The sequence below is a fragment of the uncultured Arthrobacter sp. genome, assembly GCF_964021775.1.
In the GTDB taxonomy this organism is placed as follows: domain Bacteria; phylum Actinomycetota; class Actinomycetes; order Actinomycetales; family Micrococcaceae; genus Arthrobacter.
This window is the reverse complement of the sequence record NZ_CAXHZI010000013.1, coordinates 1-57,178: the sequence shown is the minus strand read 5'-3', so window position 1 is coordinate 57,178 and position 57,178 is coordinate 1. Positions and strand designations below refer to the sequence as shown.

49 protein-coding genes (1 of these 49 cut by a window edge) are annotated in these 57,178 nt (G+C 68.3%); 29 read left to right on the top strand and 20 right to left on the bottom strand.

From position 1 onward, the window contains the following. Positions 1-403 carry the final stretch of a Rossmann fold nucleotide-binding protein gene (locus ABIN76_RS12070; protein WP_346959931.1) on the top strand. It extends 731 nt beyond the left edge of the window, so the window shows 403 of its 1,134 coding nt (coding positions 732-1,134); the start codon falls outside the window, past its left edge; its stop codon occupies positions 401-403. 21 nt (positions 404-424) lie between these two features. Here the strand turns inward: ABIN76_RS12070 and ABIN76_RS12065 are convergent, their stop codons facing one another. Next, entirely contained in the window at positions 425-1,360 is a 936-nt protein-coding gene (locus tag ABIN76_RS12065) for a matrixin family metalloprotease (RefSeq protein ID WP_346959930.1), read from the bottom strand. Further along, positions 1,360-2,571 (bottom strand): VIT1/CCC1 transporter family protein, encoded by a 1,212-nt coding sequence (locus ABIN76_RS12060; protein WP_346959929.1) that lies wholly within the window; start codon positions 2,569-2,571, stop codon positions 1,360-1,362. The genes ABIN76_RS12065 and ABIN76_RS12060 overlap by 1 nt, the downstream gene beginning before the upstream one ends. Before the next feature lie 322 nt (positions 2,572-2,893). Between ABIN76_RS12060 and ABIN76_RS12055 the strand changes: the two genes are divergently transcribed. Next, positions 2,894-3,127, top strand: a complete 234-nt coding sequence (locus tag ABIN76_RS12055) for a hypothetical protein (protein ID WP_346959928.1) — start codon at positions 2,894-2,896, stop codon at positions 3,125-3,127. 110 nt (positions 3,128-3,237) lie between these two features. On the opposite strand, the gene ABIN76_RS12050 is transcribed toward ABIN76_RS12055, so the two are convergent. Next, a complete protein-coding gene (locus ABIN76_RS12050; RefSeq protein WP_346959927.1) occupies positions 3,238-4,764 on the bottom strand; it encodes a sodium:solute symporter in 1,527 nt (508 codons plus the stop codon). 281 nt (positions 4,765-5,045) lie between these two features. Between ABIN76_RS12050 and ABIN76_RS12045 the strand changes: the two genes are divergently transcribed. Next, on the top strand, positions 5,046-5,621 hold the full coding sequence (locus ABIN76_RS12045; protein WP_346959926.1) for a cupin domain-containing protein: 576 nt from the start codon (positions 5,046-5,048) through the stop codon (positions 5,619-5,621). Positions 5,622-5,989: 368 nt separating this feature from the next. Here ABIN76_RS12045 and ABIN76_RS12040 read toward each other — a convergent pair whose 3' ends face one another. Then, positions 5,990-6,817, bottom strand: coding sequence for a DUF559 domain-containing protein (locus tag ABIN76_RS12040; RefSeq protein ID WP_346959925.1), 828 nt, complete (start codon positions 6,815-6,817; stop codon positions 5,990-5,992). Positions 6,818-7,223: 406 nt separating this feature from the next. On the opposite strand from ABIN76_RS12040, the gene speB reads away from it, so the two are divergent. The 10 genes from speB to ABIN76_RS11990 all read left to right on the top strand — a co-directional run bounded on the left by speB (position 7,224) and on the right by ABIN76_RS11990 (position 21,317). Next, on the top strand, positions 7,224-8,312 hold the full coding sequence (gene speB / locus ABIN76_RS12035) for an agmatinase (RefSeq protein WP_346959924.1): 1,089 nt from the start codon (positions 7,224-7,226) through the stop codon (positions 8,310-8,312). Then, positions 8,309-9,976, top strand: a complete 1,668-nt coding sequence (locus tag ABIN76_RS12030; protein ID WP_346959923.1) for a thiamine pyrophosphate-binding protein — start codon at positions 8,309-8,311, stop codon at positions 9,974-9,976. Before speB ends, ABIN76_RS12030 begins: the two co-directional genes overlap by 4 nt. Positions 9,977-10,140: 164 nt before the next feature. Then, a complete protein-coding gene (locus tag ABIN76_RS12025; RefSeq protein ID WP_346959922.1) occupies positions 10,141-10,626 on the top strand; it encodes a MarR family transcriptional regulator in 486 nt (161 codons plus the stop codon). A 97-nt stretch (positions 10,627-10,723) separates the two neighbouring features. Then, positions 10,724-12,841, top strand: a complete 2,118-nt coding sequence (locus tag ABIN76_RS12020) for an MFS transporter (RefSeq protein WP_346959959.1) — start codon at positions 10,724-10,726, stop codon at positions 12,839-12,841. Positions 12,842-13,066: 225 nt separating this feature from the next. Continuing rightward, positions 13,067-14,800 carry an ABC transporter ATP-binding protein gene (locus tag ABIN76_RS12015; protein ID WP_346959921.1) on the top strand — a complete coding sequence of 578 codons (1,734 nt, stop codon included), beginning with the start codon at positions 13,067-13,069 and terminating at the stop codon, positions 14,798-14,800. Between the two features lie 131 nt (positions 14,801-14,931). Continuing rightward, on the top strand, positions 14,932-16,863 hold the full coding sequence (locus ABIN76_RS12010) for an ABC transporter ATP-binding protein (protein ID WP_346959958.1): 1,932 nt from the start codon (positions 14,932-14,934) through the stop codon (positions 16,861-16,863). 107 nt (positions 16,864-16,970) lie between these two features. Beyond that, positions 16,971-17,402, top strand: coding sequence for a thioesterase family protein (locus tag ABIN76_RS12005; protein WP_346959957.1), 432 nt, complete (start codon positions 16,971-16,973; stop codon positions 17,400-17,402). Positions 17,403-17,485: 83 nt separating this feature from the next. Next, a complete protein-coding gene (locus ABIN76_RS12000) occupies positions 17,486-17,740 on the top strand; it encodes a hypothetical protein (RefSeq protein ID WP_346959920.1) in 255 nt (84 codons plus the stop codon). A 114-nt stretch (positions 17,741-17,854) separates the two neighbouring features. Beyond that, a complete protein-coding gene (locus tag ABIN76_RS11995; RefSeq protein ID WP_346959919.1) occupies positions 17,855-20,083 on the top strand; it encodes an AAA family ATPase in 2,229 nt (742 codons plus the stop codon). Further along, positions 20,070-21,317: a restriction endonuclease gene (locus tag ABIN76_RS11990; protein WP_346959918.1), complete on the top strand. Its 1,248-nt coding sequence runs from the start codon at positions 20,070-20,072 to the stop codon at positions 21,315-21,317. The genes ABIN76_RS11995 and ABIN76_RS11990 overlap by 14 nt, the downstream gene beginning before the upstream one ends. 8 nt (positions 21,318-21,325) lie before the next feature. Here the strand turns inward: ABIN76_RS11990 and ABIN76_RS11985 are convergent, their stop codons facing one another. Next, the gene (locus tag ABIN76_RS11985; protein ID WP_346959917.1) at positions 21,326-21,583 is read right to left on the bottom strand and encodes a hypothetical protein; all 258 of its coding nucleotides are present in this window, start codon (positions 21,581-21,583) and stop codon (positions 21,326-21,328) included. A gap of 119 nt (positions 21,584-21,702) precedes the next feature. On the opposite strand from ABIN76_RS11985, the gene ABIN76_RS11980 reads away from it, so the two are divergent. Then, positions 21,703-22,365 (top strand): TetR/AcrR family transcriptional regulator, encoded by a 663-nt coding sequence (locus ABIN76_RS11980; RefSeq protein WP_346959916.1) that lies wholly within the window; start codon positions 21,703-21,705, stop codon positions 22,363-22,365. Between the two features lie 4 nt (positions 22,366-22,369). Here the strand turns inward: ABIN76_RS11980 and ABIN76_RS11975 are convergent, their stop codons facing one another. Together ABIN76_RS11975 and ABIN76_RS11970 are read right to left on the bottom strand one after the other, a co-directional pair. Beyond that, positions 22,370-22,798, bottom strand: a complete 429-nt coding sequence (locus ABIN76_RS11975) for a very short patch repair endonuclease (protein WP_346959915.1) — start codon at positions 22,796-22,798, stop codon at positions 22,370-22,372. Between the two features lie 40 nt (positions 22,799-22,838). After that, complete coding sequence (locus tag ABIN76_RS11970) at positions 22,839-23,273, bottom strand: pyridoxamine 5'-phosphate oxidase family protein (protein WP_346959914.1); 435 nt, start codon at positions 23,271-23,273, stop codon at positions 22,839-22,841. 255 nt (positions 23,274-23,528) lie between these two features. Here ABIN76_RS11970 and ABIN76_RS11965 point away from each other — a divergent pair, with 255 nt between their 5' ends. The 4 genes from ABIN76_RS11965 (at position 23,529) to ABIN76_RS11950 (ending at position 27,221) form a co-directional block, all read left to right on the top strand. Then, on the top strand, positions 23,529-24,173 hold the full coding sequence (locus ABIN76_RS11965) for a hypothetical protein (RefSeq protein WP_346959913.1): 645 nt from the start codon (positions 23,529-23,531) through the stop codon (positions 24,171-24,173). 283 nt (positions 24,174-24,456) lie between these two features. Beyond that, entirely contained in the window at positions 24,457-25,119 is a 663-nt protein-coding gene (locus tag ABIN76_RS11960) for a DUF6318 family protein (protein ID WP_346959912.1), read from the top strand. 33 nt (positions 25,120-25,152) lie between these two features. Then, positions 25,153-26,061, top strand: a complete 909-nt coding sequence (locus ABIN76_RS11955) for a hypothetical protein (RefSeq protein ID WP_346959911.1) — start codon at positions 25,153-25,155, stop codon at positions 26,059-26,061. A gap of 89 nt (positions 26,062-26,150) precedes the next feature. After that, positions 26,151-27,221 carry an alkene reductase gene (locus ABIN76_RS11950; protein ID WP_346959910.1) on the top strand — a complete coding sequence of 357 codons (1,071 nt, stop codon included), beginning with the start codon at positions 26,151-26,153 and terminating at the stop codon, positions 27,219-27,221. A 199-nt stretch (positions 27,222-27,420) separates the two neighbouring features. Here ABIN76_RS11950 and ABIN76_RS11945 read toward each other — a convergent pair whose 3' ends face one another. After that, a complete protein-coding gene (locus ABIN76_RS11945; protein WP_346959909.1) occupies positions 27,421-31,167 on the bottom strand; it encodes a TM0106 family RecB-like putative nuclease in 3,747 nt (1,248 codons plus the stop codon). A 178-nt stretch (positions 31,168-31,345) separates the two neighbouring features. Between ABIN76_RS11945 and ABIN76_RS11940 the strand changes: the two genes are divergently transcribed. The 5 genes from ABIN76_RS11940 (at position 31,346) to ABIN76_RS11920 (ending at position 38,083) form a co-directional block, all read left to right on the top strand. Beyond that, on the top strand, positions 31,346-31,990 hold the full coding sequence (locus ABIN76_RS11940; RefSeq protein ID WP_346959908.1) for a heme-binding protein: 645 nt from the start codon (positions 31,346-31,348) through the stop codon (positions 31,988-31,990). Between the two features lie 23 nt (positions 31,991-32,013). Next, entirely contained in the window at positions 32,014-34,485 is a 2,472-nt protein-coding gene (locus ABIN76_RS11935; RefSeq protein ID WP_346959907.1) for a Tex family protein, read from the top strand. 222 nt (positions 34,486-34,707) lie between these two features. Next, positions 34,708-36,102, top strand: coding sequence for an OFA family MFS transporter (locus ABIN76_RS11930; protein WP_346959906.1), 1,395 nt, complete (start codon positions 34,708-34,710; stop codon positions 36,100-36,102). A gap of 1 nt (position 36,103) precedes the next feature. Continuing rightward, positions 36,104-36,247: a hypothetical protein gene (locus tag ABIN76_RS11925; RefSeq protein WP_346959905.1), complete on the top strand. Its 144-nt coding sequence runs from the start codon at positions 36,104-36,106 to the stop codon at positions 36,245-36,247. Between the two features lie 3 nt (positions 36,248-36,250). Beyond that, a complete protein-coding gene (locus tag ABIN76_RS11920) occupies positions 36,251-38,083 on the top strand; it encodes a gamma-glutamyltransferase (protein WP_346959904.1) in 1,833 nt (610 codons plus the stop codon). A 380-nt stretch (positions 38,084-38,463) separates the two neighbouring features. On the opposite strand, the gene ABIN76_RS11915 is transcribed toward ABIN76_RS11920, so the two are convergent. The 6 genes from ABIN76_RS11915 to ABIN76_RS11890 form a co-directional block, all read right to left on the bottom strand. Then, positions 38,464-40,140: a DUF222 domain-containing protein gene (locus tag ABIN76_RS11915; protein WP_346959903.1), complete on the bottom strand. Its 1,677-nt coding sequence runs from the start codon at positions 40,138-40,140 to the stop codon at positions 38,464-38,466. A 255-nt stretch (positions 40,141-40,395) separates the two neighbouring features. Further along, entirely contained in the window at positions 40,396-41,130 is a 735-nt protein-coding gene (locus ABIN76_RS11910) for a DUF2071 domain-containing protein (protein ID WP_346959902.1), read from the bottom strand. A 4-nt stretch (positions 41,131-41,134) separates the two neighbouring features. Then, positions 41,135-41,533, bottom strand: a complete 399-nt coding sequence (locus tag ABIN76_RS11905; protein ID WP_346959901.1) for a DUF1622 domain-containing protein — start codon at positions 41,531-41,533, stop codon at positions 41,135-41,137. Between the two features lie 42 nt (positions 41,534-41,575). Continuing rightward, positions 41,576-42,505 carry an SDR family oxidoreductase gene (locus ABIN76_RS11900; RefSeq protein ID WP_346959900.1) on the bottom strand — a complete coding sequence of 310 codons (930 nt, stop codon included), beginning with the start codon at positions 42,503-42,505 and terminating at the stop codon, positions 41,576-41,578. 49 nt (positions 42,506-42,554) lie between these two features. Next, entirely contained in the window at positions 42,555-43,448 is an 894-nt protein-coding gene (locus ABIN76_RS11895) for a nuclease-related domain-containing protein (protein WP_346959899.1), read from the bottom strand. A gap of 161 nt (positions 43,449-43,609) precedes the next feature. Further along, complete coding sequence (locus ABIN76_RS11890; RefSeq protein ID WP_346959898.1) at positions 43,610-44,515, bottom strand: MSMEG_6728 family protein; 906 nt, start codon at positions 44,513-44,515, stop codon at positions 43,610-43,612. A gap of 145 nt (positions 44,516-44,660) precedes the next feature. Between ABIN76_RS11890 and ABIN76_RS11885 the strand changes: the two genes are divergently transcribed. After that, on the top strand, positions 44,661-45,233 hold the full coding sequence (locus ABIN76_RS11885; RefSeq protein WP_346959897.1) for a hypothetical protein: 573 nt from the start codon (positions 44,661-44,663) through the stop codon (positions 45,231-45,233). 126 nt (positions 45,234-45,359) lie between these two features. Here the strand turns inward: ABIN76_RS11885 and ABIN76_RS11880 are convergent, their stop codons facing one another. Further along, positions 45,360-46,028, bottom strand: coding sequence for a transglycosylase family protein (locus ABIN76_RS11880; protein WP_346959896.1), 669 nt, complete (start codon positions 46,026-46,028; stop codon positions 45,360-45,362). Between the two features lie 219 nt (positions 46,029-46,247). Beyond that, complete coding sequence (gene uvrA, locus ABIN76_RS11875; RefSeq protein WP_346959895.1) at positions 46,248-48,839, bottom strand: excinuclease ABC subunit UvrA; 2,592 nt, start codon at positions 48,837-48,839, stop codon at positions 46,248-46,250. 48 nt (positions 48,840-48,887) lie between these two features. Between uvrA and ABIN76_RS11870 the strand changes: the two genes are divergently transcribed. Then, the gene (locus ABIN76_RS11870; RefSeq protein WP_346959894.1) at positions 48,888-50,000 is read left to right on the top strand and encodes an adenosine deaminase; all 1,113 of its coding nucleotides are present in this window, start codon (positions 48,888-48,890) and stop codon (positions 49,998-50,000) included. Positions 50,001-50,005: 5 nt separating this feature from the next. Here ABIN76_RS11870 and ABIN76_RS11865 read toward each other — a convergent pair whose 3' ends face one another. Next, positions 50,006-50,980, bottom strand: a complete 975-nt coding sequence (locus ABIN76_RS11865) for an aldo/keto reductase (protein WP_346959893.1) — start codon at positions 50,978-50,980, stop codon at positions 50,006-50,008. Positions 50,981-51,065: 85 nt separating this feature from the next. Further along, the gene (locus tag ABIN76_RS11860; protein ID WP_346959892.1) at positions 51,066-51,506 is read right to left on the bottom strand and encodes a DUF2177 family protein; all 441 of its coding nucleotides are present in this window, start codon (positions 51,504-51,506) and stop codon (positions 51,066-51,068) included. A 160-nt stretch (positions 51,507-51,666) separates the two neighbouring features. On the opposite strand from ABIN76_RS11860, the gene ABIN76_RS11855 reads away from it, so the two are divergent. Together ABIN76_RS11855 and ABIN76_RS11850 are read left to right on the top strand one after the other, a co-directional pair. Next, entirely contained in the window at positions 51,667-52,533 is an 867-nt protein-coding gene (locus tag ABIN76_RS11855) for a DUF1295 domain-containing protein (RefSeq protein WP_346959891.1), read from the top strand. Positions 52,534-52,670: 137 nt separating this feature from the next. Continuing rightward, positions 52,671-53,555: a glycosidase gene (locus ABIN76_RS11850; protein ID WP_346959890.1), complete on the top strand. Its 885-nt coding sequence runs from the start codon at positions 52,671-52,673 to the stop codon at positions 53,553-53,555. A gap of 415 nt (positions 53,556-53,970) precedes the next feature. On the opposite strand, the gene ABIN76_RS11845 is transcribed toward ABIN76_RS11850, so the two are convergent. Both ABIN76_RS11845 and ABIN76_RS11840 read right to left on the bottom strand, forming a co-directional pair. Next, the gene (locus ABIN76_RS11845) at positions 53,971-55,218 is read right to left on the bottom strand and encodes a mechanosensitive ion channel domain-containing protein (protein ID WP_346959889.1); all 1,248 of its coding nucleotides are present in this window, start codon (positions 55,216-55,218) and stop codon (positions 53,971-53,973) included. Between the two features lie 183 nt (positions 55,219-55,401). After that, positions 55,402-55,659, bottom strand: a complete 258-nt coding sequence (locus ABIN76_RS11840; protein ID WP_346959888.1) for a hypothetical protein — start codon at positions 55,657-55,659, stop codon at positions 55,402-55,404. Between ABIN76_RS11840 and ABIN76_RS11835 the strand changes: the two genes are divergently transcribed. After that, positions 55,634-56,161, top strand: coding sequence for a hypothetical protein (locus ABIN76_RS11835; protein WP_346959887.1), 528 nt, complete (start codon positions 55,634-55,636; stop codon positions 56,159-56,161). The two genes, ABIN76_RS11840 and ABIN76_RS11835, sit on opposite strands and share 26 nt — an antisense overlap. A gap of 7 nt (positions 56,162-56,168) precedes the next feature. Next, positions 56,169-56,939, top strand: a complete 771-nt coding sequence (locus ABIN76_RS11830; protein ID WP_346959886.1) for a hypothetical protein — start codon at positions 56,169-56,171, stop codon at positions 56,937-56,939. Positions 56,940-57,178 lie beyond the last annotated feature (239 nt).

Genomic DNA, 57,178 nt, shown 5'->3' with positions numbered 1-57,178 from the left:
GGCCGCGGCCGCCGTCGTCGAACGCCATCCGGACGGCACGCCGTCGCTGGGCATCCCCACCTGGTTTTACGGCCACGAGCCGCCCAACTTCTTCGCCACGCACATCGCCAAATACTTCGCCAACGCCATCCGCGAGGCGGTCCTGCTGGAGCTGTGCAACGGCGGAATCATCTTCCTGCCCGGCTCCGGCGGCACCGTGCAGGAGATCTTCCAGGATGCCTGCGAGAACTACTACGGCGCCCCGGAGACCATCACACCCATGGTGCTGGTGGGCGAGGAGCACTGGCTGCGCAGGTTCCCGGCCTGGCCCCTGCTGCAGAGCCTGGCCGCGGGCCGGCGGATGGAAAACCGGATCTTCCTGGTGGACAGCGTCGAGGAAGCCCTGGCGGTGCTGGAACGCTGAGACCCGCCGTTGAGCGGCTGCCTAGAGGTCTTTTCGGCATGCGGCGCGGCCCAGCTCGTGCAGGCCGTTCAGGTCGCCGGCTGCCAGCCCGTCCGGCGCGCCGATCTCCGGGTACATCAGCTGCGTCGGGTCATCGACGTGTTCCAGGCCCATCACGTGGCCGAGTTCATGCAGGATCACGGCCGTCGCGTAAGCCGAGCCGTCCCCGCGGCCCAGGTCGTTGCCGATTTGCGGCGCGTCCAGTTCCAGGCTGCCGGTGACGAAGTTTTTGGGGCCGTCGCCGAAGCTGAAGTGGGTGCTGCCGCCGGTGCCGATCACGGCGCCCTTGAGCTGCGGCGCCTGCTCCGGGGTGGTCCAGGCGATCAGCAGGGGAGCCCACCGCTCGCCGTACCGTTCCTTTTGGTACGGCGCCCGTGACGGGGACGGGGCCTCGGTAGTGGGTCCGTCGTTAATGAACTTGATCCCGGTGGCCTCGGAGACCGTCCGGATCGCGTTGTCCACCAGTTCGCCGGCGCCCGCGGGAGCCAGCTGAGCATTGACCACGTAGTGCAGGGGCCGGCAGGGGGAGTAGCCCACCGGGGTCCCGTCGGCGTTCGTGGCCAGGAACTTATAGGAGCTGCTGGCCGACGCCGGCGTCAGCGGCCGCCCCAAAGGCTTGTCCTGCTCTTCGATCCCCGGCGGCGGAACAGCCATCTGCGACGCGTCCTCGGGGACGCCGGCTTGCCGGTCCGCCGGGCTGGCCGTGGGGTGGCTGGCCGGCGCGCCGACGGCTGTGGCGTCCGAGCCGCCGTTGAATTCAACCAACCCGACAAAGCGGGGGTCGCCGTAGACCAGCCCGGCGGTCAGGAAGGCGGCCCCCGCGATGAGGACCACGGCCGCCAGGTTCCGGCCCACCCGGGCGGCGCTGCGGCCCCGACTGTGCCGCGGCGAGCGGTCCCGGAGCCCGGGATCGTCCACTAGGCGACCACCGCGCCAAACGCCATGCCCAGCAGGTAGGTGACGGCGGCGGCGCCCATGCCGATGGCCAACTGGCGGAAGGCGCGGCTGGCGGGCGAGGTGCCGGAAAGCAGGCCGACGACGCCGCCGGTCAGCAGCAGGGCGATCCCCACCAGCGCGGCGGATACCACCAGCGCGGCAATGCCGGTCATGCCCAGCAGGAACGGGATGATCGGCACGATCGCGCCGGAGGCGAAGAAGCAGAAGCTCGACGCCGCCGCGCTCCACGCCGTCCCGACGGCCTCATGCTGATCCTCGGTTTCCGGGAGCTCGGGCCGCAGGGACAGGCTGGGATCGCAGTCGCAGTCCAACAGCCCCATCCGCTCGGCGACGCGGTGCTCGGCGGCCTCGCGGGACATGCCGCGGGCAAGGTAGACGAGCAGGAGTTCGTTGTGTTCAATGTCCAGCGACGGCGCTGCCGCGAGCGTGATCTGGGTGGGGCGGGTCGCGGCCAGCAGTTCTCGCTGGGACCGCACGGAGATGAACTCGCCGGCGCCCATCGACAGCGCCCCGGCCAGCAGCCCGGCCACGCCGCTGAGCAGGACCACGGAGCTGCCGACGCCGGAGGCGGCCATGCCCATAACGAGGGACAGGTTGCTGACCAGTCCGTCGTTGGCGCCGAACACCGCGGCGCGGAAGCTCCCGGCGAGCCGGTTGCGGCCGCGTGTGGCCAGGCCGCGGACAACTTCCTCGTGGATCTGCTCGTCGGCGACCATGGCCGGCGTGGCATTGGGGTCGTTGGCGTACGGCGAGCGGCTTTCGGCGCGCTGCGCCAGGGCCAGCACAAACACGGAGCCGAAGTGCCGGGCGAGGAAGCCCAGGAACTGGCTGCGGAGCGAGGCGGGGCGCGGCCGCCCGGCCTGGTCGCCGAGGAGCTGCAGCCAGTGCGCCTCATGGCGCCCTTCCGCTTCGGCCAGGGCGAGCAGGATGTCGCGTTCCTCGCCGCTGCGGTTTTCCGCGAGGTCGCGGTAGACGGAGGCCTCAGCGCGTTCGTCCGCGAGGTACTGCCGCCAGCGCTTGATGTCCGCCGGCGTGGCGGCGGGGCTGGCCGCGGGACCGGCGGCAGACGCTGCGGGGGCCGCGGGGGAGCCTGCGGCGGCAGACGCTGCGGGGGAGCCTGCGGCGGGGCTGGGGTCAGACTGGAAAGGATCAGATGGGGCGTGCTGAGACACGGAAACTCCTGGGCTGGATCGGGCATGGTTCGGCCCCATTGCGAATCCAGCGTACCCCGTAATTCCGCAGATTTTCGGCTGGCAATCCTCAGTGGAAAGTTTCGGTACGCCGTAAAGTAAGTACCCTTACGGTCCGACGGCGGACAGCCGGCGGACAGCCGGCGGCCGGGCCCGACGGCCCTTGACCCCCACTGCGGGCGGTGTTCGAATAAAGGCCAGGGCGGGTTCTCCGGCAGGCCCGCCCGGCCGTTTTCCGGGCGCTGGTTTGAACCGGGACGGCTAGCACGTCACTGCCGCAGCCCGAGCGCACGGAGGTTGCACCATGGACAGCACCGGATCACCGGCCCACCAGCCGGCCAGGGACTCCGTTGAATCGGATCCGGCCTACGATTTTGCCGAGGACGCCCCGGTCGGCGACACGGAGACCGTGGACGAGGAGCTGCTGGAAGAAGCGGACCGGAACGTCCCGCTCGACGCGGAGGATTTCCTTGGGGACGAGCAACCGATCGTGCCCCTCGACGCGGACGAGTTCCGCGAACCCGAGGAAGAAGAATAGCGGACGCCCTTCCGGCTGGAGCCGGGCAGCACGACGGCGGCACTTTCCCCGCGGGGGAGGCGCCGCCGTCGTGCGTGCTGGACTCTGGGCGAATCAGCCGATGGAGCGTGTCAGTGGCTGAGGGCCGGCACCTTGTCCTCTGCCTCCGTGGCGCCGCCGGCCACCCGGTCCTGCCAGGTCTTCATCACCGTGGGATCCGTCGGCCTGGTTAGCAGCGACACGGCGACGTAGACCACCGCGGAGGACAGCAGGCCGTAGTAGATCGGTTCGTTGGCGTAGATGCCGTCCAGCGGGACCTCGGCGTTGATTTCCAGCACGATCATGGTGCCGAGGGTCAGGACAGACCCGACGGCCATCGAGGCGGCCGCCGCTACACCGGTGCCGCGCTTCCACAGCAGGCCGCCCAGGATGGCGACCAGCAAGCCGCCGACGAGGATGTCGTAGGCGATGGTGAGCGCCGCGACGACGTCCTTGGTAATGATGGCGATCACGATCGCCACGACGCCCAGGCCCAGCACCCACATACGGTTGGCCTTGACGTCATGCTCCGGGTTGTCCGTGTCGTCGGTGTTGATGTTCTTGCCGAACCAGCCGGCGACAAAGGGCAGGACGTCGGCGCGGGCCACGGTGGCTGCGGCGATCAGGGCGCCGGAGGCGGTGGACATCATGGCGGCGACGGCTGCGGCGAGCACCAGGCCGCCGATGCCGATCGGAAGCAAGTTGGTGGCGACCTCGGCGTAGACCACGTCCTTGCCGAGGGCCTTGACGTCGATGTCGGGTAGCGCGACGCGGGCGCCCAGGCCGATCAGCGCCCCGGCGGCACCGTAGAGGATGCAGTAGACGCCCGCCGTCGCGCCGCCCCAGCGGGCCACCGTGGGCGTCTTGGCGGTGAAGACCCGCTGCCAGATGTCCTGGCCGATCAGCAGGCCCAGGGTGTAGACGACGAAGTAGGTGATGATCGTCTGGATGCCGATGCCGTCAATCTGGAAGAAGCTGGCATCGACGCGGCTGCGGATCCCGTCGAGGCCGCCCGCGGCGTTGAGCGTGAAGGGCAGCATCAGCAGGAAGATGCCGATGGTCTTGATCACGAACTGGACCTGGTCGGCCAAGGTGATGGACCACATGCCGCCGATGGTCGAGTAGACCAGGACGATGGCGCCGCCGATGGCGATCGCGAGCGCCCGGTCCCAGCCGAAGAGGACCACGAAGATGGTGGCGTAGGCGCCGGTGGACGTGGCGCAGAGCATCAGCGTGTAGGCGAGCATCACAATGCCGGAGGTCTGGGTGGCCCGGCTGCCGTAGCGCAGGCTCAGCATCTGGGAAACCGTGTAGATCTTGAGCTTTTGGATGGTGCCGGCGAAGAGCAGGCTGAGCAGCAGTACGCCGGCGCCGATCGCGACCACGAGCCACATGCCGGAGATGCCGAACTTGTATCCCAGGCCGACGCCGCCGACTGTCGAGGCGCCGCCGAGCACGACGGCGGCCATGGTGCCGGTGTAGAGGAAGGGCCCGAGCCGGCGGCCTGCCACCAGGAAGTCGCTGTTGTTCTTCGTGCGGGACTTGCCCCACCAGCCGAAGGCCAGCATGGCGACGAGGTACACCACCACGATGGCGATATTGACGAAACTTGCGTCCATAAGGGGGCTCCTTGGAGCTGTTCGGAAGCAGCATAGGATCCCCGGCCCGCATCATTGCGGCCGGAGTCCACTGCTGCTTGACGGGAGTTGACGGGAGGGATTCGGCTGGACCACCCACCCCATTGCCTAATAGGCAACACTTGTTGCCAAACACTAGGGTGTGACTCCGGTAACAGTCAAGGCATGACTGCGGCGTGTCCTTCCGGGCGCTCTGGGGGCGGTCTGCGGCTAGGATTGGCTCCAATGATGGGGCCGCGCGGCCGGCCGTGAAAGGTTCCCTTATGAAGGCTCTACCCGTTGAACCGAGCAACGTTCCGGTTGCCATCGGTTCAAGGATCCGTGCCGCCCGGCAGTCGCAGCGGCTCACCATCGAACAGGTCGCGGATGCTACCGGCCTGACCAAGGGCTTCCTTAGCAGGGTGGAACGGGATCTCACCTCGCCCTCGGTGAGCTCGCTGGTCACGCTGTGCCAGGTGCTCTCGATTTCGATCGGCGAGCTGTTCGCCGCGCCGGAAACCCACCTCACCAAGAAGGGGGAGGGCCCCCGGATCTCGCTCGGCGGCGAGGGGATCGTCGAACGCCTGCTGACCGCCCGCTCCGAGCGCCGGGTCCAGATCATCCAGGCCGTGATCGAGCCCCGGGGCCGCGGCGAATCCGAGCTTTACGCCGTCGACTGCGACGTGGATGTGCTGCACGTGGTCAGGGGCAACATCCGGCTCATCCTCACCAACGAGGAATTCGAGCTGGAAACCGGCGACACCGTCACCTTCCCCGGCCGGGAGCCGCACACCTGGATCAACCCCACCAACGAGCCGGTTGAGGTGCTCTGGGTGCTGGTTCCCGCCGCCAGCCGGTAGGTTTTGCCTGGCCTTGGCCGCGTGGGGCAGGCCGCGTTCCTGCCCGGTTGTTGGCTCCCCGGCTCGTACCTAGCCGCGGTGAGCCCCGGAAATCCGCGGGTCGACGCGGCGGTGCGGCCGTCCGCCGTCGTAGAACTGGGCGGGAGCGTCAGCAGGCAGGCGGGGGCGGTCCAGAACCCGGCCTGGACCTGGGTGTGTTCCTTGGGCGGGCCGCGCTGGGCCGGCCGCCTTCCTGCCCGGTTGTTGGCTCCCCGGCTCGTACCTAGCCGCGGTGAGCCCCGGAATTCCGCGGGCCGACGCGGCGGTGCGGCCGTCCGCCGTCGTAGAACTGGGCGGGAACGTCAGCAGGTAGGCAGGCAGGCGGGGCGTCAGCGGCCGGGCCGCGGACCCCGGGCCAGGACGGCCCGGATCTCGGCCAGAACACGCTCCGGCTCGAACCAGATGTGTTCAGGCATGTACCGGAGCACGGCAAAACCGTTCAGTGTCGACGCGTTGTTCCGGCCGAGGTCCCGGCGGAGCGCGTCGCGGTTGGAATGGAACGCGAAGCCGTCCACCTCAACAATGAGGAACCCGTCGAGCAGGAAGTCCACCCGGCCGATCCCGGGCAGGTGGACCTGGGCGTCGAAGCCGATTCCGTTGGTTTTGAAGAGGTGCTGGGCGTCGACCTCAACAATGGATTCGGCCCTCAGGCCCAGGAGCTGCAGCGCCGTGCGCACCGGCCCGGATCTCTTGCCCAGGAGCTCGCCCTTCAGCAACTCCAGGGGCACACCGTGGAGTCGTATTGCCGAGGTCGCTATCGCCGTCGACGCCGGGGGCGCCAGGCAGACCAGGGCATGCAGCACCACGTCCTCGACTGCCGCCAGGGGGAGGGATTCGTGACCCTCGAACCTGACCGTCCGGTGCCTGACGAAGCCGCTGCCGTGGCCGTGGTTGCAGGCGAGATGGTGGCGGTCCGGCGGTTCGCGCAGCCACAGGCCGTAGTGTCCGGCGGCGCTGGCGCAGCTGACCCGGGCATTGTGCCGGACTGCGGCTACGACCTCGGGCGCGCACCCGGGAAGGACAAATACGCCCCGCCGAAGTCGCTGCAATCCGGCGTCGGGCAGGCGGGCGAGGTCCGTGCGGGAAAAGCCCGCGGACAGGAGCTGGCCGGTCCGGGCGACGCCGCCCACCCGGCCGAGGTAGTCAAGGAGGTCCATCAGGCCAGTACAGGGGTTGCGACGGGTCCGGCGACACCGGGCAACCGGGCTATCTGGACAACCCCCGGCCGCCCCGGCCCCGCCCCGACCGCGCCCGGACCCCGTCCGGAGCCCGCCCCGACCGTGCCCAGGACCGCCAGAATCAGCGCTCCCGCCCAGTTCTCCGCGGAAGGCCGACCCCTGCGGCCAGTGAAAGCCCGGAAAGACAAGCCCCGTCCCGGGCGATGCACGTTGCGTAACCCAAGAACTGGGCGGGAACGCTGGCCGGAGCGGCAGGACCCCCGGGATCACGCCCGCAGCACGCGGAGTAGAAGAGGTTTGGTAAACAACTGATGCGCTCCGGGCAACTTTCGAGTGTATGATGGCAGTCACACCCGTCGGACAACCCTCGAAGGAGACGCCTCTCTTGGAAGAGCTGCGCATCGAAGCCAATGGCAACCTTGGCCCCATCGATTCCTCCCGCATCCCGCGCTACGCCGGCGCCGCCACCTATGCCCGCCTGCCGCGGCTGGACCAGGTGGCCAAGGCGGACGTCACGGTGGTCGGCGTGCCCTTCGACTCCGGCGTGTCCTACCGCCCGGGCGCCCGCTTCGGCGCCAACCACGTGCGCGAGGCCAGCCGGCTGCTGCGTCCTTACAACCCGGCCTGGGACGTCAGCCCCTTCGAGAACATCCAGGTCGCCGACGCCGGGGATATGGCCGTCAATCCGTTCAACATCAACGAGGCCATCGAAACCATCCAGCAGAACGCGCTGGATCTCACCGCCGCCGGCAGCAAACTGCTGACCCTGGGCGGGGACCACACCATCGCGCTGCCCCTGCTGCGTGCCGCGGCCGAACGCGCCGGGCAGCCCGTCGCCATGCTCCACTTCGACGCGCACCTGGACACCTGGGACACCTACTTCGGCGCCGAGTACACCCACGGCACACCCTTCCGCCGCGCCGTCGAGGAAGGCATCCTGGACACCGAGGCGATCAGCCACATCGGCACCCGCGGCCCGCTCTACGGCAAGAAGGACCTCGACGACGACCACCGCTTCGGCTTCGGCATTGTCACCTCCGCCGACGTCTACTACCAGGGCGTGCTGGAAACCGTGGCCAAGGTCCGGGACCGGATCGGCAACCGCCCGCTCTACATCTCGGTGGACATCGACGTCCTTGACCCCGCCCACGCTCCCGGCACCGGAACCCCGGAGGCCGGCGGCATCACCAGCCGCGAGCTGCTGGAAATCATCCGCGGCTTCCGCGGCATGAACCTGGTGGGGGCCGACGTCGTCGAGGTCGCCCCCGCGTACGACCACGCCGACATCACCGGCGTGGCGGCAAGCCACGTCGCCTACGAACTCGTCACCCTGATGGCCGACAGCGCTGTCGACGGCGACCGCTCCGGCGCCCCCAGCGGTTACGCGGCGCAGGCCCTCGGCCGCGAATCCCGCCGTCCCGCAGGCTTCGCCGCGACAGCGGCCCAGCAGGTCCAGAGCGGAGCCGCGCAGTGACCGGGGTGCGCAACGGCGGAGACCTCGTCGTCGAAACCCTCGAGGCGCTCGGCGCCAAGACGGTCTTCGGCATCCCCGGCCAGCACGCCCTGGGCCTCTTCGACGCGATGGGCCGCGGAAACCTGCACTTCGTGTCCTCGCGGGTGGAGAACAACTCCGCCTTCGCCGCGGACGGCTACTCCCGCGCCACCGGCGAAGTCGGCGTCCTCTTCCTCTCCACCGGCCCCGGCGCGCTGACCTCGCTGGCCGGACTGCAGGAGGCCTACGCCACCGGCGTGCCCATGGTGGTCATCGCGAGCCAGATTCCCCTGGAGGGCCTCGGGGCGCGGCGCAAGGGCATGCTGCACCAGCTGGATGACCAGAAGGCCTCGGCCGCCAACGTCACCAAGAGCCAGCGGTTGATCCAGCACGCCTCCGGCATTCCCTCGGCCATCCAGGACGCTTGGACCGAAGCCATCTCCTCACCGCAGGGCCCGGTGTGGATCGAGGTCCCGCAAAACGTCCTGCTGGACCCGATCATGGTGCCGCCGGTGGAGGACGCGCTCGCCGAAGCCGCGGACAACCCGCCCCGCGTGGAGCTGGTCCGCGAAGCCGCGAAGTGGCTCTCCGAGGCGAAGCGGCCGGCCATCATCGCCGGCGGCGGCACCCGGCGCGGCCGGGCGGAGAGGTCGCTGCTGTCGCTGGCGGAAAAGCTGCGGGCGCCGGTGATCTGCACCCCTGGCGGCAACGGCGCATTCCCCTGGAACCATGAACTCTCGCTCCAGTCCTGGATCGAGGACCAGTACATGACGGAGCTGCTCGAGGACGCCGACGTGCTGATCGTCATCGGCTCCTCGCTGGGCGAAGTGACATCGAACTACTTCACCTTCGAGCCCCGCGGCCGGATCATCCAGATCGACGCCGAACCCCGCGTGCTGGAGTCCAACCGGCCCGGCCTGGGCATCCGGGCCGACGCCGGCCAGGCACTCGCCGCCCTCGACGAGGCCCTGGCCGCGGCACCGGCCGGCGCCCGCCCCGACTGGCACGGCAACTCACCCGAGGCGCTGGTCAAGGACACCCTGGCCAAGGTCAAGGCCCGGCTGGAATCCCAGGACCTCGCCAAGGAACTGAAGTTCATGGCCGATATCCGCGAGGCCGTTCCCGCGCAGATGCAGACGTTCTGGGACATGACGATTTCCGCCTACTGGGCCTGGAGCTGCTGGGACGCCCGCGAGGGCCAGTTCCACTCCGCCCAGGGCGCCGGCGGCTTGGGCTTCGGCTTCCCGGCGGCGATCGGCGGCGCCGTGGGCCTGGAAACCACCGGCAAGCCCGGCGGCTCGGCCCGGGTGCTCGCGGTCTCCGGCGACGGCTCGGCGATGTACTCGGTCTCGGAACTCGCCACCGCCAAGCAGCACAACGTCCCGGTCACCTGGCTGATTGTCGACGACGGCGGCTACGGCATCCTGCGCGAGTACATGGTGGGCGCGTTCGGCAAGGCCACGGCCACCGAACTGGCCCGTCCCGACTTCGTGAAACTGGCCGAGGCCTTCGGCGTCCCGGCCGTCCGGGTGGCCCCGGAGGATGTGGGGGACGCGCTCAAGGCGGGCTTCGCCGCGGACGGGCCGAACGTCGTCGTCGTCGAAACCCTGCTCAAGATGTTCGCCCCCACGCACCTGGACGTCTAACCCCCGCGCCCACATAGCGCGAACGAACACTTGAGGCCCCGAATCCACGCGGATTCGGGGCCTCAAATGTACGTTCGCGCTTTTTCGTGCAGGCTTCTTAGTTTCCCAAAGCAATCAATTTGCGGTATTGTTGCTTCGGGCAAGTAAGTAAGGGGCTTCCACACATGTCAGTTGCATCGACCACTGCAGCCAAGCTGGTCCACCAAATCTTCGATCTCCAGCGCGCCGTCCGCTGCGTCGCCGCGGCGAACCTCCGCGGCGACGATACCGGCGTCGCGCTCCAGGGCGTGCTGCGCTTTGTGGGGGAGGGGGAAACCCGTGCCACCCAACTCGCGGAGCGGCTCGGCGTCAGCGCTCCGGTGCTCAGCCGGCACCTCGCCGAACTGCTCGAGCAGGGCTACGTGGTCCGCCGGCCGGATCCCGAGGACGGCCGGGCGCAGCTCATCGCGCTCTCGCCGGCCGGGGTCGAGAAGCTGCGCTCCATTGAGGCGCAGCGCGCCGCCACCCTGCAGGGCTTCCTGCAGGACTGGAGCGAGGACGACGTCGAAGCGACCTCGCGCACCCTAAAGAAACTAGCTGAATCCCTCAGGACTTCAGCCCGGGCAAAGACGGCCGGAACCACCGACACGACCACCTTTGTTGAGGAGTAACTCCATGGCCAGCCATGCTGCCGCCGCCGGGCCGTCCCCGGCCCCCACCGATCAGGCGACCCCCGCACCGCCATCCCACCACGAACCACAGGCGGCCATGAGCCACCGGCAGATCATGGAAGCGCTGACCGGCCTGCTGGCGGCGTTCTTCACCGCCATCCTCAGCAGCACCATCGTGGCCAACGCGCTGCCCACCATCATGTCCGAGCTCAAGGGCACCCAGACCGACTTCGCCTGGGTCATCACCGCGGCGCTGCTGGCCAACGCGGCCACCACCCCGATCTGGGGCAAGCTGGCTGACCTCTTCAACAAGAAAGTCCTGGTCCAGCTCAGCATCGTGATCTTCGTGGCCGGCTCCGTTATGGCGGGCCTGTCAGAGACCATCCCGCTGCTGCTGACCGCCCGCGTTATCCAGGGCATCGCAATGGGCGGCCTCACCGCCCTGGCCCAGGCCATCATCGGTTCCATGATCCCGCCGCGCGACCGCGGCAAGTACTCCGGCTACATGGGCGGCGTTATGGCCGTCGGCACCGCCGGCGGACCGCTGCTGGGCGGCTTCATCGTCGACAGCCCGCTCGGCTGGCGCTGGACCTTCTTCGTCTGCGTCCCGCTCGCCGTCGTCGCCTTGATCCTGCTGCAGGTCACCTTGAAGATCCAGCACGTCAAGCGCCCGGCCAAGATCGACTGGCTCGGCTCCATCCTGCTGACCTCCGGCGTCAGCCTGCTGCTGATCTGGGTGTCCTTCGCCGGCAACCCGGACTACTACGACTGGTGGTCCTGGCAGACGGTCGCCATGGTGGGCGGCGGCATTGTGCTCCTTGGCCTGCTGGTGTTGGTGGAATCCAAGGTGGCCCAGCCCATCATCCCGCTCAAGATCATCTCCGAGCGCACCACCGCCCTGGCCATCCTCGCGTCCGTGGCCGTCGGCGTGGGAATGTTCGGCTCCTCGACGTTCCTGGGCCAGTACTTCCAGGTGGCCCGCGGCGCCACCCCCACCGAAGCAGGCCTGCTCACGCTGCCCATGATCGCGGGCAACCTGATCGGCTCGGTGCTCTCCGGCCAGCTGATCAGCCGGACCGGCAAATGGAAGCGCTACCTGATCGCAGGCGCCGTCGCGCTGATCGGCGGCCTCGGCCTGGCCGGCAGCATGGACCACACCACGGACCTCTGGCTGACCGGGATCTACACCGCCATCCTCGGCATCGGCCTGGGCCTGCTGATGCAAAACCTCGTCCTCGCCGTCCAGAACACGGTCCAGGCCAAGGACATCGGCACGGCCAGCGCCTCGGTAGCCTTCTTCCGGTCCGTCGGCGGCGCCATCGGCGTCTCGGTCCTCGGCGCCGTGCTGGGCAACCGGGTCAAGGAGCTCGCCACCGAAGGCCTCGCTGCCGCCGGAATCAAGGTCCCCGGCGGATCCGCGGGGGCCACCATGGACCTCAAGGACATGCCGGCACCCATCCGCGACATCATGCGGGCCGCCTACGGTGACGCGATCGCCGAGGTCTTCCTGATCTCCGCCATCATCGGGCTGGTGGCGCTGGTGGCCATCCTGTTCATCAAGGAAAAGCCGCTGCGCCGCACCGTGGACATCCGGCCGGAAGCTTCCGCCTCCGCCGCCGTCACGGGTTCGGGAACCGCCGCAGGCGTCGAAGCTGCCGCCGGGGCAGCCGCCCACGCCGCCGTCGCTTCCGCTCCCGCAGCGGGGTCCACCGCCGGGCACGCCGCCGGTCCCGCCGCAGCGGGGCACGACGCCGTCGCTTCCGCTGCGCACGACGCTCCCGCCACCGGCATCGTCGACCTTGACCGTGAGTTCATCGAGGTCCTGAGCCGGCAGCGCACCCATGGGTCCCGGTTCCCGGACGCGGCCAGGCAGGACCTGGACAGCCGCCAGAACGGCGACGGCGCGGCCAGGGCCGAGCGGGAAGGGGCCCGGCTCCGGGCCAGAACCATGGTGGCCGAGGCCCGCGCCGACGACGCCGACATTGTGCCGTTGCTGCTGCAGACCCAGCGGCTGCTCGCCGAGCAGCAGGTGCAGCTGGCGGAGGCCCTGCGGGCCGTGCACGAGCAGGCCGCGGAGCAGCGCGCGATTGCCGCCGAGCAGGCCCGGGTGGCCGAGCAGCTCACCACGCTGCGGCGCCAGCTCGCCAAGGAACGCAAGCTGCAGCGCGCCGCTGCCGACTACATCGCCACCCACGGCCGGCACCGCGGCGAGTAGCTAAAGAACGGATGCGGCCCCGCGGCCACCCGACAAGGGTGGCTGCGGGGCCGCTTTTCCCGGCGGCAACACGAGCACCTTCGACGCCGGAGGTTTCACCCCGGCAGGGGATTTCGTAGAGTGGGACAGCTGAGGCTGTCGGCCCCATCTGCTATTCCTTTCCTTGCCGGACTTCTGCTTTTTCCTCTTCTGCGATTCATGAACCATTCCAAAGGATCCGTGGGCATGCTTGTCACCCTCATACGGCGCTATTCCAAGCCGTATCTGCCGTATATTGCGGCCGTCGTCGTCTTCCAGCTGGCCTCCACCATTGCGGCCCTGTACCTGCCCAGCCTGAATGCCCAAATCATCGATGAGGGAGTCTCCCGCGGCGACACGGACTACATCTGGCGCACCGGCGGGCTGATGCTTGGGGTCGCGCTGGTCCAGGTGGTCACCGCGATCGCCGGCGTCTACTTCGGTTCCAAGGCCGCGATGGCGTTCGGCCGGGACCTGCGCCGCGGCGTCTTCCGGAAGGTCAGCAGCTTCTCCGCCCGCGATGTCAACGTCTTCGGCGCCCCGACGCTGATCACCCGCGGCACCAACGACGTCCAGCAGGTCCAGATGCTTATGCTGATGGGGCTGAACTTCATGGTGGCCACCCCCATCATGTGCATCGGCGGCATCGTGATGGCCCTCCGCGAAGACCTCAACCTGTCCTGGCTGGTCTGGGTCTCCGTCCCCCTCCTGGTGGTCGTGGTGGGCTACCTTGTGGTCCGCCTGATGCCGCTTTTCCGCTCCATGCAGGCCAAGATCGACCGGCTCAACGGCATCCTGCGCGAGCAGATCATCGGCATCCGGGTGGTCCGCGCCTTCGTCCGAGAGCCGCACGAAGCGCAGCGTTTCGGCGCCGCCAACAAGGAACTCACCGACGTCTCACTGAAGATCGGCGCGTTGTTCGTGCTGATGTTCCCGGCGATCGGCATGATCCTGCACGTTTCCACCGCCGCCGTGCTCTGGTTCGGCGGCCAGCGCGTGGACGCCGGGGAGATGCAGGTGGGCTCGCTGACGGCGTTCCTGCAGTACCTGCTGCAGATCCTGATGGCCGTCATGATGGGCACCTTTATGGCCATGATGATCCCGCGCGCCTCGGTCTGCGCGGACCGCATTGGCGAGGTGCTCGACGTCGAACCCTCCATCCACGAACCGCTCACCCCCGTCGCCCCGGCCGCCAAGGCGGGCCGGGTGGAATTCCGCAACGTCTCCTTCGCCTACCCCGGCGCCGAGGCGCCGGTGCTCAGCGACATCAGCTTCACCGCCGAACCCGGCCAGACCGTGGCGATCATCGGGTCCACCGGCGCCGGCAAGACCACCCTCCTGGCGCTGCTGCCGCGGCTCTTTGACGCCGCCTCGGGCGAGGTGCTGCTCGACGGCGTCCCGGTCACCCAGCTGGACCGCGCCGAGATCACCGGGCGCGTCGCGATGGTGCCGCAGCGGCCGTACCTGTTCTCCGGCACCATCGAGCACAACCTGCGCTTCGGCAAATCCGAGGCCACCGACGCGGAACTCTGGGACGCGCTCACGGTGGCCCAGGCCGCCGACTTCGTCCGGGAGAAGAAGAACGGCCTCGGCGCCCGGATTTCCCAGGGCGGCACCAACGTCTCCGGCGGCCAGCGCCAGCGGCTCTGCATTGCCCGCGCGCTCGTCACCGAACCCAAGGTCTTCCTGTTCGACGACTCGTTCTCCGCCCTGGATGTCGCCACCGACGCCCGGCTCCGGAAGGCCCTCAAGGCCAAGACCGCGGACGCCACCGTCATCATCGTCGGCCAGCGCGTCTCCACCATCGCGGACGCGGACCAGATCCTGGTGCTGGACAACGGCCGGATCGTGGACCGCGGAACCCATGAGGAGCTCCTCGCCAGCTCCAGCACCTACCAGGAAATCGTCGAATCCCAGCTGACCGCGGAGGCCATCGCGTGAGCACCAACAATAAGCGCAGCCCCGACACCGCCGGCAAGGCTCGCCACGAAGTGCCCGCCGAAACCCCCGCCGAGGCGCCCGAGGAGGACTTCTACGAGGAGGAATTCACCCCCGGCGAGGCCGACGGCGGCATGTTCGGCGCCGTGCCCGCGAAGAAGGCCCAGCATTTCTGGCCCTCGGCGAAACGGCTGATGGGCCTGCTGAAACCCGAGCGGGCCGGCATCGCCACCGTCCTTGCGATGGTGACGGTCGCGGTCGTCCTCAACGTCATCGCGCCCCGCATCCTGGGGCAGGCGATGGACGTCATCTTCGGCGGCGTGGTTGGCAAGCAACTGCCGGCCGGCGCCACCAAGGACCAGTTCATCGCCGGACTGCGCTCCCAGGGCCAGGACAACTTCGCGGACATGCTGGCCAGGATGGACGTTATTCCGGGCGTGGGCATCGACTTCCAGAAGCTCGCGTTCCTGATCAGCGTGGTGCTGGTGATGTACTTCGTTGCGAACATCTTCCTCTGGCTGCAGGGCTACGTCCTGAACGTGCTCGTGATGCGCGTGGTCCGCCGGCTCCGCGACGACACCGAGAAGAAACTCAACAAGCTCCCGCTGAACTACTTCGATACCCGCCAGCGCGGCGACACCCTCTCCCGCGTCACCAATGACGTGGACAACATCCAGCAGGCCCTGCAGCAGGCGTTCGCGCAGCTGGTGAACTCCGCACTGACGGTGATCGGCATTGTGATCATGATGTTCATCGTGTCCTGGCAGCTGGCCCTGATTGCGCTCATCGCCCTCCCGCTCTCCGGCGTGGCCGCCGGCATCATCGGCGCGCGCAGCCAGAAGCTGTTCGCCGCGCAGTGGAAGAACACCGGCGAGCTCAACGGCCAGATCGAGGAATCCTTCTCCGGCCACGACCTGGTCCGCGTCTTCGGCCGCGACGCCGACATGCTGGCCCGCTTCGACGAACGCAACGAGGAGCTGTACAAGGCCAGCTTCGGCGCCCAGTTCGTCTCCGGCATGATCATGCCCGTCATGCAGTTCGTCTCCTACCTCAGCTACGTGGGGATCGCCGTCGTCGGCGGGCTGCGGGTGGCCTCGGGCGGGATGAGCCTGGGCGACGCCACCGCGTTCATCCAGTACTCGCGCGAGTTCACCCAGCCGCTGGGGCAGATGGCTGGCATGGCCAACATGCTGCAGTCCGGCGTGGCCTCCGCCGAGCGGGTCTTCGAGTTCCTCGACGCCGACGAACAGGACGCCGAGACCGCCGTCGAACACCTCCCGGCCAAAACCGACGGGCACGTAGAGTTCAAGCACGTCACCTTCAGCTACACCCCGGACAAGCCGCTGATCGAGGACCTGTCCTTTACCGCCGAACCCGGGCACACGGTGGCCATCGTCGGTCCGACCGGCGCCGGCAAGACCACGCTGGTGAACCTGGTGATGCGCTTCTACGAGCTCAACGCCGGGGCCATCACGCTCGACGGCGTCGACGTCACCCGGCTCAGCCGCGCCGAACTGCGCTCCAAGGTGGGCATGGTCCTGCAGGACGCCTGGCTGTTCGGCGGCACCATTTACGAGAACATCCGCTACGGCAAGCTGGACGCCACCGAGGACCAGATCATGGCGGCCGCGAAGGCCACCTTCGTGGACCGCTTCGTGCGGGCGCTGCCGGAGGGCTACAACACCGTCATCGACGAGGAAGGCAACAACGTCAGCGCCGGCGAGAAGCAGCTCATCACCATCGCCCGGGCGTTTGTGGCTAACCCGTCGCTACTGATCCTGGACGAAGCCACCAGCTCGGTGGACACCCGCACCGAGGTGCTGGTCCAAAAGGCCATGGCCGCGCTGCGCACCGAGCGCACGAGCTTCGTGATTGCCCACCGCCTCTCCACCATCCGGGACGCGGACACCATCCTGGTGATGGAAGCCGGACGGATCGTCGAACAGGGCCGGCACGCGGAGCTGTTGGAACTGCGGGGCGCCTACTACCGCCTGTACATGTCCCAGTTCGCCGGGGAGGACGCTGAGACGTCCGTCCTGGAAGAGCCGACGGCGGTGCACAGTTGAGCGCCGGAGCGGCCGCCGGGGCCGAGCGCGCGGCTGTGCCAGGGGAGCCTGCTGCCCACGGAGCCGAGCGGGCCGTTGAACCGCGGCGCCTCGAGGTGCAGGTGCCGATGCGCTGGGGCGACATGGACGCCTATGGCCACATCAACAACGTGCAGCTCGTCCGGATCCTGGAGGAGGCCCGGATCGCGGCCTTCGGGCCGCCGCGCGGTGCGGGGCTGCCCGGCGTCGAACCGGAGGTGTCACTGTTCAACGACATCCCGGAGGGCACCCTGGCGCTGGTCGTGGAGCACAGGATCCGCTACGTCCGGACCCTCGAATACCGCAACGTTCCCGCCGTGGTGCAGTTGTGGGTCGGCGCGGTCAAGGGCGCCAGCTTCGACATCCACTACCTCGTCCAGGACCCCGTCACGGGCGAGGACTGCGTCAAGGCAAGCAGCCACCTGGCCTTCGTGGATGAGGCCACCGGGCGGGTCCTGCGCCTGACCCCGGAACAGAAGGCCAAGCTCGCCCCCTTCATGGCGGTCCGCCAGACCCACTAGCCCCTACCTCGCTGCCGGGATCGGTCCTAGACTGAACAGGCCCGCGGGATGCCTGCACGATGAGAACCTTAGGAGCACGGATCATGGCCAAGCGAAGCAAGATGAAGGCGCGGAAGAAGACGTGGAAAGAGCTCTCGCCGATGGCGAAGTTCGGCACCATCACGGCGGCCGTCGTCCAGCTGTCCCTCCTGATTGCTGCCCAGCGCGACATTTCACGCCGCCCGGCGGAGGAGATCCGCGGCAGCAAGGCGCTCTGGCGGGCCGCCACCCTGATCAACTTCGTTGGTCCCGGAAGCTACTTCACCTTCGGCGTCAAGCGCCGCCCGGCCCTCAAGTAAGGCCCCGGCCGCCGCGCGGCGGACACCGTCGGTACCGCGGCCGAAAGCTACTGGCCGGTAGGTACGGTGTGCGGCGTGATGCGGGTGTTCAGCTTAAGCCTGTAAATTGAAGGCATGACCCCCAACAAAAAGCCCGCCATGCACCGCGCCCTCGGCATCTCCAAAGAGATCGAAGACGCGGCGTGGTTTGTGCTTGGCCCGGGGCTGCTCGGCAAGGCGTCGCCGCTGGACGGCCGGACCAGGACGTGGTCCGTTGCGGCGGCCTCGGAGTTGCTGGAGCGCCTGGACCGGGGCATCCCGGATCCCAAGGCGCCCATGATGACCAACCTCCGCGGAAACCTGGAGGGCGCCACCCGCGGGGCGAAGCAGCTGGCCGTGGAACTGTTGTTCCTGCAGTCGCTGCCGCTGGCGCACGAGGTCAAGTCGCTGAAGGTCAAACGGGCCCGCGTGGCCGAGGCAGCGTCCTGGCTGGAGCCGCCACTGGAGCTCCCCGACGAACTGTACGCGGGCATGACGGACCATGGCGTGATCCGGGACCGCACCGCCGAATTCAACTGGACCATCTGGGACCACCTGAAGTGGCTGTGCCGCTTCGTGCGGCACGTCGCGCAGCGCCCGGCCGGCGTCGTGCAGGCCGCGATCAAGGACCCGCTGGCCTTCCACGAGCTCACCGCCGGCACCCCGGAAGACCAGCCCGCCATCCGGCGCAGCATCGAGTTCTTGGTCTGGCCGGCCTACTTCGAACCCGTCGTGGCCGACGTCGAACGCCAGGAGATTCGGGACGCGTTCGCCTCCCTGGTGGGCGGCGCCAAGGGCGACTCCGATGAGGAAGTCTCCGCTGACATCCACCGGATCCGGCTGCACCTCGACGAACAGGCCGGGCAGCGGATCGACTGGTACTCCCGGCAGCTGGTCAGCCAGTGGCGGAAGGTCGGCGATCCAGGCCGCCGCGCCTGGCTGCTGCGCAGCCACCACGACAACGCGGACGTCCTCGCCGCCTGGCAGGACGAGGAAGCGGTGACGCTCGACGTCGAACACCTCCGTTTGCTCGACCCGGGCGTCACCGCGGGCCTGGTCCAGCACGCCGTGGACGAGGATTACAAACACCTCAGCTATGTGGAGCGCGAGGACACCAAAACCGCGGTCTTCGCCTTCCTGACCGTGATGAAACCCGGCGACCTCACCCTCTACCAGACCTCCGGGACCGTCCGGGTGGGCGTGGTGCTGGGCGAACCCGAACACCACGAGGACAACCGCCGGCTCCGCCGCAAGGTCCGCTGGTTCGACGAGGTCCACTCGATGGCCGAGCTGCCCCGGCACGTGCAGCGGCAGCTGGCCAGCTCCGGGCTCATCGTGGACGTCACCCGGGTGATCCAGGCGCTCGAGACCCTGCTCCCCGCCGAAGCCGAGGCCGACGCCGGCGACGGCGCCGAGCCGGCCGCCGTCGTCGAACCCTGCGAGGGGTTCCGGCCGCTGACGGCGGAATTCGCCGCATCCCTGCACATGGACCTGGAGCCGCTGCAGGAAATCGCCGAACTGCTGGAGGAAAACCGCCAGCTGGTGCTCTACGGCCCGCCCGGCACCGGCAAGACCTACCTGGCCAAGCACCTCGCCGCCGAACTGGCCGGGGACACCAGCGACGAGCGGGTCAAACTCGTCCAGTTCCACCCCTCCTACGCCTACGAGGACTTCTTCGAAGGCTACCGGCCGGACAAGACCGACGAGGGCCAGGTCTCCTTCAAACTCGTCGCCGGACCGTTGCGCCGGCTGGCCGAGGAAGCCGCCAAGCCGGGTAACGAGAACAAACCGTACTTCCTGATCATCGATGAGATGAACCGGGCCAACCTGGCGAAGGTCTTCGGCGAGCTGTACTTCCTGCTCGAATACCGCGACGACCGGATCTACCTGCAGTACAGCCCCACCGAGCCGTTCTCGCTGCCGGACAACCTGTACATTATCGGCACCATGAACACCGCGGACCGGTCCATCGCGATGATGGACGCGGCCATCCGCCGCCGCTTCTCCTTCATCGAACTGCACCCCAAGACCGAGCCGGTGAAGGGCTCGCTGCTGCGCTTCCTGCAGGCCCGCGACCTGGACACGACGCCGGCGCTGCTGCTCGACGAGCTGAACAACGCCATCGACGAGTGGGACCGGGACCTGATGATCGGGCCGTCCTACTTCATGAAGAAGGCCGCCCAGACTCCCACCGGGCTGCGCCGGATCTGGAAGTACGAGCTGATGCCGCTGCTCGAAGAGCACTACCACGGCCAGCTCAACCGGGCCCAGCTGGAGGAGCGGTTCGGCCTGGAGCAGCTGATGGCGCGCCTTGCGCGCGTCTAGCCACGCCCCCGGCGGTTCTTCCGTCCGCCACATCGTCCTGGACGAGCTGTCCGGGGGAGTGGTGGAACGGATCGACGCCGGCAGCGCCGCCTACATCAACGGCAGCGGGCTGGCCAAGGCCTCACCGCTGGGCATGGGCCTGTTCCGGATCGAACCTGTCGGTAAGGTGGGTTCCGTGCGCACGCCTTCGGTGCAGCTGGAGGTGCGCCCCAAGGAGCGGCTGGGCCTGCACCGGCTGCTGTTCCTGCTCGGCTACACGCAGCATCAGGGCTTCCGGGACGACGCCGTGGCCGCCGTCGAGGACACCGACCTCTGGAGCGCCCTCGCCGAATCCCTTGCGCAACTCACCGACAAGGCGCTCAGCCGGGGCGTGCTGCAGGGCTACCTGAACGTCGATGAGTCGCTCCGCACCGTCAAGGGCAGGATCCGGATGTCGGACCAGATCTCGCGCCGGCCCGGCATGCTGGTGCCGCTGGAGGTTTCCTACGACGAGTTCACCGAGGACATCCCGGAAAACCGCATCCTCCGCGCCGCCCTCGAACGCATGTCGCAGGTGCCGGGGGTCCGGGCTGACGTGCTCAGCCGGTTGCGCCGGCTCAAGGGAAAGCTCGACGCCGTGACGCGCCTGCAGTCCGGGGCCCCGCTGCCGCCGTGGCGGGCCAGCCGGATGAACGTCCGTTACCACGCGGCCCTCCGGCTGGCGGAGGTCATCCTGCGCAACGCCTCGGCCGAGGCGGGGGACGGCAGGCAGCACTCGGCGTCGTTTGTGGTGGACATGTCCAAGGTCTTCGAGGACTTCGTCGGGACCGCGCTGCGCGAAGCCATGGCGGCGTACCCGGGCGAGATGCGGCTGCGCTACAACTCGATGCTCAACGAGGCAGTTCGGGACTCCGACCGGATCATGGTCCAGCCGGGCGCGGTGCATCTGCTCGGCGGCCGGCCGGTGATGGTGTACGACGCGAAGTACAAGGCGGCGTCCGACGTCGGCGCCTCGCTGTCCGCGGACCACTACCGGATGCTGGCGTACTGCACCTCGCTGAGGGTGCCCACGGCGTGGCTGGTGTATGCGGGCGCCGGCGAGATCAAGCTGCGCCGGATCCTGAATACGGACATCGACGTGGTGGAGTTCCCGCTGGATCTGTCCCTGCCGCCGTCGGACATCCTGGCATCGGTGGCGGACCTGGCCCAGCAGTCCTGGGGCGAAGTGGTCCGGCAGGCGACGATCAGCCGCTAGCGGTAGACCTACGCGGTGTCGTCCTGCAGGGACGTCGAGACGGACAGCAGGTGGGCCAGAAGGGCCTTTTCCGGTTCGCCGGGATTGTTGGCGACGTGCCCGCGGAGCTGTTCCCGGACGGCGGCCTCTTCGGGCTTGTCCTCGGAAAGAATGGCGTCGATGATGGCGGAAACCTGACGGCGCAAGGGCTCCAGATCCTCATGTGTTTCGGGGCTCCGGGCGGCGTGCCGCGTGCGGGTCTCGGTAGACAACAACAAGTGTGGCATGGTGCTCTCCTGCGGAGTTCGTAGTATCCCCACGTACTGACCAATAGAGTCCTAGTCCCCGAGTGTCGATTTTAGCCCAGGTAGACCAGTCTGTCTCGCGTAGCGGTAAGATATTTTTGATGTCTGTTTCAACCAATTCCCAGGCAACGCCCCCACAGCCCCCTCGCGCGGGCGGCGGTCGCATTCCTGCGGCCGGCGGTGAAAACACCGTCGGTGCTGCTGAGATTACCGGGATCCGGGAACGCATTTTGGACGTTGCGTACGAATTATTTTCGCGTCGTGGCGTGCGGGATGTGGGGATCAATGAATTGATCGCCCGGTCCGGGGTGGCGAAGGCCAGTTTCTACCGTCACTTCGCCTCCAAGGATGAGCTGGTGCTCGCTTTTCTGGAGCGCCGGGACCGGCAATGGACGGTAGCCACCATTATTTCCGAGGCCCGACGCCGGGGCAGCACCCCGGTGGAGCAGCTGCTGGCGATCTTCGATGTCTTTGCCGATTGGTTTGCGCGGGAGGACTTTGAGGCCTGCTCCTTCGTCAACATCCTGCTGGAGATGGGGCCAACCCACCCGCTGGGCCGGGCAAGCATCGACTACCTCGACAAGATCAGGGGCCATGTGCAGCAGCTCGCCGAGGAGGCGGACCTGGTTGACCCGGAGTCCTTCGCCCGGTCCTGGTACATCCTGATGAAAGGCTCGATCGTCGCCGCGGCCGGGGGAGACCGGGCGGCAGCCGGCGGGGCGCGGCAAATGGCCGAGTGGCTGATAGCGGCCCATCAGGCGTAGCGGGTCAGGCTTTGCTGGCCAGGAAGGTCTCGAGCTGCTGCTCCAGGCCAGTGAGGTCCTTGAGGTCGCATTCCCAGACGGTGAGCACTTCCCAGCCCGAGCTTTCAAGCAGGCGGCGCTGTTCGGCGTCGCGGGTCCGGGTGCGGGCGCGCTTGGTTTCCCAGAAATCCGCGTTGGATTTGGGTGCATGCTGGCCGACCCTGCAGTCATGGAAATGCCAGAAGCAGCCGTTGACGAAGATGACTTTATGGCGGCTGGCGAACACCAGGTCCGGGTTTCCGGGGAGCCTGCCACCGCGGGCTGTGCCGTGTAGCCGGTAGCGGTACCCCTTGGCGTGCAACATCCGGCGGACCAGCAGTTCGGGCTTGGTGTTCTTCCCCCTGATGCGGGACATGTTCCAACTGCGCCGCTCCGGGGTCAGACTGTCCGCCATGGTTTAAGTCTAGGCGGCCGCGCCCGGCCGCGGGCCTGGCCTAGATCTCCCGTTCGGGGTGCTCGCCGAACTGGAAGTGCCGACCGCTGACCGACGTCGGGTCGATCTCGACGTAGAAGTCCTTCAGGGTAGGCACCCACGGTTTCAGGTTCAGCGCCTCCGCCGCGGCGATGTCCGCGGACTGCTCCAGGACCCGTGCTGTGCCGCGAACTACTACCGACCATGCCTCTTCGGAGAGGATGCCGTCAGTTTCGAACAGCACCTTGGCGTTGATGGTGAGCTCGGCCAGCTTGTTGCCGGGGGCGGTGCGGAGGTAGAGCTTGCGGTTATTGACGGCGTAATTCACCGGAAAAATGTCCGGTTCACCGGCCACGGTGACGACGAGCCTGCCGTGCTGTGTGCCTTCGATAAGTTTCCAGGTCTCATCCTCGGACAGGTTCAGGATGGGGCTGTTGTCTGCGTGTTCGAACATCATGGGCTCATTGTTCTGTCCCGTGTAGAAAAATGCCAGAGGCCATCGGAAGTGATTGCCTGGGTTGTCGGCCGGGTTCCCGCCACTAAATTGTCCGACCCCCTCCCTAACGTTCTTTTTGTCCGGATTGCATCGCAGTCAATGACCGCCCGTGAGGGTATTTGGCCGTTGGCGGAGATGCCCCTCCGCGCCATGGGGGCGCTTGGGCCCGGGCACTTCACACCGCCAGGCGTTGCCTGGCCATGAATATGGGGAATCATGAGTACTTTCAATTCACACGGCACCGCGCCCGCGGACGCGCCGACGTCCGCCGTTCCGTCCCTGGGCGGCGCTCCGGCGCCGGCTTCGCGGGGTAACGGCTGGGGCATTACCGCGCTGGTGCTCGGCATTGTGGCTGTGGTTTTTTCGTTCATTCCGGTCATGGGCATCGTCGCCTTTGTCCTGGGCCCGCTGCCCGTCCTGTTTGGCCTCATCGGTGCCACCCGCAAGTTCGCCAAGAAGGGGGCCGCGATCGCGGGCCTCGTGCTGGGGATTTTGAGCATTGTCATCGCCGCCATCTGGATGGCTGTGCTGTCCGCTGCTGTATCGTCCGCCGACCAGGCGCTCAACTCGGAGCACAAGGTCCAGTATGTGGTAACCACCAACGGCAAGGCCTCGGTCAGTTACTGGACCAGCGGCGGGACGTCCCACGAGGACGCCAGCACTGGCTGGAAGAAGGAGCAGACCGTCAAGAATTCGGATCTGCTCTCCTTGTCTGTCATGGGGGATTTTTCGAACGCCGCGGCAAAGGTCGGCTGCGAAATCCTGTTTGACGGCAAGTCGATCTCGAAGAACTCGGGATCCGGCCAGGGCGCGATGGCAAGCTGCAGCGGTTCGGGGCTTGGGGCCGACAACAAGAAGTAGGCAAAGGAGCCGGGCATTGAGTCCGGCCGGGGGGGGGCAGGGCGTTGCTGGAGTGGAGACTTCGGCAACGCCCTGCCGCATTTGGGGATCAGATTCGGGCAATATCGGTGAATTTCGGGGGAGCCACGTGGGGCTTTTGAGGCGCATGGTTCCCTAGGGTCGTGTGCTTCGCAAGTGAGCCGACTGCCTGTGGATAACCCTTACGGCGAGAGTGCGGTGTCAGTTACCCTTAGGCATTGTTTGGATTCAGGCGTCTTGATTTCTATCGGGGGATTAGCTGAACATGACATCTCGCACTCCAACCTCCAGCCGCAGGTCAGCCACCGCAGTCGCCCTGCTCACCGCCTTCGCACTCATGGGAACGGCCTGCACCGGCGGCCAGGCGTCCCCGAGCGCAGCCCCAAGCAATGGGTCGACGAGCCAATCCGCGTCCCCCACTCCAAGCGACACCCCCACGCCCATCGCCACGGCCAGCTATAAGCCGGCGGACGCCAAGGGCCGGGCGCAGAACGTCCCGCTGCCGGTGCTCCCGGAGGCTGCGAAGGCGAAGACGAAGGAAGGCGCAATTGCGTTCGCTAAGCACTGGTTCAATCTGCTGAGCTACGGATACGAGACGGGGGATCTGCGGCCATTGAATATCGTCACCTCAGATAGTTGTGAACCGTGCGCAAAGGCGAAAGCGGTCATTAATGCTTGGAACACCGAGGGAAGGTGGCTGGTGGGCGGCTTGGTGACTACTCCGTCGGTCAGCACTGAATTCGTCCAAGGCGCCGATATGACTTATCAAGTTGCCGTGCAGGCGCATCAAACACCACTGACATACATGCGAAAAGACGGCAGCGTCGCTCGCCGCGGGTCTCAACCGGATGACACCGGAAATCTCCTATTCATCACCTTTGCCAAGGGGGCATGGAAACTGGTTGACATCGGCAGAATCGTAGGGTGAAACGTGGATTCGGCTGTTGCTTATAGGAGGTGGGTGTCGGCAACGCTGTTGTCAGTGCTCATGACGTTTTCCGCGGGCGCGTCTGCCGGGCAAGCGGACCCGGACATTTTCGGTGACTGGCGGCCCGATGGTGCTCGTCTTGATGGGTGGAGCTGGGACCAGGTAGCCAGAAAGTTCGTGCATCGGGAGCCAGGCGCTATCTCGAGCGATCCTTTTCAGTACAAATACGAACTCCAATGCCATCTCGGTGGTGGCGACTTCGATGCCGACTGCCTGGCGACCGTGTTGGAATGTAAGAACGGGCCTGACGGCAAGGATGGCATTCCCGTCACCTGGCTCAAGGCCCCAGCCGGGGTACCCAATCCGGTCTGGAGCTATCACTCCGGGCCAACGTGCTTGTTTGATGCACGACCTGAAGATTTGTTGCCGCGCATCGCCGCCATGATCCAAACCGAATTCCAGAAACTTCCCGTTGCTCCGGGCCGGGCCACCGCGCAGCCGAGTCCCCACAGCCTGCGCGGCGCAGAAACGAACTTCTTTGCCGAGGCCGCAGAGCAGCAATTCGACATCAAGATCCTGGCCCAGGATGTCCACGTCGACGCAAAACCAGTCCAGTACGCCTGGAACTATGGTGACGGGAACTCACTCGGCCCGCAGAATGCGGCCGGTGGCCCGTTACCGCAGGACCGGTGGGGTGAAAAGACGGCCACCAGCCACGTTTACACCCGGACCGGCGACTTCCCGGTGGTGCTGACCACGTACTTCCAAGGGACCTACTCGGTCAACGGCGGTCCGCCGCTGCCAATCCCAGGCCAAGGACAGTTCAGCTCCCCGCCGCAAACCGTCAGCGTCTGGCGGTCCATCACCCGCAACTACGCAGACGACTGTCTCCAGAATCCCCAAGGCCAGGGCTGCCCCGGCGCACCACCGACCTCGCGATGATTCGAGCGTGATTCGAGTCTCAAGCGGAATAGTTGCAGGCGCTGGATTGCTTGCACCCGTGGACACAATCCACGCGAAAGGAACTGCGCATGCTGTTTTCCCAAATGACCCTCGGCCAGCTGGAACTACCCAACCGGCTCGTGATGGCGCCACTGACCCGCCTCCGTTCAGGCAAAGAAGGCGTTCCCGGACCGCTGGTTGTTGAGCATTACCGGCAGCGCGCCTCGCTCGGCCTGATTGTCAGCGAAGGCACCTATCCCAGCCCGGCCGGACGGGGCTTCCCGGGCCAGCCCGGCCTGGTCACCGAGGAACAGCTCAAGGGCTGGTCAGCGGTCACCGCCGCCGTCCACGCAGAGGGCGGCAGGATCTTCGCCCAGGTGATGCACGCCGGCCGGGTCACTCATGAGGACACCACCGGTGGCCACGAGGTTGTCGCCCCGAGCGCTATCGCCATCGACGGCGTGACCCGCACGTACGAGGGCAAGCAGGCGTTCCCGGTTCCCCGCGCCCTCACTACCGAAGAGCTGCCCGCGATCCGTGAAGAGTTCGTCCAGGCCTCCCGCAACGCGATCGAAGCCGGCTTCGACGGCGTCGAACTCCACTCCGCGAACGGCTACCTGCTGCACGAGTTCTTGACTCCGGCAGCGAACCAGCGCGACGACAACTACGGCGGCTCAGCCGAAAACCGCGCCCGCTTCGTCATCGAAGTTGTCCAGGCTGTGGTGGACGCCATCGGCGCGGACCGCGTAGGCATCCGCATTTCGCCCGAGCACAACGTGCAGGGCGCTACGGAGCTGGACTCCGCCGACGTCCGCGAGACCTACGGCTACCTGGTGGACGCCCTTGCTCCGCTGAAGCTGGCCTACCTCAGCGTGCTCCACAAGGAGCCCACGAGCGAACTGGTCCAGGAACTGCGCTCGCGCTTCGACGGAACGTTCCTGCTGAACACCGGCTTCGGCGTCATCACGACCCCCGAAGAAGCCAAGGCGCTCGTCTCGGACGGCCACGCTGATGCTGTGGTCGTTGGACGCCCGGCCATCGCTAACCCCGATCTGGTTCGTCGCTGGCGCGAAGGCCTCCCCGTCAACGAGCCCGACGCGGGCACCTTCTACACCGAAGGCGCCGAGGGTTATACCGATTACCCGGCCTACCAAAACTAGGAGTCCGGCACCGGCCTAATCATTGCCGGGACATGCCCCCTGCACGCTGCGAACAGTGGACAGAATCCCTTTCTGTCCACTGTTCGCGTTTAAGGATGGTCATGTCCCTCGGAGCGGTCCGGGAGCGAGGGGCATGTCCAGTGGTGCACGCAGGAAGAGGGCATGTCCCGTGGCGGGTGCGAAGAAGGGGCATGTCCCTCTAGACGGCGGCAGCGGGCACGGACCTCTGGCAGAGGCCGATGAAGCCGCCCAGCTGTTCCAGGCCTTCCGGATGCGCCGGCAGGTAGTTGGTCAGCTCGGGGGCACGGACGACGACGGCGCGCCACTGACCGCGTGAGACCGCCACGTTGATCCGGTTCCGGGAGAGCAAGAACTCCATGCCCCGCGGCGCCTCAGCCACCGCCGAACACGCCATGGACACGATCACCACCGCGGCTTCCTGCCCCTGGAACTTGTCCACGGTCCCCACCCGTACGCCGGATAGCCCGGCCCGGTCCAGGGCTTCGCGTACGAGGTTCACCTGGGCGTTGTAGGCAGCAACCACAAGGATGTCGGCGGCCCCGACGGGGCGTGTGCCCTCAGCGGTGTGCCACGCCAAGCCCAGGTGGCGCCGCACCTGCCGGACAACCTCGGCGGCCTCTTCCGGGGACGACGTCGTGTTGCCGCTGTGTGGCACCATCACGGTCTCGATCCCGGCCGGAACTCCGTCCAGGTGGCGAAGGTCCGCCGCGGGCGCGGACCGCAGCCGGCCCTCGTAGGACAGCTCGGAGACGGCCAGGCACAGCTCGGAGTGCATCCGCCACGAGTCGGCCAGGAAGTAGCCAAGCTCCGGCGGCAGGGTGGCATGCCCGGCGGAGATCCAGCCCAGGGCCGACTCGTCAACCGGCTCGGGGTGCTTGCCCTGGCTGACCTGCGGGAGCTGCTGCGGGTCGCCGAGCAGGAGCAGCCGGCTGCTGGCCTGGGCGACGGCGAGCGTGTTGGCCAGGGAGAACTGGCCGGCTTCGTCGATGACCAGCAGATCCAGTGCGCCCGCCGGGACCGTGGCGCCGGTCATGGTCCACGCCGTGCCGCCGATCAGGGCGCCTCCGCGGGAGTCCAGCAGCGCCGCTACGTCCTTGGCGGTGCGCGAGTGCCACGGCAAGGCATTGTCGTGCTTCACGTCCTTCGCCACCAGCTCCGGGTTGACCCCCGCTTTGGTGACCGCCGTCGTCAGCAGGTTCTCAACCACGGCGTGGGACTGGCCAACGACCCCCACCTTCCAGCCACGGGCCACGAGCCTGGCGATGACGTGGGACCCCACATGGGTCTTGCCGGTGCCCGGGGGACCCTGCACCGCCAGATAAGAGCGGTCGAGTCCCAGGACCGCTGTCGTGATGGCGTCGATGAAACGGTCCGGGCCCTCGCCTGGCTGCGGCAGCGACTCACCGCCGGCAAGCCGGGGTGGGAGGCGCCGGACCAGGTCAAGGGCCGGGTGGCGGGGGATGGCACCGGCCCGCAGCCCGGCCGCCACCAGGTCCGCGAGCGAGTCCAGCGACTGCTCCAGGCTTTTGGTGGCGAGCGGCTGGTCCTCGGTCAGCGCGATCGGCAGCTCATTGTGCGGAGGCACGTTCCGGTGCAGGCGGTCGCGGATGACGACGGTGTCCTTGCCGTCGTCGTGACCCAGTTCGAGGATCTCCGTGCCGAACCATCCGCTCCGGCCGGCACCGTCCTTGCCGGTGCCCTCCAGCCCCTCGGGAAGCGGAAGTCCGTACATGCGGAACCACTTGCTGCCCTCGCGCAAATCCGAGCCGGGGCTGACGGTGCCGGTCAGCCGGACCCGCCGCTCCGGCAGCTTCCGGCCTTCCTGCTGCCAGTCGTCAAGGATCTCGGCGGAATCAACCAGGAAGACGTTCCGGTCCCGCTCGTGGGTGTCCGGGCCCTGCTCGCACCGGTCGAAGTGCGCCCACCAGAAAGATTTGCGCTCCCGCCGGTGGTAGCTCACCGCGGCGGCCAGCATCGCCACGGCCTTGCGGTCCTCCTCGGTCAGGCCGCTCCCGGGTTCGGCGAAGCTCATCAGCGCCTGCCCGGCGGGACTCAGCAGGGCCTCCGCGCCGGGGGAGCCGGCGTCGTCCGGGCCGCTGTCCGGCCCGGACCCCGCGCCACCACCGCCGTCCGGGCCGGGCGCCGCACCGCCGGGCGGACCGGAGCCTCCGCCATTCGGCTCCGCACCGCCATGCCCGGTTCCCGCGCCACCGCCGCCGCCGGGCCCGGACCCACCGTCGCCGTCCGTCCCGGGCCCCGCCCCGCCGGGCTCGATTCCGCGTTCCTTGGCCCGCTCCAGCAACCAGTTCCGCAACTCCAGGGTCGAGAGGCAGTCGTATTCGTTGTAGTCGGAGATGCCGGCGAGGATGTCCGCGGCCTCCTCGCCGCGGCCGCCGTCGCGCGCATCGCAGTAGCGGGCGTAAGCCACCACGGAGGCGCCGGCGTCTTTCACCTCGCTGGTGCGGAGGTTCGTGCCCATGTAGAGCGGTTCAAGCTTCTTGATGCTGTACGAGTTCTCCGAGATGCGGATGCTGTTCCGGACCGTCTGGTACAGGTCCACGAGCAGGCCCTCGCGGAGCCACTCGTCCACAATGTCCTCGCCGGCCACGTGCAGCACCGAGAGCTTTCGCAGCGCCGTCTTTTCATACGGTGCGTAATGGTAAACGTGCATGGCGGGGTACGTGCGCCGGCGCTGTTCCACGTAGTCCAGGAAGTCCAGGAACGCCTGCTTCTCCGCAGCCCGGCTGTGCGCCCAGAACGGCCGGAACACCCCCGGATCGCCCGGGCCGGTGGGCGCCTCGATGACGCCGAAAAGGTACTCAAGCCCCCACACCCCGGTGGCGCTGTCCTGCCACAGCGGATCGCCCTCGAAGTCGAAGAAAATGTCGCCCGGACTGGGCGGCGGCAATTCAGCCAGGGCGTTGTGCGGCAGCACGGCGTACCGCAGGGTGTGTTCCTCGCCCTCCTTGCGGTACCGGACCTCCCCGTCGGCAGCGCCCACACCGCTTTGCATCCGGGCCTGTTCCTGCAGTCGCAGGAGCGCAGGCGTGGGCTTGGCGAGCGGCGTTTGGGCCAGCTCCGTGACGGTGTGAATGCCGAGTTCGTGGAGGTTCTTGCGCTGCACCGAGTTCATCCGTGCCACTAGGAGCAGGTCGTCGGTGGCCTTGACCTGTTCCTGGCAGTAATCGCACCGGCCGCAGGCGGCAACACCCGCCGCACCCCAGCGGACAGCGTCAGCCTGGGCCCTGTGCGCCGCGGTCAGGTCCAGGAAACGCTCGCGCCGTTCCCGGAACACGGGCAGGATCTCGGCGAGTTTGTGGTGGGTCCGGACGTAGTCGAAGCCGCCGTCGGCCAGTTGCACCGTGGCGCCGAGAACAAGCGTCACCGACGGGTCCACCGGGATGCCGGCCTTGAGCAGCTGTTCACCGTAGGCGGCGAGTTGCAGCAGGGCGGTCACCTTGGCGTGACGGGCCAGCTTCGTGTCGAACACGGCGTAGCCGCCGTCGGCCTGCCGCACCAGGAAGTCGGAGCGCCCGTGGAACTGGCCGTCGAAGAACGCGGCCTGGAAAACGACGTCGGCGCCCGCCCGCAACGCCTCGATGGATTCGTGGTGCTTGGCCGCCAAGGTGGCGCGGTCCATGGCAGTGGCGGGAACGACGTCGTATACCCCCCGCCCGCGGTCGGGGTCCCAGGTGCCGAACTCGCCCACAAACCCCTTGAGGACCTTGTGTTCGTGGACGTCGCCCAGCGCGGCCGCATGCCGGAGCATCTCGTCGGTGCCGAAGTCGGCGGCGGGGGCGCGGCCCAGTTTTTCATCGAGCTTCCGGAGCAGCTGGTATTCGCAGCCCACCGCCACCACGAGGTCACTCGCGGAGTAGACCAGGTCCGGCGCCGCGCCCGGTACTTCCGGTTCAAGGAAAAACACTGCGCCCCCGCTTTGCTTGGCTCTGGCCGATTGACTCTTTTGTTACCGCCTGGCCGGGTCCCGGCGCCGGCGATCTCTCTTCTGCCAAGCTACCAAAGCCCACTGACACTGAACGTGCTGACAACAGGGCCATGGGCTCTGGCCGCCGTCGCAGGAGCGGCGTAAGGTCAGCAGGACCATGACCGAACAACAACCCTTCGAGCTGGTCCGCAGCTACCCCCACTTTGAGTTGCGCCGCTATCCGGCGCACGTCGTCGCCGAGATCCGGGTCAACGCGAGCTTCGACCGCGCCGGAAATGCGGCTTTCCGCCACCTGTTCAACTACATCAGCGGCAGCAACAGCGCGTCGCAGAAGCTGGCGATGACCGCCCCGGTGATCCAGGGGACCGGAAGCCCGGGGTCCGGAGGGCAGGGGAGTCAGGGCAAGGGAACCTCGCAGAAACTGGCGATGACCGCGCCGGTACTGCAAAGCGGCCCACTGCCGGGGAAGGATACGCCGGCCGACTTCGTGGTCGCCTTTGTCCTTCCGGCCGGTATGAGCGCCGAAACCGCTCCGGTCCCGACAGACCCCGAGGTCAAGATCCGGGCCGTTCCCGGCTCGCTGGCCGCGGCGCTGCGTTTCTCCGGCAGCGGCTCGGAAACCGCCTTTGCGCGGCGCAACGACGGGCTGCAGTCGGCGCTGACCCTCGCCGGACTGACGCCAGTGGGGCCGCCGAGGTTCGCCCGCTTTGACCCGCCGTTCAAGCCGTGGTTCCTGCGCCGCAACGAGGTCGTGCAGGACGTGCAGGAGACCCGCGACGCCGCGGGAACGCCCGGCAGCTGACCCGGGTAAGGCAAAATGGCTGGGTGAGCCAACTCCCGCAGCACCCCGCCGTGACCACCCCGATAGAGACCCAGATCGCCGCCGAGCTCGGCGTGAAACCCTGGCAGGTGAAGGCGGCCGTGGAGTTGCTCGACGCCGGGTCCACGGTGCCGTTCATCGCCCGGTACCGCAAGGAAGCCACCGGGACGCTGGACGACACCCAGCTCCGCGGGCTCGAGGAGCGGCTCCGCTACCTGCGCGAGCTGGAGGACCGCCGTCGGACCGTGCTGGAGGCGATTGCCGCCCAGGGGGCGCTGACCCCGGAACTGCAGGCCGCCGTCGTCGCCGCCGACACCAAGTCGCGGCTGGAGGACATCTACCTGCCGTTCAAGTCGAAGCGGCGCACCAAGGCCCAGATCGCCCGGGAGGCCGGCCTGGAGCCGCTCGCTGACACGTTGCTGAAACGGCCGGAGCTGGACCCGGAACGCGAAGCCGCCCGGTACCTCAACGCCGAGCACTCCATCGGGGACGCCGCCGCGGCGCTGGCCGGGGCCCGGTCCATCCTCGTCGAGCGCGTCGCCCAGGACGCTGACCTGGCCGCCACGCTGCGGGAGCGGCTCTGGACCCAGGGCCGGATGGTGTCGCGGGTCAAGAAAGGCAAGGAGGCCGACGGGCAGAAGTTCAAGGACTACTTCGAGTTCTCCCAGGCGCCCTCCGGGATGCCCTCTCACCGGGTCCTCGCGCTGCTGCGCGGCGAAAAGGACGGGGTGCTGGAACTGGATCTCAGCGAAGCGGAACCGGACGACGACGCCGCCCTGGCCGCCGCCCGCGGCCGGTACGAAGCCGCCGTGGCCAGGTTCCTCGGGGTCGCCGACCGCGGCCGGCCCGCCGATGCCTGGCTGCTGCAGACCGCGCAGCAGGCGTGGCGCTCCCGGGTGCTCAGCCGCCTGAGCGGCGACCTGCGCAGCCGGATGTTCGCCGCGGCCGAGGACGAGGCCGTCCGGGTGTTTGCCGCGAACCTCCGCGACGTGCTGCTCGCCGCGCCTGCCGGCAACCGCGCCACCCTGGGCCTGGACCCGGGGCTGCGCACCGGCGTGAAAGTCGCCGTCGTGGACGGTACCGGCAAGGTGGTCGCGACGGACACGGTCTACCCGCACGCCCCGGCACGGAAGTGGGACGAGGCGTTGCGCACGCTCCTGGCGCTGGCCCGCAAGCACGGCGTTGAGCTCGTGGCGATCGGCAACGGCACCGCCTCGCGGGAGACGGACAAGCTCGCGGCGGACCTGATCAAGCAACTTGGCGCGGACGCCGGCAGCGCGCCGCAGAAACTCGTCGTCTCCGAGGCCGGCGCGTCCGTGTACTCGGCGTCGGCGCTCGCCGCGGCGGAACTGCCCGGCATGGATGTGTCGCTGCGCGGCGCGGTGTCGATCGCCCGGCGGCTGCAGGATCCGCTCGCGGAACTGGTCAAGATCGAGCCGAAGTCGATCGGCGTCGGGCAGTACCAGCACGACGTCACGGCCGCGAAGCTGGACCGCAGCCTCGACGCCGTCGTGGAGGACTGTGTCAACGCCGTCGGAGTGGACGTCAACACCGCCTCGCCGGCGCTGCTGAGCCGGGTGGCCGGCGTCGGGCCGCTGCTGAGCGAGAACATCGTGGCGTACCGGAACGAGCACGGTCCCTTCAGCAAGCGCAGTGAACTGAAGAAGGTGCCACGGCTGGGTGCTAAGGCTTTTGAACAATGCGCCGGCTTCCTGCGGATCAGCGGGGGAGCGGAGCCGCTGGACGCCTCCAGTGTGCACCCGGAGGCGTACCCGCTGGCGCGGAAAATCAAGGCAGCAGCCGGCGGCGGTGCCGGCGCCGGTACGGCCGGCGGGAGCCTGTCCGCGCTCAATCCGCAGGACTTCGTAGACGGCTCCTTCGGCCTGCCCACCGTGCGGGACATCATCGCCGAGCTGGAAAAACCCGGCCGGGACCCGCGTCCCGCGTTCGCTGCGGCAACGTTCCGGGACGGGATCGAGAAGATCGCGGACCTCAAACCCGGGATGGTGCTGGAGGGAACGGTCACCAACGTGGCGGCTTTCGGTGCGTTTGTGGACGTCGGGGTGCACCAGGACGGGCTGATCCACGTCTCCGCACTGGCCAACCGGTTCGTGTCCGACCCGCGCGAGGTGGTCAAGTCCGGCCAGGTGGTCCGGGTCAAGGTGCTGGAGGCGGACCCGGAGCGCAAGCGCATCTCGCTGACGCTGAGGCTCGACGACGAACCGGCGGCGGGCCGTCCCGCGGCCTCCGGTGGTCGGCAAGGGTCCGGTGGGCGGCCAGGGTCCGGTGGACCCGCGGCCTCCGGTGGGCGGGGAGCTTCCGCAGGGCGGCCCGGTACCACGGGCAGCCCGGCGGCGCATTCGCACGACCGGGCCCGGCAGGGCACACCCAAGCCGGCCACCAAGGCGGCACCCCAGCAGGCCCCGGCCAACACGGCGATGGCGGAAGCGCTCCGTCAGGCCGGACTGGGTAAGTAGGCACGTTCCAAAGCCCCCTACCTACCGCTTATCGCGAATAAGCTACCGTTCATCGTGAAATCCGACTGATTCAGCGCTGAGATTCGCCGCTCGGGTGTGATCTGCACCATGATTGCCGGAGGCAACGGCCCCGAACGGAGGTCTTTAGCCTCTATTCCGCTGGGTCAGGCGCTTGGGGAGCGCCGAGACACCGACGTCTTTCGACAAGCAAGGGGAGCAGTTATGGGTTGGCTGGACCGAGAACGAACAATCGCCCCGCCGGGGTTCAACCGGTGGCTCGTGCCGCCCGCGGCGCTCGCCGTCCACCTGTGCATCGGCCAGGCGTACGCCACGAGCGTGTACAAGACGGCGCTGGTCAAGCACTTCGGCGCCAGCCTGACCGAGATCGGCGTGATCTTCTCGATCGCGATCGTGATGCTCGGCCTGTCCGCCGCCATTATGGGCACCTGGGTGGACAAGAACGGCCCCCGCAAGGCGATGTTCACCTCCGCCATGTTCTGGGCCAGCGGCTTTGTGATCGGCTCGCTCGGCATCTTCACGCAGCAGCTCTGGCTCGTCTACCTCGGCTACGGCGTGGTCGGCGGCATCGGACTGGGTATCGGCTACATCTCGCCCGTGTCCACCCTGATCAAGTGGTTCCCTGACCGCCCGGGCCTCGCCACCGGCATGGCCATCATGGGCTTCGGCGGCGGCGCCTTGATCGCCAGCCCGGTCTCCACCGCGCTGCTGAAGATGTACGACCCCAACTCCGGCGCCAAGGGCTGGATCGCCAGCGGCGACTCGGTCGGCAAGCTCTTCCTGACCCTCGCCGTCGTCTACCTCGCCTACATGCTTTTCGGCGCCTTCACCATCAAGGTGCCCGCTGACGGCTGGAAGCCAGCCGGCTTCGACCCGTCCAAGGTCAAAGCGTCCAAGCTGGTCACCACGGACAACGTCTCGGCGAAGAACGCCGTCAAGACCCGGCAGTTCTGGCTGGTTTGGATCGCCCTGTTCTGCAACGTCACCGCAGGCATCGGCATCCTGGAGCAGGCGGCCCCGATGATCCAGGACTTCTTCCGGAAATCCGACGGCGTGTCCCTGGTCAGTGCCGGAGTCGCCGCCGGCTTCGTGGGATTGCTCTCCATCGGCAACATGGCCGGGCGCTTTGCCTGGTCCGCGACCTCGGATGTCACCGGACGCAAGCGCATCTACATGGTCTACCTCGGCGTCGGTGCGTTGCTCTACACGGTGCTGGCGCTGGCCGGTTCCTCCACCACGGTCCTCTATGTTGCGCTCGCCTTCGTCATCATCTCCTTCTACGGCGGCGGCTTCTCGACGGCTCCGGCCTACCTGCGGGACCTCTTCGGCACCTTCCAGGTCGGCGCCATCCACGGCCGGCTGCTGACCGCCTGGTCTGCTGCCGGCGTCGCCGGACCGCTGATCGTCAACGCCTTCCTGGACGCCCAGGGCAAGCCCGGCCAGCTTAACGCCGCGTCCTACCAGCCGGCTCTGCTGACCATGGTGGCGCTGCTGGTGATCGGCTTTGTGGCCAACCTGCTGGTCAAGCCGGTCGACGCACGATTCCACGAACCCCGCCCTGACCGCGAGCGGTCGGCCGAACCCGCCATGGAGGCCTGAGATGAGCACTGCACACAACCCCGGCGCACCGGCCGCCGTCAAAGCGTCCACCGGCAAACTCGCGGTGGCGTGGGCGCTCGTCGGCGTCCCGCTGGCCTACGGGGTCTACGAGACCCTGACCCGCGTGGCGGCGTTGTTCGGCTGATCCATGACCTTCACCGCGCCTGATCAGTTCACCACCCGCCCCACCCTGCAGGGCACCTTCGGGATGAGTGCGTCCACGCACTGGATCGCGACGGCGGCGGCGCAGGCGGTGCTCGAACGCGGCGGCAACGCGTTCGACGCCGCCACGGCCGGCGCCTTCGTGCTGCACGTCGTCGAGCCGCACCTCAACGGCCCCGGCGGGGACATGACCGGCGTCTTCGTGACGGCGGCAGAGCCCGGCAAGCCGGTGATCCTGATGGGCCAGGGGCCGGCGCCGGCAGCAGCCACGGTGGAACACTACCGGGCCGAAGGGCTGGATCTGGTGCCGGGCTCGGGGGCGCTGGCGGCCGCGGTGCCAGCCGCCGTCGACGCCTGGTTCCTGCTGTTGCGCGACCACGGCACCTGGGAGCTGGACGCGGTCCTGGAATTCGCGATCGGCTACGCCCGTGACGGGCACCCCGTGCTGGGCCGCGTGGGCACCACGATTGCCGCGGTGGCGGAGCTGTTCCAGGAGCACTGGCCCAGCTCGGCCGAGCTCTGGATGCCGGGCGGCCGGATCCCGGCCGAAGGCGAACTGATCCGGAACCCCGCCTACGCCCGGACCCTGGAAAGGCTCATCGAAGCCGGGGCGGCGTTGGACTCTGACGGGTCCCGGGAGGCACGCATCGATGCTGCCCGCAGGGAATGGCGCGAGGGATTCGTCGCCCGCGCGATGGTGGAATCCGTGCAGGCCCCGCATCGGCATTCCTCCGGCACCGATCACCGGGGCGTGCTGGCGTTGTCCGACCTGGCCGGTTTCGGGGCCGGCTATGAGGCCGCCGCCACGGTGGATTTCCGCGGGCACACGATTGCCAAGACCGGGCCGTGGGGACAGGGTCCGGCGCTGCTGCAGACCCTGGCGATCCTCGCCGGGTTCGAGGACCGGTATCTCGATCCGTCCACCGAGCTCGGGGCGCACACGATCCTGGAGGCCCAGAAGCTGGCGCTGGCAGACCGTGAGGCATACTACGGCGACACGGACGTGCCCCTGGAGTACCTGCTGTCCGAGGAGTACTGCGCGGGCCGCCGTGATTTGATCACGGAGCAGGCATCACACGAATTCCGCCCGGGGAAGGTTCCGGGGCTCGAGCCCTACGTCCCGCAGCTGCGGACCGAATACACGCCGCCGGCGCTGGCCCGGAGCAGTGGGGGGTCCGGCCCGGCGGGACTGGGTGTCGGCGAGCCGACTGTGGCGCCGAGCGGGGAAACCCGCGGCGATACCTGCCACATCGACGTGGTGGACCGTTGGGGAAACATGGTCTCCGCCACCCCGTCCGGCGGCTGGTTGCAGTCCTCGCCCGCGATTCCGGAACTGGGTTTCTGCCTCGGCACCCGTCTGCAGATGACCTGGCTGGAGCCGGGCACGCCGTCCACCCTCACGCCGGGCCAGCGGCCCCGCACCACCCTGACGCCGACGCTGGTGCTGCGGGACGGGCGCGCCGTGACCGCGCTGGGTTCGCCGGGCGGTGACCAGCAGGACCAGTGGCAACTGCCGTACCTGCTGCGGACGATCGTGGGCGGCTACTCGCCGCAGCAGGCCGTCGACGCACCAACGTTCCATACGACGTCGATGCCTGGCTCGTTCTGGCCGCGCACTTGGGAGCCCGGCGGCGCCGTGGTGGAGGATCGTCTGGGGCAGGACGTTATCGACGGGCTCAAACGTCGGGGACACGTTGTGACCGTGGCCGGCGGCTGGACGCTCGGCCGGCTTTCCTCCGTCGTCCGCGACCCCGCGACCGGTGTACTGCAGGCCGCGGCCAACCCCCGTGGCGCCCAGGGGTATGCCGCCGGGCGGTAGCCGTTGCGGACTAGGGAGCCGACGGGGACGGTGGCTAGGTGCGGCGCCACGGACCAGAGTGGTTGGGTCCGAAGAATGCGAAGATGACGCGACGGCGAACTCGCCCGTAACGCCTTACTGACCGACCCCTTGCGGAACCGAGATCGCCCGTGTGCGCCATGATCATCTCCCTCGACGGTTGCTGTTAGAGCTGGGCGGGGCTGCTGCGTGTAAGACATCACACCGTTGTTTCTGACTTTGACGTGGCCCGTCGACGGCCGGGGCGCCGGCCTGATCCGGGCCGACTCTCTTCGCGCATCTGATGGTCGCGAGAACGATCCATCTGCTGCTGCACGCCACCGTCACTGCGGGCCGACGCATTCTTGAGCTCGGCGCGCTCCTCAGCATTTGAAGTAGTGGTTTATTTGGGGTGTTTGGTGGGGGTCGAGGTGGGGTGGCGGGATGAACCAGGGGATTCCGGTGCGGAGTTGGATGGTCCATTGTTCTTTGTGGATGAGGTGGTGGTGGTGGGAGCAGAGGAGGACGCCGTTGTCGGTGCTGGTGGTGCCGCCGCGGGACCAGTAGGTGATGTGGTGGGCTTCGCACCAGGTGGCGGGCATGGTGCAGTTGGGGAAGGCGCAGCCTTGGTCGCGGGCGGTGATGGCTTTGCGGATGTGGGGCGGGAAGATCCGGGTGGTGCGGCCGATGTCGAGGATGCGGCCCTGACTGCCGAGCAGGATGGGGATGATGTCGGCGTCGCAGGCGATTTTGCGGATGGTCGCGGCGGTGACGGGGCCGGTGAAGGCCAGGGTCCCGGTGCCGGTGAACCCGAACGGCCCGGCGCCGGTCCCGGGGATGCGGCCCCCGGCGCCGGTGAACCCGGCCCGGGTGCCGCCGATGATTCCTGTGCCGGCGAAGCCGGGCTGGCCCGCGCCGTCGTTAGTGCGGCCGGATGAGTCTATGGCCGTGTCGGGCGAGCCCGGGTCGGTGTTGGTGACGTGTTGGAGGCGTTCGAGGAGGTCGCGGTGGTCGATGGTGACCATGATCTGGGGCCGGTGTCCGCCGGTGGCGGGCAGCCCGCCGGACGCGAGGGCTAGTTTGCAGCCGCCGACCAGGCCGTCGAGGTATTTCTGTGGCCGGGACCGCCAGTCCAGCCCGCCCGGCACGAACCCCTCCGCCCCGGTAACCTCCCCGCCCACGCCCACCTCCCCGCCGCCGTCCGCCCCGGTCACCCCGCCGCCGTTGGCCCCGCCACTGTCCGCCCGGGCGGCCGGGTTGCTGTCGGTGCCTGTGCGGGCGGGGGTGGTGCGGGGGTTGGTGGCGGTGTTCATTACGGTGAGGAGGGTCTCGAATTGTTCGGTGGTGGCGAAGATTTCCAGGTGGTGCAGGCCGTGGCGGGGTTTACGGATGAACGCGCCCTGTAACTGGCGCAGGACCTCCTCGGAAGGTTCGGCGCCGTCCTGGTCGATGGCGTCCAGCCAGCGCCGGGTGACCCGGGCCAGGAAGTCCGGGTCGTGCTCGGCCGCGGTGGCCGTGAGGGAGTGTTCCATCCGGGCGGTCGTGGCCGGGTCACACAGGGGCCGGACCCGGTCCAGGGCCTGGGCGATGATGGTCGCGGACCGGGACGGCACGGTCCCGGCGGCCACGGCGGCGGCGAGTTCCTCATGCAGCGGCGGGAGGATCTGCCCGGTGATCCCGGTCCGCGGCAGGACCGCGGCGGTCAGGGACAGCCGGCGGTGCGCTTCGGTGCCGGTGATCTGCAACCGGTCCCGCAGGAAGTCCCCGCTCTTGCGGTAACCGTCATCCAGGACCGGGGAGTCCGCGGCGGCGGCTTCCTTCCGGGTCCGGTCCACCGCGGCCGCGCCGACAAGCTGCAGGAACTCCACCCCCCGGGCGAGTTCCTCGACCCCGGCGGCGTACTCCGCGGCCTCCGCGAACCCGAACAGCGCCGCGTCCCTAACCGCCGTCGCGCACAACTCCCGCACCTGCCCCAGAACACTCCCCAGCGACGGAACCCCGCACGCGGTATCACCGGCCCGGGAGGCCGGAGAAACGCTGAGAGCTGCACTGGATCCCATGAATCAATCCTGCCAGCGACCTACGACACTAAGAGCGGCACCAGGGCACGCGACGGAACGGCCGGCAAGACCGCCGCGCAGGAGCAGCACGCCCCGCACCACCGGCACCCGCCGGACAGCATCACCGGCCCGGGTGGCCGGAGGAGAGGTGAGAGCTGCACTCGTTCCCATGAACTAAGTTCATCACCGACCTCTGACAGTATTAGCCCCTGCGGAACGCACACCGAGCTAGCGCCCGCAGCAAAACTAAAAGCCTCAGGTCCCGCGCCCCAGCACCCGCGGCCGGCCAAACTGTGTCCGCACTCCGGGCGAAAACAACACCGACTCGGGCGGGCCGGAGACCGTGATGCCCGCTGCTGCGATGAGCTGGTCTTCCAGGGCAGTCAACCGGGCACGGAACAGCGGCCAGGGACTGTGGGTATTGGGAACGTAGAGCGTCTTACCGCGGAAGCGGGTGTGCAGGCCAAACCGGGCTGTGAGGTGGATGGACAGCGGGTCGGTGGCATCGGCGTCGAACTGTGGAGCCACCGCGAAATCGCTCCGCGCCCCGCCCCCGAACCGGCGCACCGAATAGCCGGTCGAGGGGTCCGCAGGGTTTGCCCCCCGGAAGCGGTCACGGGACCACACGTAGGGGATTCCTGCGGCGCGCGCCGCCAGAACCACAGCCAGACGCGAGGCGTCAAGGCTCAGGAAAACAACACCCTTGGTGCCGTCCGGCTCCCGGGAGTAGAGCCGCACATTGATCTCGTTGAAGCTCCCAAAGTAGGGGACCCCGGGTCCTCTGCCCAGGCCGGCACCCTGCATACGGAAGCCGATAAGCCCCACCCACGCTGACCCGTCGAACACGTCCGGGGCCACGCCCTCAGGCATGAACGCAGCTGCAGCCGTCTGAGGGATGCGCCAGTGCAGGAACACCGCGTCCGTCCAGCGCTGGTCCATGATGACCGGTCGGGGCAGCTCCGGCGCCGCTGGCCAGGGATCGGTACCCATCAGGTCACGCCGACGCCGACTGGGCGTCCGCCGCCTGCTCGCCCGCAGGCTGCTTCTGCCAAGGCCAGCGCCCCGTGATCTCGAGCTCAAGGGAGAAGCTCAGGAACGTCCGGATCAGCACGATGATGGCCAGCACGCCCACGCTCTCGAAAGTTGGGGTGACGGCGACCGTCCGGATGATGTCGGCGGCCACCAGCAGTTCGAGGCCAAGCAGGATGGACCGGCCCAGCAGTTGCCGGTAGGAGCGGTACACCGAAAGAGGCTCGGATCCGGCCGGCCGCTGCCGCGGCTGGTAGCCCCGCAACGCCATCGGCAGGGACACCAGGGCGCCGATGACCATCACGGCCACGCCGGCGAAATCCATGAACCGACCGACCGTCTCAATGATGTGCTGAAAATCCATACAGCCCCTCGTTGGAGTTGGGTGTGCAAGGTAGCGGACGCATCAGGGGTGCCGCTCGCCGACGCCGGCCAAGATGGCGCGATAGCCCTCGCGGAAGCTCGGATACTCGAACTCAAAGCCGGTGCCGCGCAGCAGCGCATTGCTCACCCGCTTGTTACCGCCACGCGACGGCTCGCCGCCGCCTGGGCCGCTGCGGCCGCCACGCGACGGCTCGCCGCCGCCTGTGCTGGCAGCCCCCGACGGCGGTTCGGCCCCTAGCGGCTCCGGAAGGCCCAGCTCGACGGCCAGGAACCTCAACACTTCGCCCAGTTCGGCAGGTTCGTCGTCCACGCCCAGGTACAGCGGCGCCGGCTCGGCCGCCATGGTGCACAGGTGCATGATGGCTGCTGCGGCGTCGTCGCGGTGGATCCGGTTGGTGAAGCGGGACTCGGCCGGAATCGTGGCATCGCCGCCGCGCACCTGGTCGATCAGCCGGGTCCGGCCCGGTCCGTAGATGCCGCCGAGCCGCAGCACCACGGGCGAAATTCCGCTGCTGCGGAGCCTGCTGAAGAGGAGTTCCTCGGCCTCGCAGATGATGCGGCCGGAGAAACCGGCGGGGTTCGGCGTCGTCGTTTCGTCCACCCAGCCGCCGTCGGCGTCGCCGTAGACGGCGGTGGAGGAGACAAACAATACCCGCCGGACCGGCGCCCCGGACGCCGCGACGGCGTCGAGCACATGCGCCAGGCCCTGCACGTAGGCCGCCCGGTAAGCCTCCTCGGTGGGGGAGTCCGCCGCTATGGCGACGACGACGGCGGTGGTGTCCGCCGGGACCGGCGGCAGTTCGCCGGAGGTCAGGTCAGCCGCGGCGCCTTCAATTTCGGCCGGCAGTTTTTCCGGCGAGCGACGCCAGCCCACCACGTGGTGGCCGGCCGCGGCAAAGCGCAGGCCGGCTTCGGTACCCAAATCGCCGCAACCGGCCAGCAGTACAGTCATACGGCCCAGTCTGCCAGCAAATACGGTGCGGCGCGGAGCGGGCGAGCCGCTAACGCGCCGGAACTGCCTGGCTGACTGTGGGAGTTGGTCGCGGTCCGGATGGAACCGTAGGGCGGTAGTGGGAGGCGAAGTTGATCAACATCACCGCCACGATGATTACGAAGACGAACTGCAAGATCGCCCCGAAACAACTGGACCGCTTCGATCGGCCGCGGGGTCTGCGCTTCCGCGGCGTCGTGGCAGCCGCTGCCGGCCGCGACCGCCAGTGCCGTAGGGACGCATCGGGCGCGTCGGCCGGCACCGGCTGTCCGGGGGTGAATTGTTGTGGGATGAACTGCGCCGTGGTGAGGAGCCGGGGACTCGTGGTGCCGCCCAGCAGTTGCTGCAAGTAACCGTGGACAGTGGGCACCAGGGACGGGTCCAGGACAGCGGGGAGCGCGGCCACAGCCTGACCGAGGGTGTTCAGTCCTTCGATTCTTATGCCGCTGGTGGTTGTGCCGCGGAGCTCCGGCTGGCCCACCAGACAGATCCACCCTTGCACCAGCCGACGGTGGTTCGGCTCCAGGAGTGCCGCAACCGCCGCGCTTTGCTGGAGCACGCCCGCGATCTCCGGTTCCCGGGAGTACCCGTTCTGCCGAAGGTTGCCCGCCCAAAGGCGGACTTCACCGCTCCAGTTCTTCGCATCCACGACCAGAATGCCGCCGGGGCCGACAAGTACGTGGTCAAGGTTGGCTTTTGGCCGGCCTGGCCAATGAACGTCGTGAAGGACCAGCCAACCATAGGGTTCGAGCTCTTTGATTTTCTCCGCCACCAAGGCCTCGCCGGCTGCGCCCACGGACCAGGCATGAGCATTCCGCTCTGCCTTCTCCAACTCTCGCCGTAGCCGCGTGACGCGTTCTGCGGCGAGTCGGGACTGTTCGGCGGCGCCGTCTCCTGCGGCCATGGCTTCCCCCAAAGTAGCTCTGGCAATACCCCGCGCCCGGACGGGGGCGGCGATGGCAGACACCATATGCCAACACGGGGCAATTTTCCCAGTCAAGTTCGGGGCCCGGAAGTCCGTCGCCGCGCTCGGCAACCGCGCCCGGCAACCGCGCCCGCGCCCGGCTACCGCGCCGGAATGGGGAAGAAGACCCGGGGGTCCTGCAGCAGGGCCGGGTAGTCGAACTCGCGGCGCGGCAGGATTTCGTTGACCTGGAAGTTGCGGGCAAACACGCCATCCACGGTAATCGGACGGCCCTGGACCTCTCCGACGGCGAAGGACTGGCCACCGTCGAACGGGATTGCCACCACGGACTTCCCGGGCAGCGTAGTGAAGGCCTCTTCTTGGGCCTGGCGCTTGCGGGTGGGCTTCTTCACCAGCGGCTTGGCCGGGCGCTTGCGGGCGTTCTTGTCCGGCCGCCGCGACCCGTTGTCCGCGTAGACGAACTGGTATTCGTCGTCCCCGGCAGCGTTCGCTGCCTTGCCGCGGACCGGCGGCAGGCTGATGGTGTCGAGCTGCTGCGGATCGGTGTCGGCCAGCGGAAGACGGAGAACCCACATGCGGTCGCCGGCAGGATCCTCCGGCAGCAGCTCGTGCTTGGGTTCGGGCCACACGTACTCCAGATCCGGATCCGTGCCCGGGAACACCTCGCTGTAGAACCGCTGGTCCTTGGCGAGCAGCCGGGAGCGGTGACTCAGGTGGAACTCCGGGTTTCCCAGCCAGTACGGCATCGGGATCTTTGCGGCATAGTCGGGATGCGCGGCCTGCGGAGCGAACTCCATGATCTTCTCGCGCGTGGTGTCCTCGCCGCCGCGCGCGGTCCATTCGTCCACCATGGCCAGGCCGTACATGGTCAGCGCCGGGACGTGGCCCATCCACATCCGGACGGCCGGGTGGGACTGCCAGCCGTACTCGGGAATCACCAGCGCGCGCAGCATTTGCAGCGCTTCGACACGCTGCTTGCCGAGCCGCACGCGATCAAGGGCCGCGGCGCTCTGCTGGAAATCGGGGAAGGGGAGGAAAGTCTGCATCTCTCCAGTTTGGGGCCACGGGGCCGCAACGCCAATTGCTGGGGCTCCCGGGTGAGCGTGTTCACATTACGGATAGGTACAGACAGTTCCCAGCCCGGAGACCTATCATTTACGGCAAGCACCCCAGCTGCACGGAAGACCCGCCATGACCCTTGAATCAACGGCGCCCTTTGCGCCCAAGTACGGACAAATGCTCGGCCCGGAAGCCAACGGCATCCTGGTCCTGGAAGAATTCACCCTGGACCCCGCCGAGGCCCGCAAGGAACAGCACGGATTCCGCGCCGCCCTCGCCTCGGTGGCCCTGACCATGCGCCGTCTGCTGGCGTTCCGGCTGTTTATCGCCCTGGTGGCGATCGCCAACCTGCCGCTCTTCCTGCTCTCCAGCGGCTGGGAAATTTACGCGGTCTCCCTGACGCTCGTGGTGGCCGTCCACGCGGCCGTGTCCTGGCTGAACCGGCATGAACCCCGGCTCCGGCAGCGCCGGATGCTCGAACTCCACCTGCACCGGGAACGCAGCGACAACTACCGCAAGGTCCGCGACGCGGTGAAGTACGTCATCGACACCCCCGCCCGGATGAATGAACAGCTTTACCTCGAACTCCTCGCAGCCAAGCGCGTCGCGCTGCACCTTGCGCAGGGCACCGTGGCCCTGCTGGATACCAGCGACGACGCCGCCTGGAAGGTGCGCATCGTCCGCGAACTGCCCCGCACCGTCTGAACAGCATCGTCTGGACTGGATCGTCTGCCCGGATCGCCTGAAGCGGACGGTCTGAAACTTAAACGACGACGCCGGCGCATCCCCCAAGGGCGCCCCGGCGTCGTCGTTTAATCAGCTGGCGCTGCCCTAGGCGGGGAGCTGCAGGACCTGTCCGGCCAGCACGAGGTCCGGGTCGCTGATGGTGGCCGCATTGGCGTCGGCCAGGGCCTGCCAGCCGCCATGGATATCGAGCTTCTTGGCGATCTTGCTCAGGCTGTCGCCGCTCTTGACCGTGTAGGTCTCGCCGCTCAGCGCCACCGGGGCGGCGTGCCGCGGCGCGGCCTGGACCTGCGCGGCCTGGGCCTGCACGGGGGCCGCCTGGACCGGAACCTGCTGGACCGGAACCGTCTGGACCGGCGCCTGCGCGGCCGGTACGGAAGCCGGAGCCGCTGCTGCGCCGCCGCTCAAGCCCAGCTTGGCAGAGCAGGCCGGCCATGCACCCCAGCCCTGGCTGGCCTGGACCTTCTGGGCCACGGCGATCTGCTGTTCGCGGCTGGCGTTGGCCGCCGAGCCGGTGCCGCCGTTCGCTGCCCAGGTGCTCTGGGTGAACTGCAGGCCGCCGGAGAAGCCGTTGCCGGTGTTGGTGCTCCAGTTGCCGCCGCTCTCGCACTGGGCGAGGGCGTCCCATGTGGAGGTGGTCGTGGCGGTGGGGGTGGCCGCGGTCGCTGCCGTGGCGGAAAGGGCGACGCCGGCGACCGAAACGGCGGCCAGGGCTGCTCCGCGGCGCGCGACAGTAGTGAGGGTTGAAGTCTTCATGGATTCAGCTGCTCCTGAGGGCCACCGGCGCTCGGTCCGTCCCCGGACGTTATCGCGTCACTGCCCGCCCCTGACATATAGAGGTCATCTGCGGTGTCTGCCGATCGGGCAGTTCTTGGTGGAGGCAGCACCGGGCATGCATTTGCCCGCTTCGGGGCGTCCATCCACGGTAGGACAATCTGGGGGCCCGGAGCAACCCGCGGTTAAGAAAGCCACAGCTCAGCCGCCCAGCACGGCCGCTAGGTAGGGGGCGGTGCGGCTCTTCTTGGACCGCGCGACGTCGGCGGGTTCGCCGGCGGCGATAATCTTGCCGCCGGCGTCGCCCCCGGCGGGGCCCAGATCGATCACCCAGTCCGCGGCGGCCACCACGTCCATCTCGTGCTCCACCACCACCACGGTGTTGCCGGCGTCCACCAGCCGGTGCAGCTGGGCCATCAGGAGTTCGACGTCGGCGGGGTGCAACCCGGTGGTGGGTTCGTCCAGCAGGTAGAGCGAGTGGCCGCGCTGGGCGCGCTGCAGTTCGGTGGCGAGCTTGATCCGCTGGGCCTCGCCGCCGGAGAGCTCGGTGGCGGGCTGGCCCAGCCGGAGGTAGCCCAGGCCCACCTCGCGCAGGGTCTGCAGGGCCCGTGCGGCGGCGGGGACGTCGGTGAGGAACTCGGCGGCCGCGTTGACCGTCATGCCCAGCACCTCCGCCACGTTCTTGCCGCGGTAGCTGACCTCCAGGGTCTCGGGGTTGTAGCGGGAACCGTGGCATTCCGGGCACGGGCCGTAGCTGCCGGGCAGGAACAGCAGCTCCACAGCCACAAAGCCCTCGCCCTGGCAGGTTTCGCAGCGTCCGCCGGCCACGTTGAAGGAAAAGCGTCCGGCCCCGAAGCCACGGGCTTTGGCCTCGTCCGTAGCGGCGAATTCCTTGCGGACGGCGTCGAACAGCCCGGTGTAGGTGGCCAGGTTGGAACGCGGGGTACGGCCGATCGGCTTCTGGTCCACCTTCACCAGCCGGTCGATCTGCTCCAGCCCGGACACCGGCCCCACGCTCAGCGGAGCGGTGGACTCCCCGGCATCGTCGGCTTCTTCCGGGGCGGCCGCGGCCTCGGAGTCCGGGTGCAGCCAGGAGTTGGCCACCTCGGCGAGGACCTGGCTGACCAGAGTCGACTTGCCGGAGCCGGAGACGCCGGTGACGGCGGTCAGCACCCCGAGCGGGAAATTCGCATCAAGGTTTTGCAGGTTGTGGCGGCTGATGTCGCGCAGTTCCAGCCAGCCGGCCGCCTCCCGGCGGGCGCCGGATCCGGAGCGTGCGCCGGCCCCGGAACGGCCCCCGTCGCCGTCCCCGCCGCCGTCGGCCGTGGTCCCGGTGCTCTCCGGAAACAGGTACGGCCGCGTGACGGAGGCCTCCACCTCGGCGAGGCCGGCCACCGGGCCGCTGTAGAGCACCTCGCCGCCGCCCTCGCCGGCGCGCGGACCCACGTCCACCAGCCAGTCGGCGCGGCGCACCACGTCCATGTTGTGCTCCACCACGAACACCGAGTTGCCGGAGGACTTGAGCTGGTCAAGGACCGCGAGCAGGGGTTCGGCGTCGGCCGGGTGCAGGCCTGCGGAAGGCTCGTCGAGGACGTAGATGACGCCGAACAGCCCGGAACGCAGCTGGGTGGCGATCCTCAGGCGCTGCATTTCGCCGGGGGAGAGGGTGGGGGTGGAACGGCCCAGGGCCAGGTACCCCAGACCGAGATCCAGGAGCACCGTGACGCGCTGCAGCAGGTCCCGGGTGATGGCGACGGCCACCTCGTTGGACTCCCCGGAAGACTGCTTCCGGGACGCGGTCCCCGCCCCGGTGAGCTCGGTGGTGGGGCGGATGATCGCGGCCAGTTCGGTCATCGGCACGGCGTTGAGCTCGGCGATGGTCTTGCCGGCGAACGTCACGGCGAGCGCCTCGGGCCGCAGCCCGCTGCCGCCGCAGCGCGGGCACGGGCCGGTTTCCATAAAGCGCAGGACCTTCTCGCGCATGGTGGTGCTCTTGGAGTCGGCGAGGGTGTGCAGCACGTAGCTCTTCGCGCTCCAGAAACGGCCCTTGTAAGGCTTGGCCACGCGATCGCGCTGCGGCGTCACTTCCACCACGGGCTGCTCCTCGGTGAAGAGGATCCAGTCGCGGTCTTTCTTGGGCAGCTTCCGCCAGGGGGTGTCGACGTCGTACCCCAGATGGGTGAGGATGTCGCGCAGGTTCTTGCCCTGCCAGGCGCCGGGCCAGGCGGCGATCGCGCCGTCGCGGATGCTCAGTGAGGTGTCAGGGACCAGCGAGGATTCGCTGATCGTGTGCGCGATGCCGAGACCGTGGCACTCCGGGCAGGCGCCGGCCGCAGTGTTGGGGGAGAACGCGTCCGAATCCAGCGAGGCGGCGCCGTCCGGGTAGCTGCCGGCGCGGGAGAAGAGCATCCGCAGCGAGTTGGACAGGGTGGTGACCGTGCCCACGGTGGACCGCGAACTGGGGGTGCCGCGGCGCTGCTGGAGCGCGACGGCGGGCGGCAGGCCGGTGATCAGCTCCACCTTCGGGTTGTGGCCCTGCTGGATCAGCCGCCGGGCGTAGGGCGCCACGGATTCGAAGTAGCGGCGCTGGGCCTCGGCGTAGATGGTGCCGAAGGCCAGGGAGGACTTCCCGGAGCCGGAGACGCCGGTGAAGGCGACGATCGCGTCACGGGGCACGTCCACGTCCACGTTGCGCAGGTTGTTTTCCCGGGCGCCGCGGACCCGGACGAAGCCGTCCGTGGGGTGGTCCGGCACCAGGCCGGCGGGATCGGAAGCCTGCTGAGTATTGTGCATCTGTTCGACTCTATCCGTCCTTGCTCCCGGCGGGCATATCCTTACCGAATGGAAACTTACGACGGCGGCGCCGCTGCGCCGCAGGCAGAGCGAGGGGCTGGGCCGCAGGCAGAGCCGGAGGCCGAGCCCCAGGCTGAGGGGGTCCCGGAGTTCGCCGAGGTACCCGAAGGGGTCCACGGGGCACTGCCGGTCGCGGAGCTGCACCTGCACATCGAAGGCACGCTGGAGCCGGAACTGATTTTTGCGCTCGCGGAGCGCAACGGCATCACGTTGCCCTACGCGGACCTGGACGAGCTGCGCGCCCGGTACGAGTTCACGGACCTGCAGTCGTTCCTGGACCTGTACTACGCGAACATGGCGGTGCTGCGGACCGAGCAGGACTTCGCCGACATGACCCGCGCGTACCTGGCGCGGGCCGCCACGGCCGGGGTCCGGCACGCCGAGATCATGCTGGATCCGCAGGCGCACCTGTCCCGCGGGGTGTCCCTGGCGACCTGCGTGAACGGCGTGGCCACCGTGCTGGCCACCTCGCAGCAGGAGTTCGGCATCTCCACCCTGCTGATCGCCGCGTTCCTGCGTGACCTGTCCGAGGAATCGGCGCTGGAGGTGCTGGAGCAGCTGCTCGCCATGGACGCGCCGATCGCCGGGATCGGGCTGGATTCGGCCGAGGTGGGCAACCCGCCGTCGAAGTTTGAGCGGCTCTTCGCCCGGGCCAAGGAGGCCGGGCTGCGGCGGATCGCGCATGCCGGCGAGGAGGGCCCGCCGTCGTACATCATGGAGGCACTCGACCTGCTGGGCGTGGAGCGGATCGACCACGGCATCCGCTGCATGGAGGACCCGGAGCTGGTGGAGCGCCTGGTCCACGAGCTGATGCCGCTGACCGTCTGCCCGCTCTCCAACGTCCGGCTCCGCGCGGTGGACACGCTGGCCGAGCACCCGCTGCCGGGCATGCTCGCGGCCGGGCTCAACGTCAGCGTCAACTCGGACGACCCGGCCTACTTCGGCGGGTACGTGGATGACAACTTCGCCCAGCTCAAATCCGTGATCGGGCTCTCCGAGTTCGACTGCGTGCGGCTCGCGGCCAACTCCATCCGGTCCTCCTTCGCGAGCGAGGAACGCAAGACCGAGCTGCTGGCCGAACTGGCCGCCTCGGGCCGCTAACCCCCTTAGACGTCGATGCTGTCCATGTGCGGGTAGCGCGCGCCGGCCGCGACGCCCGCCGGAGCCAGCTCATCGAGCCGGGCGAGGTCGCCCGCGGAGAGCTCGACGTCGACGGCGCCCAGGTTCTCGCGCAGCCGTTCGCGCTTCTTGGTCCCGGGGATCGGCACGATGTGTTCGCCCTGGGCCAGCAGCCAGGCGAGGGCCAGCTGCGCCGGGGTGCAGCCCTTCTCGGTGGCGAGTTCGGTCACCCGGTCCACGAGTGCCAGGTTGCGGGTGAAGTTCTCGCCCTGGAAGCGCGGCGAGTGGCGGCGGAAGTCGTCCGCGGCAAAGTCGTCCTCGCTGCGCAGCTGCCCGGTGAGGAAGCCGCGGCCCAGCGGGCTGTACGGGACAAAACCGATGCCGAGTTCGGCGAGCACCGGGAAGATCTTGGTCTCCGGCTCGCGCTCCCACAGCGAGTATTCGGTCTGCAGGGCGGTGATCGGGTGCACGGCGTGCGCGCGGCGGACGGTGTCGGCGCTGGCTTCGGAGAGGCCCAGGTGCCTGACCTTGCCGGCCTGGACCAGCTCGGCCATGGCGCCGACGGTCTCCTCGATCGGCACCGTCTTGTCCACCCGGTGCTGGTAGTACAGGTCGATGTGGTCGACGCCGAGGCGCTGCAGGCTCGCGTCGCACGCGGCCCGGACGTACTCGGGCTTGCCGTTGATGCCCACCCATGACCCGTCCTCGCGGCGCTCGTTGCCGAACTTGGTGGCCAGTACGACGTCGTCGCGGCGGCCGGCGATCGCACCGCCCACCAACTTTTCGTTGGTGAACGGGCCGTACATGTCCGCGGTGTCCAGCAGGGTTCCGCCGGCGTCGAGGAAAGCATGGATGGTGGCGACGGACTCCTGCTCGTCGCCCTGGCCGTAAAACTCGCTCATGCCCATGCAGCCCAGTCCAAGGGCCGAGACGGTGAGTGAGCCGAGGGTACGTGATTCCATGGGGATCTCCTGAACCAGAGGGGGATGGGATGCCGCGGATCGGCCTCCAGACGGGCGGGACCGGGGAGGCGGCGGTCAACCCACTCTAGCCAGCTTGCTTGCCGCGGGCAACGGTTTTGTGCAGCCGCAGGATCACGGCGGTGAGGGCGGTGACGGCCGCACACACCGCGGTTCCCCACAGGATGTCGGTCACCGCCACCACGGCCGGGAAGTCCTTGAGGATGGCGAACGCGGTCAGCGCCCAGGTGGCGTAGGTGAAGAAACCGAACAGGGCCGCTCCGGCCACCCGGCTCCGCAGCGTGGCGCCGGGATCGTTGGGCCGGACGCCGTAGTGCACGATGCCCACGACGTAGATGACATAGAACAGCACAGCGCCCAGGACGTTGAAGCTGGCGGGGAGCAGGTCTCCGATCTGGCTGCGGTATTGGTTGTTCGCCACGGTAATGATCCAGAGGGCGTCGATTCCGGCGAAGACGACGGCGGCCACTGCGTAGGCGAGCAGCCACTTTTTGGTGGGACCGGTCATGGTGGCTCCTCGTGTCAGCAATGCGCGGGCGTTCCCCGAAGTATAGGCGGCGGCCAGTCAGGGCTGCGTTTCCCGGGCATTGAACAATACTGGTGGTGACGGGGAACGAACCCGGCTTTGCGCGCCAGCTTCCGGCGACGCCTGTGAAAGGAACATCCTGATGAAAGAATCTGACCGCAAAGCCCTCGCCGTCATACCCGTCGTCGTGTTGGTTGGGGCCGTTCTGGCGGTGGCCGGCAGCCAGGGCGGCGCCGTGGCCGGCGGGATTCCCGTCTTCGCGCTGGCCGTCGGGGCCGCCTTCCTGATCCAGTGGCTGGCGTTCATCCCGGCGTTCGTGGCGCAGACGGAGAAGTTCTACGACCTGACCGGGTCCCTGACCTACATCGCCGTCACGCTGCTGCTCGTCCTGCTCACCCCGGGCATCGGCGCGCGGGGATTGTTGCTCGCGGGCTTGGTGCTGGTCTGGGCGGTCCGGCTGGGTACGTTCCTGTTCCGGCGGATCAGCCGGGCCGGCAAGGATGACCGCTTTGATGACATCAAGCCTTCCTTCGTCCGTTTCCTCAGCGTGTGGACCATGCAGGGCATTTGGGTGGCGTTCACCGCTGCCGCCGCGTGGGTGGCAATGACGTCGGCGCACCAGGTTGCGCTGGATGGCTTCGCTATAGCCGGCCTCGTGGTGTGGGTGGCGGGCTTCGGCTGCGAGGTTTTGGCAGACTCCCAAAAGTCCCGGTTCAGTGCGGACCCCGGCAACAAGGGCAAGTTCATCTCGACAGGGTTGTGGGCTAAGTCCCGGCACCCGAACTACTTTGGCGAAATCCTGCTTTGGATCGGCGTCGCGATCATTGCCTTGCCCGTTCTGCAGGGGTGGCAGTGGGTTGCCCTCATCTCGCCGGTGTTTGTGGCCCTGTTGATCACCAAGGTCAGTGGCGTGCCGCATCTTGAGAAGAAGGCCGACACCAAATGGGGCGGCCAGGCCGACTACGAGGCTTACAAGAAGAACACCCCGGTGCTGATTCCCCGGCTCTAGCCGCGTAACTGGGCTCGGCGACGGTCGCCCGGGCCGTCACAGTGGGTCACGACACACGGAGTTAACCCCCGTCCAGTCGCTATAGCCGCCGAACCTTGGCAAAATGCAGGTGGATCAATTGCTTCTAAAGGAGACCCATGGGCGCGAACGCTGCGGAAAACACGAACCTTCGGCTTAAGGCTGTGCTGGACGTCCTGGCCGAGGGGGTCTGGTCGGGCGAGAAGCTGAACGCCGGCGTCGTGCTGGGCGAGGCGATCGCACGGGTACCCCTCAACGACCATGAGCGTGAGCTGCTCAGCGGCGGCATTCCCCGCGGCCACAAGGCGCTCACCAGCGCGACGGCCAAGCTGGTCAAGGCCGGGTGGCTGGTCAAGGGCCGGTCCGGCTGGACCATCACCGAGGACGGCCAGCGCGCCACGGTTGCCTTCGCCGACCCCGCCGCCTTCACCGCAGCGCTCGACGCCGGCACCCCGGTTCCGGCCGACACCCCGCTTCCCGCGGCGCCCGCCGGGGCAGCAGCGGGGAAGCCGGCGCCCAAGGTGGCCCCGAAGGCCGTCAAGGTCGCGGAGAAGGTGGCCGACAAGGCTGCCAAGCTGGTCGAAGAGGCCGTAGCTCCCGTCGCCAAGGCGGTCCGGAAGCGCAAGTCAGCGGACAAGGCCGCTGCTGCTGAAGAGGCGCCCGCCGCCCCGGCCGCCACCGCCGAGACCATCGAACAGCCTGTCCAGCAGCCCGAAGCGGTGGCCGTCGCCGGCGACTTTAACGTCCTGCTCGGCGCACCCGCCAACTGGGCCCCGCAGTACGACGAGGCCCAAATGCAGCTGGACGCGGTGGACCAGCTCTGGAAGATCGCCGCGGAACTGCCGGCAGGTTCCTACAGCTTCAAGATCGCGATCAACCGCTCCTGGGATGAGAACTACGGCGCGTTCGGCCACTTCGACGGCGCCAACCACGAGGTGCACCACCGCGGCGGCCTGCTCGTCATCCACTACGACCACCGGACCCGCGACATCGTCATCGACTAGGCGCCCTGCGGGGCGATACAGGACCCGTAATAAGCAGCGCGGGGTCACTCATGGCCTGTCCCGGTCTCCGGGATGGGCGCTGAGTGGCCCCGCGTTGCTTAAACAAAAACCGCGGCTCAGAACCTGGAGGGGTCCGGCGTCGGCGGAACGGGCGGCGGCGGAACCGGACCCGGATCAGGGATCGGCAGCGGACCCGGCGCCGGTCCCGGCTGCGGGCTTGGCGTGGGTGCGGGGCCCGGCCCCGGCGGCGGCGTGGGTCCCGGATCCGGCGGGAACGGATCGCCGGGCTGCGGCTCCGGCGACGTCGGCCCGGGCTCGGGCGGAAACGGGGACGGCTCGGGCGCTGGTGGAATGGTCATGGCTCCGATTATCGACCCGTCACACCGGAGAGGGAAGGTGGCAGGGAAGAACGCGGTTAGTTCTGCGCCGCGATCGACTTGTCCCGGTCCTCGAACACGTCCTCGCCCGGGCCGGAGAACGCCCGGGAGCGCTGTACCGCCTCGATCGAGCCGGTGAAAAGTTGCGAGTCGTGCGGGTCGGAGGGCAGCCGCGCGGCGGTCTCGTCGGCCGCTGAGAGCTTGCCCGGACGCCGGGCAGCGGGCCTGGCAGCGGGCCGGGCCGGGTCCGCGGCGGACGGCATGGATTCGAGCCGGACGTGCGGCAACGCCGTCGGGTATTCCTGCTGCAGGAAGAGCACCAGCTCCTCGCGGATCAGGCAGCGCAGGTCGAAGAGCGAGGCGCTGTCGCCGGCGCTGACCAGGATGCGGACCCGGACAAAACCCGCCGTCGCGTCGGTGATCTGCAGGATGCCCACCCGCTCGTCCCAGAGTTCGGTGGAGGCGAGGACCTTCTTCAGCTCGGCCCGCATGGCCTCCACCGGTGCGCGCCAGTCAAGGTCGAACTCCACCGTGCCCATCACCTCGGACTGGCGCCGGGTCCAGTTTTCGAACGGGGTGGTGGTGAAGTACGTGGACGGCAGGATCAGCCGGCGGTCGTCCCAGATGTGGACCACCACGTAGGTCAGGGTGATCTCCTCGATCCGGCCCCATTCCTTTTGCACCACCACCACGTCGTCCACCCGGATCGCGTCCGTGAAGGCCAGCTGGATGCCGGCGAAGACATTCACCAGGGAGGTCTGCGCCGCCAGGCCGGCCACAATCGAGATCACGCCGGCGGAGGCCAGCAGCCCCGCGCCGAGGGCCTGGATGGCCGGGAACGTCAGCATGATGCTGCCCAGCGCCACGATCGCGATCAACGCGACGCCGATCCGCCGGGCCAGGATGACCTGGGTGCGGAGGCGCCGGGCACGCCGGTTGTCCGCCACGTCCACCCGGTACCGGGTCAGGACCATCGTCTCGATGATCAGCAGCACCGCGATCGCCAGCCAGGCCACCGACCCGATCAGCGCGATCACCAGGGCGTGGTCCACGTTGCGGCGCCACTCGGCGTCGTCGGTGGTCAGGGCCAGCGCGATACGGACTGCGATCAGGCACAACGCGAAGCGCAACGGCAGCCGCGCCACCCGGGAGGTCTCACGGAGAGCCTCCTGCTTGCGGTTGAGCCGGAGGACCACCCGGCGCACCAGCCAGGAGGCGATCAGGCCGGCGGCCACGGCCAGGGCCACGGCGAGGAAGGGCATGGCGGAGGTCAGAAAGTCTTGCACCCTTCAAGGTCTAGCAAGCTTCGCTGATCAACTGAAATCGGTGGAATGTCAACGTGGGTCTGGTCACCCCAACGCTCCGGCGCCGGTCCCGGGCCGCCGCCGCGCCCCACCGGGCGCCGATTCGGGACCTAAGCCCCTAGGATCCGCGGCGCAAAGCCCCAGAATAGTGCCACCACTTGCATCTCAGGGGGAGGGTGACATGAGCCATAGGGCATCGTTGGCCACAGCCGGTTCCGCCGCGTTCTGCGCGGCGCTTTTCTTGTCCGGCTGCGGGTCGCCAGCGGCGGCGCCGGCCACCACCGCGCCGGGCACGACGACGGCCTCCGCCACGGCGAGCCCCTCGCCGACGAGCGCCTCGCCAACGACCGTGTCACCGTCACCCTCCAGCACCACCGCCCCCACGTCCACGACGACGGTGCCGGCGGCCTGGAAGTCGTACACGACGTCGGACGGGACGCTGACCTTCGACTACCCGGCGACCTGGTCGGTCAAGGAGGTCGACGGCGCGGCGGCGCTGGTGAGCGACTACGGCAAGACGATGGCGCGGCTGCGGACGCAGGTGGGGCCGGGCCCGGCGTGCACCACGAAGTCCCAGTTCATGGTCTATGACTCCGCACCGATTCCGGCCCTGGCGCAATCCGGGACCACTCCGAGGTTTACCTACGAGGCCCGGGTCAACGGCACCGCGGCGGATCCCTCAAAGCCGAACACCTTCGCCTACGGCATCACTGCGGCGCCCGAACCGACCGGAACCGAGGCCTGCCCCATCTCGCACGTCTTCCCCTGGCCGCCGCGCTCGGCGTCCTTTGGCGGCATCTACGACCCGTTCGACACCACCCCCGGCAAACCGATGCACGTGGACACTCCCGAGGTGTATAAGGACACCACCGAGTACAAGTACATCAAGCAGGCCATGATGTCCCTCCGGCCGGCAGGGAAGTAACCTGCCGGTGGGACATGCTCGGCAGACGGCGGGTACCGCCCTGGGCCTGGTCCTGCTGCTTGGCGGCTGCGCCGCCCCGGGCGCGCAGCAGGAGAGCCCGCAGGCACAGGGCACCCCGTCCGCAAGCGACCCGCCGGGCAGCACAAGCGCCGGGACCGGCACACCGTCGGAGGTAACGCCGTCTGAGGTAACCCCGTCCGGCGTGACGCCGTCGGGCGTGACGCCGTCGGGCTGGCAGACGTTCACAACGTCGGACGGGCTGTCCTTCGACTACCCGCCGGACTGGACCGCCAAAGATCCGGGCGGTGACCTCGGCGGAGCATTCGTGGATGTCACCAACGCGGACGGGAAACCGATGGCCCAACTGCGCACCAACATCGTCACCGGGGCGGAGTGCACCGTGCAGTACCCGTACCAGGTTTACGATTCACAACCGCTCCAGGCCTTGGTGGAACCGGGCAGCGCGGACCGGGGAATGCCCCGTTACGTATACGAATCCCGCGGTGACGGCACCGGACCGGGGCCGGCGCAGAACACCACGGCCGCGTACGGGATCACCATGATGCCTGAAGAGACCGGGCCGTTAGCCTGCCCCATGTTCCATCTTTTCCTGTGGCCGCCCAGCGGGGCATTGTTCGGCGGCACCTACAACCCGGCGAACAACCTCACCCCGGGCCCGGCGGCATTGCCCTACCTGGAGAAAGCCAAGCGCTACGCGGCCACGCCGGAGTACCAATCGATCCGCACGATGATCACGTCGCTGCGGCCGGCGGGCTAAACGGACGCTCCCTCAGCTCTGGTGGTGTCTTCCGGGACGTTCCCTCAGGTCTGGTGGTCTTGCCCCGGACGTTCCCTCAGCTCTGGTGGTGTCTTCCGGGACGTTCCCTCAGATCTGGTGGTGTCTTCCGGGACGTTCCCTCAGCTCTGGTGGTGTCTTCCGGGACGTTCCCTCAGCGTTGTCCGCCGGATGTGAGGGGGCGTCGGGTCCGGGGGTGCCGGATGTGAGGGAGCGTCGGG

Excerpts from the sequence above, each read along its gene's own strand:
- ABIN76_RS12055 (WP_346959928.1), top strand. The coding sequence starts at position 2,894 with ATGGACAGCACCGGATCACCGGCCCACCAGCCGGCCAGGGACTCCGTT.
- ABIN76_RS12050 (WP_346959927.1), bottom strand. The coding sequence starts at position 4,764 with ATGGACGCAAGTTTCGTCAATATCGCCATCGTGGTGGTGTACCTCGTC.
- ABIN76_RS12045 (WP_346959926.1), top strand. The coding sequence starts at position 5,046 with ATGAAGGCTCTACCCGTTGAACCGAGCAACGTTCCGGTTGCCATCGGT.
- ABIN76_RS12040 (WP_346959925.1), bottom strand. The coding sequence starts at position 6,817 with ATGGACCTCCTTGACTACCTCGGCCGGGTGGGCGGCGTCGCCCGGACC.
- ABIN76_RS12025 (WP_346959922.1), top strand. The coding sequence starts at position 10,141 with ATGTCAGTTGCATCGACCACTGCAGCCAAGCTGGTCCACCAAATCTTC.
- ABIN76_RS12020 (WP_346959959.1), top strand. The coding sequence starts at position 10,724 with ATGAGCCACCGGCAGATCATGGAAGCGCTGACCGGCCTGCTGGCGGCG.
- ABIN76_RS12015 (WP_346959921.1), top strand. The coding sequence starts at position 13,067 with ATGCTTGTCACCCTCATACGGCGCTATTCCAAGCCGTATCTGCCGTAT.
- ABIN76_RS12010 (WP_346959958.1), top strand. The coding sequence starts at position 14,932 with ATGTTCGGCGCCGTGCCCGCGAAGAAGGCCCAGCATTTCTGGCCCTCG.
- ABIN76_RS12005 (WP_346959957.1), top strand. The coding sequence starts at position 16,971 with ATGCGCTGGGGCGACATGGACGCCTATGGCCACATCAACAACGTGCAG.
- ABIN76_RS12000 (WP_346959920.1), top strand. The coding sequence starts at position 17,486 with ATGGCCAAGCGAAGCAAGATGAAGGCGCGGAAGAAGACGTGGAAAGAG.
- ABIN76_RS11995 (WP_346959919.1), top strand. The coding sequence starts at position 17,855 with ATGACCCCCAACAAAAAGCCCGCCATGCACCGCGCCCTCGGCATCTCC.
- ABIN76_RS11985 (WP_346959917.1), bottom strand. The coding sequence starts at position 21,583 with ATGCCACACTTGTTGTTGTCTACCGAGACCCGCACGCGGCACGCCGCC.
- ABIN76_RS11980 (WP_346959916.1), top strand. The coding sequence starts at position 21,703 with ATGTCTGTTTCAACCAATTCCCAGGCAACGCCCCCACAGCCCCCTCGC.
- ABIN76_RS11975 (WP_346959915.1), bottom strand. The coding sequence starts at position 22,798 with ATGGCGGACAGTCTGACCCCGGAGCGGCGCAGTTGGAACATGTCCCGC.
- ABIN76_RS11970 (WP_346959914.1), bottom strand. The coding sequence starts at position 23,273 with ATGATGTTCGAACACGCAGACAACAGCCCCATCCTGAACCTGTCCGAG.
- ABIN76_RS11965 (WP_346959913.1), top strand. The coding sequence starts at position 23,529 with ATGAGTACTTTCAATTCACACGGCACCGCGCCCGCGGACGCGCCGACG.
- ABIN76_RS11960 (WP_346959912.1), top strand. The coding sequence starts at position 24,457 with ATGACATCTCGCACTCCAACCTCCAGCCGCAGGTCAGCCACCGCAGTC.
- ABIN76_RS11950 (WP_346959910.1), top strand. The coding sequence starts at position 26,151 with ATGCTGTTTTCCCAAATGACCCTCGGCCAGCTGGAACTACCCAACCGG.
- ABIN76_RS11940 (WP_346959908.1), top strand. The coding sequence starts at position 31,346 with ATGACCGAACAACAACCCTTCGAGCTGGTCCGCAGCTACCCCCACTTT.
- ABIN76_RS11930 (WP_346959906.1), top strand. The coding sequence starts at position 34,708 with ATGGGTTGGCTGGACCGAGAACGAACAATCGCCCCGCCGGGGTTCAAC.
- ABIN76_RS11925 (WP_346959905.1), top strand. The coding sequence starts at position 36,104 with ATGAGCACTGCACACAACCCCGGCGCACCGGCCGCCGTCAAAGCGTCC.
- ABIN76_RS11920 (WP_346959904.1), top strand. The coding sequence starts at position 36,251 with ATGACCTTCACCGCGCCTGATCAGTTCACCACCCGCCCCACCCTGCAG.
- ABIN76_RS11915 (WP_346959903.1), bottom strand. The coding sequence starts at position 40,140 with ATGGGATCCAGTGCAGCTCTCAGCGTTTCTCCGGCCTCCCGGGCCGGT.
- ABIN76_RS11910 (WP_346959902.1), bottom strand. The coding sequence starts at position 41,130 with ATGGGTACCGATCCCTGGCCAGCGGCGCCGGAGCTGCCCCGACCGGTC.
- ABIN76_RS11905 (WP_346959901.1), bottom strand. The coding sequence starts at position 41,533 with ATGGATTTTCAGCACATCATTGAGACGGTCGGTCGGTTCATGGATTTC.
- ABIN76_RS11900 (WP_346959900.1), bottom strand. The coding sequence starts at position 42,505 with ATGACTGTACTGCTGGCCGGTTGCGGCGATTTGGGTACCGAAGCCGGC.
- ABIN76_RS11895 (WP_346959899.1), bottom strand. The coding sequence starts at position 43,448 with ATGGCCGCAGGAGACGGCGCCGCCGAACAGTCCCGACTCGCCGCAGAA.
- ABIN76_RS11890 (WP_346959898.1), bottom strand. The coding sequence starts at position 44,515 with ATGCAGACTTTCCTCCCCTTCCCCGATTTCCAGCAGAGCGCCGCGGCC.
- ABIN76_RS11885 (WP_346959897.1), top strand. The coding sequence starts at position 44,661 with ATGACCCTTGAATCAACGGCGCCCTTTGCGCCCAAGTACGGACAAATG.
- ABIN76_RS11880 (WP_346959896.1), bottom strand. The coding sequence starts at position 46,028 with ATGAAGACTTCAACCCTCACTACTGTCGCGCGCCGCGGAGCAGCCCTG.
- uvrA (WP_346959895.1), bottom strand. The coding sequence starts at position 48,839 with ATGCACAATACTCAGCAGGCTTCCGATCCCGCCGGCCTGGTGCCGGAC.
- ABIN76_RS11870 (WP_346959894.1), top strand. The coding sequence starts at position 48,888 with ATGGAAACTTACGACGGCGGCGCCGCTGCGCCGCAGGCAGAGCGAGGG.
- ABIN76_RS11865 (WP_346959893.1), bottom strand. The coding sequence starts at position 50,980 with ATGGAATCACGTACCCTCGGCTCACTCACCGTCTCGGCCCTTGGACTG.
- ABIN76_RS11860 (WP_346959892.1), bottom strand. The coding sequence starts at position 51,506 with ATGACCGGTCCCACCAAAAAGTGGCTGCTCGCCTACGCAGTGGCCGCC.
- ABIN76_RS11855 (WP_346959891.1), top strand. The coding sequence starts at position 51,667 with ATGAAAGAATCTGACCGCAAAGCCCTCGCCGTCATACCCGTCGTCGTG.
- ABIN76_RS11850 (WP_346959890.1), top strand. The coding sequence starts at position 52,671 with ATGGGCGCGAACGCTGCGGAAAACACGAACCTTCGGCTTAAGGCTGTG.